Origin of the sequence: Flavobacterium sp. (assembly GCF_013822155.1) — a bacterium.
Taxonomy (GTDB): domain Bacteria; phylum Bacteroidota; class Bacteroidia; order Flavobacteriales; family Flavobacteriaceae; genus Flavobacterium.
The window spans coordinates 1-48,042 of the sequence record NZ_PNJW01000019.1 but is presented as its reverse complement, the minus strand read 5'-3'; the positions used below and the strand labels follow the sequence as shown (position 1 = coordinate 48,042).

Here is a 48,042-nt window from a genome sequence, read left to right as displayed (position 1 = left end):
AATTGGTCGGCACTCGTAAAAGGAGTAAAAAATTCCAAAAAAATAGGTTTAGGTGTATTTACTCTTAGCAAAATAGATACATTCTGTTGAATTAATAAATCTTTGATATCCCCGTTATATCGATCTGTTCCAACCACAATATCATATGAGATGTCATTTTTCTTCAAAAAGAACATAAAATGTCTGATGAAATGTTCTTCCGTATTAAAAAATATTGCATTTGGATATAGCTCAAAAGGATAAAAAATATTAGCTTCTTTTGCCACAAATGCCTCAACATATTGAGTGAAGTATTGATGTCTGGTATAATAATATACTTCTCTTATTTTTTCTTCGTCATCTTTAAACTTCTTACCTTTTAAGAAGTCATTTATTTGAGAAATATTTCCTTCCGCAAGGAATTTTGAATCATAATAGTTGAAAATATCTTCTTTTGTAACGGTTGATTTTACGTCTTTTTCTTTCTCTGACAAAAAGGCTTTCGCTCTTTCTTCAAATTTACCGGAACGGGCAAAAAACACCTGAAATTTATAGCATGGTAATTCTACTAAAGGGTAAAACCAACGTGGAAAATCGTTTTTATCAAGATTTGTTGCGGCTAATTCATAGATGCGTTCTCCACTATTTTTGGTTGGTATTTGCGTTAATTTTGGAGCACCATTATAGGTGTTAAAATTTACAAAGAAATCATTTTCTGTTTGAAAAGTCAATTTGTATTCCATAATCGGATATACATCTCCCAAATTTGTTTCTACCGGATCAAAGCCCACTTCAATGATAGATTTGAAAGGTTCTTCGGAATGCAGATAATAATCTATGATATCACCAATTTCTAGGTTTGGAATTGCTATCTTTTTTTCTTTATCAGCTACTACAGATTCCTTACTAACATCCAAAATATTTTCTTTGCCATCCGGTTTTATTACTTTTATACCAATTGAATTAGTGCCTCTTTTCATGGCATAACCTTTACTTGACAAAAAACGTTCGGTAAATGTAAATTCAGAAAATTCTTTTACAGCTGCTTCATCCAATAATTTTACTCTGATTCGTTTAGCCGAAGTATAATTTACATTTTTACCGAATTTGTGGTAATCATAAAAATCAAATTTATAAATAATAACTGCTGATTCATTTTTCCATTTGTCAGGAATAGCCACCGTTTTTGAATGAGTGTCTTGTTTTCCCCAAAAGAAGTCGCGAATCTTTACGTTATCTTGGGCATTGATAGTGGTTGCAATTAAAAGGCAAAGAATAATAATTTTTTTCATTAAATTATGATTTTATTAAAGTGATGGATGAATTATAAAATTCGACAAGTTTTTTATGAGTGGTATTCCATTTTTCTTGTTTGTTTTTTGGTAAAATTGCATTGTTGAAAATAAAAACTTTACGATAAAGAAGCTCGTTACCTTTTTGTGAGAAAGAAACTTCTACTTGATAGTCTTCTTCTTTTTGGATTAAATTTTCAGGTAGTTTTTCAACTTTATATCCTGCCGGCAAAACAATACTAATTTCAGAATCATATAAGATTTTATAATCAAGTTCGTAATCTGTTTTACGGTCTTTTAAAGTGAATTTTTTGTATTCATTCATGAATTCAAAGTTCAAATACATTTCACCATCAAAGTTACTTAATCGATTTTCAGATTCTAGTTCATAATCAATTGTTAGAGCTTGTTCCCTTGACTTTAAATCACTTGTTTTAATCGAAGTTACATGATTGTTTTTGTCATTTTTAGAAAGATATCGTTCTAATGCTTCTGCTTTTTTATCCGTTTCAAAACTATTATAAATGTTTTGAAATTCAGTACGACTTTCTCCTAAATACGTTCTTTTACAAGAGCCTTTTAGCTTTTCACCATCAACTACTAATTTTGCACGGAAAGTCTCCTTGTTCTGACTTGCTTGAACGGTTGGAATTTTGCCGATTATATAAGCATCACCATTTTCAATTAAGGTTTCTTTATTTTGAATTCTTTCAGCATATTCCTCTAGTGAAATGTTTTTTTCAGTACCATCTAAATAGATTTGTTTTCCTTTGTATAGTACTGTGCAAATCATGTGGTTGTCAACTGAAAGTGAGGGTATGGAATAATCATAAGCAATATGCTTTGTTCCAATCCATGTAAGCCTAGCATCAAAACCGGCAATAATCATCATTTGTTTGATGAGGTTTGCCATTCCTTTACAATCACCATATCTTTTTTTGAATACGTTTTGTGAATCGTCCGGTTTGAAACCCGCAATCCCATCTTCAAAAGCAATGTATCGTATATTATCTTGTACCCAATAATAAATGTTTTTTATTTTTTCTTCGTCAGTTTTAGCTTTCGCGGTCAGTTCATTTACTTTGCTTTTTAATTGCTCCGGATCATCTTTCATTTGATCGACCAAAGATTTGTACCATTTATATAAATCGGCAGTTGAATTGAACAATGTGATTTTTTCACCATTCATTTCATATGATTTGGCAATGACTAAAAGATGTGGATATAAATAAGAACGACCGGGACTGTTTTCTTCTGCAATTAAAGCAGGGATGTCGTTAAATTCATAAACAATTGTTGTCGTGTTTTTTTTGGCGTCAGTTGTTTGAGTTTTTACGATAGAATGTCCTTGAAAGTTCATTTCTTTTAACTCTAAATTCAACCATTTTGGAATAGTGACTTTTATTTTTTTCTTAATCACCGGAAATTCATCGTTAAAATAGATAGAAGTGAAATATTTTACATCTTCAAATTTCTTATCGATATGATAATTATAAGTATACCCTTGAACAGGAAAATCTATTTTTACATGTTTGACACGGGCATCATTGTAAAATAAATCATTGTCTTTGTAAAACTCATCTTGAACAGCAAAATAAGCTAATTTATCATTACGATATTTGATAGTAAAATTTTCAATTTTAGAAGAACTATCATAAAATTCATATTTGAAAATATCTGCCCGATGGTTGATATTCATTAGTAATTCATCTACTGATAAATCAACAGTTACATTTGAAGTAGATTTATTGTAACCGAATGTGATATTCTCCGTACTTTCAAGGATAGCCACATCTGATTTTTCATATTTAATTCTAATCGATTTTGCAAGGTCAATATCTGCAGGAGTAGGATCAATATTTTTTTGTCCAAAAACTGAAAAGCTGACAAAAAGACAAAGAAGTAAAGTTACTTTGATATTCATAAAAATAATTTTCCGCTAATTAAATAAAAATAATTAGGAAAAACTATGATTTATAAGAATAACTTAAGAATAAATCTGTTAAAAATCACACCGAGATTATAAACAGATAAACAGCAAATTAATACTGTTTATTTGAAATATTTAAAAGGAATTATAAGCATGCCAAAGCATTCTCCATGCTCCTTTCCAATGTGCTTATGATGCATTTTGTGTGCTCTTCTTAATGCTCTTGCATACATATTGTTTGCATTTCTGAAAAGTTTAAATCGCTGATGAATAAAAATGTCATGAACAAAAAAATAAGTTAATCCGTAGGCTAAAATTCCTAAGCCAACTGCCAGACCTATTTCTAAAATTTCATATTTCCACAAGAGAAAAAAACTTATGCTAACAATAGCATAAAATATAAAAAATGTATCGTTACGTTCAAACCAAGAGTCATGGTCTTTTTTGTGATGATCAGCGTGTAGATGCCACAGAATTCCGTGCATAATATATTTATGGGTAAACCAAGCCATAAATTCCATCATGAAAAAGGTAGCAAAAAAAATGAGAATATGAATCCACATAATAAGTTGAGTTTAAATAATATTCAATCGGTAATTAAGATAGCATTTTGCTAAAAGTCCAGCTTTTTCGTAATCAGGCACTCTAATACGTGTGTTTTTTATTTCTAATGAAGGTGTCTTTTTTAATTTTGACAACAATTTTTTATAATATATATAAGCCGTATAAACACCAAATTTAGCTTCAATTGGAAGTTTTTGAATCCCTACAAATCCTGCAGCAAAGTCTGATTCAATTTCTGTTATAATCTCTTGCTTTGAAGTTTCATCTAGTTGATTCAAATTCGTATTAGGAAAATAAGTTCTGTTTAAATCTTCAAAATCAGCCTTTAAATCTCTTAAAAAATTCACTTTTTGAAAAGCAGAACCCAATCGCATGGCACTATGCTTTAATTCTTCATATAATGCTTCATTTCCTTTCACAAAAACTTTTAAACACATAAGTCCAACTACATCTGCAGAGCCATAAATATATTCTTGGTATTCAGCGGTAGTTTGATATTCTTTTTTATATAAATCCTGTTTCATGCTTTTCATAAATGCGTCAATTAAATCTTTTGGGATTTCATATCGATTCACAGTGTGTTGAAAAGAGTTTAAAATTGGATTTAAACTAATTTTGTTTTGTAATGCTTTTTCTAAATCATGTTCAAATAATTCAAAAAGAAGTTCTTTATCATATTCATGAAACGTATCTACAATTTCATCTGCAAATCGGACAAATCCATATATATTATAAATATCTTCCCGAATACTTGGGGCAAGCATTTTTACGGCAGAAGAAAAAGACGTGCTGTAAGATTTAGTTACTAACTTACTGCATTCAAAGGATACATGGTCAAAAATTGATTTCATAGCGGTAATTTATAACTTGATTTATGAATACTTTTCAATTAATTCTGAAACTAATTTCCCCGAAATTAGAGAGGGAGGAACACCAGGTCCGGGTACTGTTAATTGTCCGGTAAAATAGAGATGTTGCACTTTTTTACTCTTTAATTTTGGTCTCAAAAAAGCTGTTTGCATAAGTGTATTCGCCATTCCATATGCATTTCCTTTGTAGGAATTATAATCTTTTATGAAATCGTTTACACAAAATGATTCTTTAAAAATAATATTATTTTTTATATTTTGGTGTGTTAATTTTTCAAAACGGGTAATTATTTTTTCAAAATATTTTTGTCTGATTGCTTCAGTGTCTTCAATTCCGGGTGCTAATGGTATTAAAAATATACCAGCTTCTTTCCCTGCTGGTGCTACAGAAGAATCTGTTTTTGATGGAAAACTGGCGTAAAACAAGGGTTCTTCCGGCCATTTTGGATTGTCATAAATAGCTTCTGCATGTTTTTCAAACGAGACATCAAAAAATAATGTATGGTGTTCTACATTTTCAATTTTTTTGTCAAATCCAATGTAAAATAGAAGCGAAGAGGGAGCGAATGTTTTGTTTTCCCAAAATGATTCTGAATAAACTCTATCTTTTTTGTCCAATAATGTTTCTGTGTGATGATAATCAGCACCGCTTAAAACAATGTCACAAAAATGTTTTTTACCATTCACTTGTATGCCAATGGCTGCTTTATTTTCAACAATGATTTTATCAACTGATGCATTTGTTTGAACCACTACACCAAGTTCTTTTGCCAAAGTTTCCATTGCAAGTACAACACTATACATTCCATTTTTTGGATGCCATGTTCCTAAACCAAAATCTGCAAAATTCATAAAACTATAAAAAGCAGGAGTATTACTTGGTTTTGCTCCCAAAAATAAAACAGGAAATTCTAAGATTTGAATGAGTTTATCATTTTTGAAACGTTTTCGAACTTCTTTACTGATAGTAGAAAAAAATTGACCAACTTTTTTTGCAGTTTCTAATGTAATTAACTCTAGCGGAGAAACACCAGGATTATAAACTAAATCTTTAATGGCGATATCATAATTGTTCCTGGCTTCTGCCATAAATTTTTCAAGTGTTTTACCACTTCCTTTTTCAATCGACTCAAAGGTGTTGATTATTTCAGGTAAATTATCAGCAATTGTAACAAAATCACGAATCCCAAAATAAACTTGATAAGCGGGAGAGAGTTTTATTAATTCGTAATAATCAGAAGGTTTTTTGCCAAAATCAGCAAAAAAACGTTCAAAAACATCAGGCATCCAATACCAAGTTGGGCCAATATCAAAGGTGAACCCCTCTTTTTTTAGTTGTCTAGCACGGCCGCCAATTGTTGAATTTTTTTCAAAAACCGTTACGTCATGCCCTGCTTTCGCTAAATAGCAAGCTGCTGCTAATGCAGAAAATCCGGAACCAATAATGTGTATATCTTTTTTCATAATGTTTAACAAAAATAGTGAAAAAGCTAAACAAAACAAAAAATTGTGAAAAAATTATAATTCTTTGGATAATTCTAGTATTGAATTGAAAGTTTTAATTTTAGAATTTTGATTTGGTTTAATGTATTCTGTCATGCGACCAATTGCCCATAATTCAGCATTTTCTCCTTCAAGAATCTCTTTATGAATTTCTTTCATATAATCTGATATATTGTCTTTCGTAGGTTCAACTGTCATGTAAGAAATGTAGACTACGTTGTCAAAATAGCGTTTTATATCTTTTAAACTATCAATGGGAACACTTTCTCCTAAATATATTGTTTTGTAGCCATTTAATATAACTTCATAATTGAGATACATTAACCCTAATTCGTGAATTTCGTTTGCCGGTAAAAAGAGCACAAAAACTTTATCAGTTCGAGTAGGTTCTAACAGCTGTATTTTTTCGGTATTAACTAATAGCTTTTGTTTGATGAGGTAACTTATAAAATGTTCATGAGCAGGAGTGATTGTTTCTGCTTGCCACAACAATCCAATTTCATTCATGAGTGGTATGAAAACTTCATAAAAGACTTCACGAAACGATTTTTCTGAAAGTAAATTTGAATAGGTATTGAAAAATAACACTTGGTCAAAATTCATCATTGCCATTTTAAAGGCGTTAATAGCATGATGTTTAACGCTCTTTTCATTCACAATTTCTCTTACCATTACGTTAATTTTATCAGGAGAGAGTTTTGAAATTTTGGAAATTTTATAACCGTGATTATGTAATAGGGTAATGTTTAATAGCTTTTGAAGGGCAACTAAATCATAATAACGAATGTTAGTTTCTGTACGCATCGGTTCTAATACATTATACCTTTTTTCCCAGATTCTAATAGTGTGTGCTTTGATGCCGGAAAGGTTTTCTAAATCTTTGATGCTAAAAACATTTTTTACATTGTTCATTGTTTCGTATTGTTTGTTAAACAAAAGTAAACAAATAAAACAAACTTTAAAGGTTTTTAAATATTTTTTTTGGAAATGGTATTTTAAAACAAAAAAAACGCACAAGAAAACTTGGCGTCTTTTCATTTAAAGTATTCATCCGTGACCACGATGGGATTGACTTCGTCTCTCCCTAAAGCTCCGCTTTGAGAATTCTTAAAACAAAAAAACGCACAAGTAAACTTGGCGTCTTTTCATTTGAAGTATTCATCCGTGACCACGATGGGATTCGAACCCATACGCCTTGCAGCACCACCCCCTCAAGATGGCGAGTCTACCAATTTCTCCACGTGGCCTGATATAAAAAAAAGTAAAGACGTTGCACGCAACGTCTTTACTTGTGACCCGACTGGGGCTCGAACCCAGGACCCCATCATTAAAAGTGATGTGCTCTACCAACTGAGCTATCGAGTCATTAGCATCAAAAAATTTCAAAAAAATTGTGACCCGACTGGGGCTCGAACCCAGGACCCCATCATTAAAAGTGATGTGCTCTACCAACTGAGCTATCGAGTCAAATGCAATTTCTTGAATGCGGGTGCAAATATACGTCCTTATTATTTATTTTTCAAAGCAATTTTGTCTTAAATTTGTCTTTTTGGCAGATTCTTTCTTAACCCCTTACTGTACAAGGAATTATTATAATGAAAAAAATTATTTTACTCGGATACATGGGGTCAGGTAAGACCACAATCGCTTCTATAGTAGCTGATGTTTTGAAAAAAAAACATCTGGATTTGGATAAACTTATAGAAAAAAAGGAAGGAAAAACTATCAATTCAATTTTTGTAACGAAGGGTGAAATTTATTTTAGAAAAATTGAACATGAAGTTTTTAAAGATTTAATGGAATCGAAAGATGACTTTGTGTTGAGTGTTGGAGGCGGAACTCCCTGTTATGCAAATAATCACTTATTTCTAAAAGAGAAAGAGGTGATTTCAATTTATCTTAAAACATCTGTTGAGGAACTATTCAAAAGATTATTGCAAAGTAAATCAGAAAGACCTTTGATTGCTAAAATGAATGAGGATGAACTAAAAGAGTATATAGCCAAACACCTTTTTGATAGAAGTTACTATTATCACCAAGCTCAGCATTTCATTTCTACAGATAATAAATTGGAAAAGGAAGTGGTTCAGGAGATTATTAAATTACTGACTTAAATAGGCATAACTATTTCCTTCTTCGAAAACAATTTGGACATGTTCCTGAAATGAAGTGGATAGTGAAATACCTTTAAAATCTACTTTTACAGGATATTTTTTATGATTCCTATCTACTAAAACAGCTGTTTTGAATTTTGTTAACGGAACATCTAAAAAATGTTTCACACCATAAACTAAAGTAGTCCCGGAATTAAGAACATCATCCACTAAAATCAGTCCTTTGTTTTCATAGGCTGCTTTATCTAAGGAAGTGGTGATAGGTTCAAAAGGATTATGTTTATTTGCATGCACTTCACACAATGTCACTTTGAATTCTGCTATTTTTTCTAAATCCTTAGCTAACTTTTGAGCAAAAATAAACCCATTTTTAGCAATGCCAGCAATTACAATTTCTTTTTCATCTACAAAAGTTTCATAGATTTGATAAGCTATCCGCTTGATTTTATGTTCGATTTCCTGATGAGTGAGTATAATGTTTTGTGGCATAAGTTTTATTTTTTCTCAAAGATAAAAAAGAGTTCGTTGTTTTCTCTTGGTTTTATTGAATTATGAGCAGTTTCTAATATTTTTATATTGAATTGATTTTGAAATAAGGATCGATATTCATTTTTATTTCCACCAAAAGGTGGGCCTTTTTCAGTTAACGGAAATTGAAAAAGTAAGCCAACTATTTTACTGCCTGAATTTAATAAAGAGCCCATTTTTGACACATATTTTTTTCGTAAATCAGGTGCAATCGCACAAAAAAAAGTTTGTTCAATAATTAAATCAAAAGTATCACTTAGCTCAAAAAAATCTTTATGAATGAGGTGTTTGTTGTCAAGGTGAGGTATTCTCGTTTGAATATTTTCTAAAGGAGTTTTAGCGATATCTATCACAAAAACATTTTGAAATCCTGCATTATATAAATATTCAAATTCATATCCATTTCCTGCTCCCGGAATTAATATTTTTAATTCTTTGTTTTCAATCTGATCGATATATTCCTTTAAAGGTGTAGAAATTGTTCCGATATCCCATCCAATCTCATTCAAATGATACCTGTTTTCCCAATAATCTTTATTCAGTTTCATTAGTATCTTCTGTATAATTTTCTATATCCCGACGGTCTTTTTTTGTTGGTCTCCCTTCACCGTTTTTACGATAATGTTCCTTGGATAATTTTAGTAGTTCTAAATGTGCAAAAGCTTCTTCCGGAGTTTCGTCTTTTCGATAGATGTCAACCAATTTGGCTCCAACTCTGTTTTCAGGTATTGCTAATACCCTTATTTTATAAGTGATTTGGTCTCTTCTAAATGTCACAGCATCGGATGGAAATACTTCACGAGAAGGTTTCGCGACTATACCATTTACCGTAACATGGTTTTTTTTACAAAGCTCAGTAACCATGTTTCTGGTTTTGAAATAACGGACACACCATAAATATTTATCGACTCTCATGCTTTATTCAGAAATCTACGTTAATTTTTATACAAAAATAAATCAAAATTGTATCTTGCAGCACTTATTTTAGAAAAAGTATTCAACTAAAATAAAGCTAACAAAAAGAACAAAAATTAAATAAATATGTTGTTAAAAAGTTTAAAAGTCCCAATGTTGATGGTGCTGTTTTCATTTTTATCCATTTCGTGCAAAGATGATGATGACGCTACAACTGTAACACCTCCGAATGACAGAACTGAGCAATATGCCTCAGATATCGATTCAATTGAAAAGTATTTAAAAACAAATTACATGACTTTAGATAGTGAATTGAATGCTGTAATAACTGAAATTCCGACAGGAGGTAGTCAGGTATCTATTTGGGATCAAACAGATTATCCTTTGAATAGTATTACTGTTAAAAATGACACTCGATTAACAATTAGAACTGATGGTGGAATTGATGATCCTGTGGAATATAAATTGTATTATGTATTATTGAATGAAGGTGGAGGTCAAAATCCGTTGACAATTGATTCTTCATTTGTAGATTATCGAGGTTGGAATTTAGATAATGTTGAGTTTGACAGAACTTCAACTCCTGTTTGGACATCCTATCCAATCACGAATGTTTTTATATCCGGTTTCAGACAAATTTTGCCGATTATGAAAACGGCAGAAAGTATTGTTGAAAATCCAGATGGAACAATTAATTATATTAATGCCGGAAATTGTCTGGTTTTTATTCCTTCAGGTTTGGCTTATTATAATAGTCCACAAGGAGCCAATTTACCGGCATATTCCAATATTGTATTTCAAATCAACCTGAAAACGTTAGATAAAATTGACCATGATTCGGATAGAATTTTATCTTATATGGAATTATATGGAACAGAAACGGATTACTTCATGCAAGATTCGGACGCCGATTTGATTCCTGATTTTTTAGATACCGATGATGATGGGGATGGTTTTTTAACCAGAAATGAATTCAAAATTTCAGGAACTGACCCACAAGAATATTATGATTTTACAACTATTCCGGATTGTAGTGGAAATACAACCAATCCAATTAGGTTAAAAAGATACCTTGACCCTAGCTGTCATCAATAAATAAAAAAAATCCCGAGCAATCGGGATTTTTTATTTGAGGTAAAAAGGATGGTTATTTTCTTTTGATTACTTTTTCTGCCTTTGCAATAATAGCTTGGTGATTTAATTCATATTTTTCCATCAATTGGTCAGGAGTGCCGCTTTCACCAAAACTGTCATTTACTGCTACAAATTCTTGAGGAACTGGATTGTTTAAGGATAAAGTTCGGGCAACACTTTCTCCTAAACCTCCTAAAATATTATGCTCTTCTGCAGTAACTACGCAACCTGTTTTAGCAATCGATTTTAAAATTGCTTCTTCGTCCAATGGTTTAATAGTGTGAATATTGATAACTTCTGCAGAAATTCCTTTTTCTTCCAGTTTTTCTGCTGCAATTAAAGCTTCCCAAACTAAATGTCCAGTAGCTATAATAGTCACATCGCTTCCTTCATTCAAAAGGATTGCTTTTCCTAATACAAATGGTTCGTCAGCAGGCATGAAATTTGGCACTACTGGACGACCAAAACGTAAATAAACCGGACCGTGGTGATCGGCAATGGCCAAGGTCGCAGCTTTAGTTTGATTGTAATCACAAGTGTTAATTACTGTCATTCCGGGAAGCATTTTCATCAAACCGATGTCTTCTAAAATTTGGTGTGTTGCTCCGTCTTCTCCTAAAGTTAATCCGGCATGAGAAGCACAAATTTTTACATTTTTGTCTGAATAAGCAACCGATTGACGAATTTGATCGTACACTCTTCCTGTAGAAAAGTTGGCGAATGTTCCTGTAAATGGAATTTTACCACCGATGGTTAATCCGGCTGCAATGCCAATCATATTGGCTTCTGCAATTCCGATTTGGAAAAAACGTTCCGGATGATTTTTTTTGAAATCATCAAATTTTAACGAGCCAATTAAGTCGGCACACAAGGCAACCACATTTTCGTTTTTTTGTCCGAGTTCGGTCATTCCTGCTCCAAATCCTGAACGAGTATCTTTACTTCCTGTATTGGTATATTTTTTCATTTTTATTGCTATAGGCTTTAGGCAATAGGCAATAAGCATAAGGCTTAGAGCATAGTGCATAAAGCAATTTAATAATCACCTAAAGTTACGGGGTTTTGTTCTAACGCTTTTGCTAATTGATCGTCGTTGGGAGCTTTTCCATGCCATGCATGCGTGTGCATCATAAAGTCAACGCCATTTCCCATTTCGGTATGCAACAAAACGCAAACCGGTTTTCCTTTTCCGGTTCTCGATTTAGCTTCAGACATTCCGGCTAAAATAGCTTCAATGTTATTTCCTTCGGTTATTTCTAAAACATCCCAACCAAAGGCAATAAATTTTGCCTTAATATCACCCATGGGTAAAACTTCATCCGTTGCTCCATCTATTTGCTTACCATTTAAATCAACCGTTGCAATATAATTATCAACTTTATAGGCTGCTGCATACATCATAGCTTCCCAATTTTGGCCTTCTTGTAACTCGCCATCACCGTGAAGTGAATAAATCAAGTGTTTGTCACCATTTAATTTTTTTGCTAAGGCAGCACCAATGGCAACGGACATGCCTTGACCTAATGAGCCGGAAGCTACACGAATGCCGGGTAAACCATCATGTGTGGTTGGATGTCCTTGTAAACGCGTATTTAATAATCTAAAGGTAGCCAATTCTGATACCGGAAAATAACCACTGCGGGCCAAAACACTGTAAAATACAGGTGAAATATGGCCATTGGATAAGAAAAATAAATCTTCTCCATTTCCATCCATGTTAAATCCTTCTTTTCTTTCGAGAATGACTTGGTATAAGGCTGTAAAAAATTCTGTACATCCTAAAGAACCTCCGGGGTGTCCCGAATTTACGGCATGTACCATGCGAAGAATGTCTCTTCTGACTTGTGTTGCAAAGTCGTTTAATTGTTGTGTGTTTGACATTTTTTGTAGTTAAAAAATTGATGTCGCAAAAGTAAATGTAATTTTAAAGGTTGGCAAATGAATTTATGAATAGTTATCATCAATTATTCCATGCTTTATGATAAAAAGCGGTTATTTATTTCAAAATATCTAGATGTTCTATCTCATTGAGAATTATGATGAAATTCTTGAAAAAGTTGTATAAATTCTAAAAATTTCAAACTGATTTTAATTTTTGACTAACTTCAAAATACTTGACCCACTATATGACTTTACTTTTACCATATAAATGCCCGAACGAAAAGACGATATATCTACATTATTAAAATTAGAGTTTTCTACTTTCACTTTTTTACCGGTCATGTCGAATATTTCAATTAACAAGATGGAATCTTTTCCTACAATGGAAAAAGCATTAGTAACCGGATTTGGATACAGTAACCACTTTGGGTTTTCAGTAATTAACTCTTGTTCGTTTATTCCTAATGCATTCATTTCTCCAAAATATTTTGCATAAATATAATGATATGTGCCATTAGCAGAGCTGAAAGACGCTACAGGAGTATTGTTAGCCCAAAAATCGATTTTCCCTTGAGTGATAGAGGTCGCTGAGAAATTAGGCTCACCAACAAATTCCCAATTGCTACCATTGAACTTTTTTACCTTTGCTTCACTTCTGAAGTTATTTTCTAACTCATTATATATTACATATAAAACGTTATTTTGGTCTACTGAAAGTTCATGATTGCGGGTTTTTCCCGTAGTAAAAAAATCCGGTCCGACAGATTGCCAACTGCCATTATTTAATTTCTTAATATGTACTTTATCAGTATTGTCTATAAATCCCAAGTAAATATTGTTTAATGCATCAATTACAATCCTTGGGTTATAGGATTGACCTGTGTAAACGGCTAGACTAGTTTGATCTACATATTCCCAAACATTACCATTTAATTTTTTTACTGCAATGCGACCACCATTTGATGGGTCTTTAAAGGCGATATAAGGTAGGTCGTTTGCATCCAATACCAATCGAGCTTCAGTATCTCCAACATAGGCACTTCCACCGACAAAAACCCAATTGCTACCGTCAAATTTTTGCACTCGTCCCGACATGTAAAGTACATAAGGTTCGTTAGTATGACTCATTTTGAAATCAAAATAATAGCCTGCCGATAGTGAAAAGTTGACCGGACCAACGAGTTCCCATCCCGTCGAGGTAAGTTTTTTAACGCTGAGTTTGGTATCGCTGGTTGTGGACGAAATTCTATTGTTGTAGGCCAAGTAGATATTACCATCGGTGCCCGATTTGATCTTTGCGGTGTAAATTTCGTTTTCTGAGATATTCAATGCTCCTAAATTAGACCAATTATCGTTTACCAACATGCCTACTTGGGCTTTGCCATTACTTCCTTGATAGGCTATCAAAGGGATGCCATTGCAGATTGAAAAATCATAATCTCCGCTTCGTGCTATTAGATAAGGTGAGGGGCCTAAAAGTGTATATACACCATTGTTGATTTTGTAAACATCTGGTTGATAGTCCGTTCCAAAAGAAACGTGATAGGTGTTGTTTCCGGAAACAGTGTACACTTTATCATAGATAAAACCATCACTTACAATGGACTGCCAAGTTGTACCAACCAATTTTCTAACATAAATCCGAACAGGAGACATATAAACAGCACCAGCAAAACTCGCATACAACTCATTTGAATTATTAAAAAATAAATTTATACCTCCAGTAATGCCGAAATATGGTTCTGACAATTGAGTTGGAATGTTTTCCCAGGCCAATCCGTTATATCTTTTAATAATATTGTTAAGAAACATATGAGGAACATTGAAATTATCGAAGACTAAGGAGAATCCTCTTTCTGAAAAACCCGTAATTCCTACTTCTTCCCATGCAGTTCCATTGAATTTTTTCACGAAACAATTATAAGTACTGCCAACCTGATAATTAGAAACAACATAAGGAATGTTGTTGTTGTCAAGTTCAAGAGAAATGCTGGTGTAGGGAATAAATTCAGTAGTTTCCGAGATTAAAACCCAATTGCTGCCATCGAACTTTTTCAACTTAATAACATTGCCTTCACGAAATAAAATCCGGGGTAAATTATCTGAGCCAATCGCTATGTTTAAAAAAGAGGATGACAAAGTAGAGATGTCAGTTCCAACATCAGTCCAGTTGCCATTTTCAAACTTTTTGACTACCGGAGCATTATTTCCGGCAATAGCATTAAATAGTACGTATGGTATTTCGTTGCTGTCAACGGCACAATCAATTATTGGAGTACTTGGAAAGAAAAAAGGAAAATCCAAATGTTGCCATTGACCTTCAGAATATTTGCTTGCAGAAAAACGATAATTGGTACTTTGGTATTCAGGTGTTTGAATATTGAACAAAAAAGCATGGTCGTTTTTGACTACAATTGGGTTTCTTCCGGCTAAAGTTACATCGCCACAAGAGGCACTGTTAAAGTCATCATTTCCTAACGGTCGCCATATTTCTTGGGCAAAACCTATTGATTGAATGAATACAAGAAGAATTACAACTTTTTTCATAATTTATAGTCTAACGTTTTCCAAATATAAAACTTTTAAAGATTGAATTATTGGAAAATCAAATTTTATAAAGGGATTTGTTATTTAATTCCTAATTCGTAATTCCTAAATTAACAATTCTTTTATCTTTGCCCACTGTAAAAAATATATATGAAGTTTGATTTATTGACGACTGACCCTCATTCGGAAGCCCGTGCCGGAAGTATAACAACTGATCACGGCGTTATAGAAACCCCAATTTTTATGCCGGTTGGAACGGTAGCTTCTGTAAAAGGAGTGCATCAACGTGAATTAAAAGAGGACATCAATCCGGATATTATTCTTGGAAATACTTATCATTTATACCTTCGCCCACAGACAGAAATTTTAGAAAAAGCAGGAGGTTTACATAAATTCATGAATTGGGATAGAAATATCTTGACTGATAGTGGTGGTTATCAAGTGTATTCACTTTCTTCCAACAGAAAAATTAAGGAAGAAGGCGTGAAATTCAAAAGCCATATTGATGGTTCCTATCATTTCTTTTCTCCGGAAAATGTGATGGAAATTCAACGAACCATTGGAGCCGATATTATCATGGCTTTTGATGAATGCACACCTTATCCGTGTGATTATCGCTATGCCAAACGTTCCATGCACATGACACACCGTTGGTTAGATCGTTGTATTAATCATTTAGAAAATCTTCCTTTTAAATATGGTTATGAGCAAACTTTTTTTCCAATTGTTCAAGGAAGTACCTATAAAGATTTAAGACAGGAATCAGCTGAGTATATTGCTAATGCCGGAGCTCAAGGAAATGCCATTGGTGGACTTTCAGTTGGTGAACCTGCTGAGGAAATGTATGCGATGACTGAAATCGTAACCGCTATTTTACCGCAAGATAAACCCCGCTATTTAATGGGAGTTGGAACACCGGTTAATATATTGGAAAATATTGCTTTAGGTATTGACATGTTCGATTGTGTGATGCCAACCCGAAATGCCCGAAACGGAATGTTGTTTACAGCTCATGGATCAATCAATATCAAAAATAAAAAATGGGAAGATGATTTTTCGCCTATTGATGAAATGGGAATTACCTTTGTTGATACCGAATATACCAAAGCTTATTTACGGCATTTATTTGCAGCAAATGAGTATCTTGGGAAACAAATTGCGACCATTCATAATCTCGGTTTTTATATGTGGCTTGTTCGTGAAGCGAGAAAACATATCTTAGCAGGTGATTTCAGAGTTTGGAAAGAACAAATGGTTAAACAAATGGGTCAAAGGTTATAATTAACTGGAAATAGGATGTTAAAAATCATCGATAAATACATATTAAAAAGATACTTAGCTACTTTCGTGGTGATGTTATTGCTTTTTATTCCTATTGGGATTGTAATCGATGTTGCTGAAAAAATTAATAAAATTTTAGAGAGCAAAGTGCCTTTTAAAGCGGTAGCAATCTATTATCTCGATTTCACAATTTATTTTGCGAATCTATTATTTCCTATTTTTTTATTTTTATCTGTCATATGGTTTACTTCTAAATTAGCAAATAATACTGAAATTATAGCTATTTTAAGTTCAGGAATTTCATTTACACGATTTTTACGACCTTATATACTAGGTGCAACAATGGTTTCAGTTTTTGCCTTGATCATGGGCTTTTTTCTTGTGCCAAAAGCTAGTAAAGGTTTTAATGATTTCAGGTATACCTATTTAAAAAACAATGCTGAAATCAGAGAAAATTCAAATGTTTTCAGGCAAATTAGTGATGATGAATTTATTTATGTCAGTAATTTTAATTCAGTTTCGAAAACGGCTTTTAATTTTACCTTAGAAAAATTTAAAGGAGAAAAACTTGATTATAAGATTTTGTCCAGTAGACTCAAATGGAATGAGAAAGATAGCACATATACCATGTTTGGTTATCAAAAAAGAAAAGTTGGTATTTATGGTGACATTATTGAAAAAGTAGAGAAAAAAGACACTGTTTTTAATTTTGATTTAGAAGATTTAACACCCGTCATATATATAGCAGAAACGCTTACTTTACCGGAGTTAAATAAATTTATTAAAAAAGAAAAAGCACGAGGCAACGCTAATATAAATACCTATTTAGTAGTGTTGTATCGCAAATACAGTTTGCCGGTTACTGCTTTTATTTTAACAATAATTGCAGTTTCTGTTTCTTCCATGAAACGCCGTGGCGGAATGGGAGTGAACTTAGCCATCGGAATAGTTCTTGCTTTTACTTATATTTTCTTCGATAAGATTTTTGGCACCATGGCTGAAAAGTCGAGTATTCCACCTTTTATAGCCGTTTGGTTTCCAAATTTTGTTTTTGGTATATTAGCCGTTTATTTACTGAAAAATGCCAAACGATAACCTTAAAAGTTATTTACATCTTCATTTAATTGTTTTTATTTGGGGATTTACAGCTATTCTGGGGGAATTAATCACCTTGGATGCTTTACCCTTGGTATGGTTTAGAATGTTATTGGCCGTAGGTTTTATTGTTTTATTTATGGCCTATAAAAAGACAAATTTTGTTGTGCCAAGAAAAACAATTTTTGGGTTTTTACTTCTAGGATTGGTCATTGCTTTACACTGGCTGACTTTTTTTAAAGCCATTAAAGTCTCTAATGTTTCTGTCACTTTAGCGTGTTTATCAACAGGTGCTTTTTTTACCTCTTTTTTAGAACCAATTTTATACCGACGAAAAGTCATCTGGTATGAAGTTTTATTTGGACTAATTGTAGTTGTCGGATTATATATCATTTTTAATGTTGAAGGAGATTATTATTTAGGGATAATACTTGCCTTAACGTCAGCATTTTTATCGGCTCTTTTTTCTGTAATTAATGGGAAGTATGCAAAAATGTATGATTCAACAGTTATTTCTTTTTATGAGTTAACCGGAGGTGTTTTATATTTTTCTATCTATTTATTGTTATCCAATAGTTTTTCAAAAGATTTTTTTATACTTCAACCTTCAGATTGGGTTTATTTATTGATTCTGAGTTCGATATGTACTGCATATGCTTTTATTGCATCGGTAAGAGTAATGAAGTTTATAAGTCCTTACACAGTAATGCTTACCATAAATTTAGAACCTGTTTATGGAATCATATTGGCGTTATTAATTTTTAAAGACAAAGAAAAAATGAGTTCTGAATTTTATTTTGGTGCGATTTTGATATTAATTACAGTCATTTTAAATGGAGTTATTAAATATAAACTTAGAAATAGGAATAGTTCCTAGTGATTTCAATTTCTAAACTCCTAAAAATGTTTAAAAGTTAACATTAAAAATAACTTTTCTTAATAAGATAAAATTCTATCTTTGCTTTTCAAACAAACTTAAATTTATCAAAACCTATGGAATATTTAGATTTTGAACTTCCCATAAAAGAGTTGGAAGATCAATTAGACAAATGCCAAATTATTGGTGAAGAATCTAATGTTGATGTTGCCTCTACTTGTAAACAAATTGAGAAAAAATTAGAAGAAACTAAGAAAAAAATATACAAAAATCTTTCTGCTTGGCAACGGGTTCAGCTTTCTCGTCATCCAAGTCGTCCCTATACGATGGATCATGTAAGAGCTTTGTGCGGGAATACTTTTCTAGAACTTTTTGGGGATAGAAATTTTAAAGATGATAAAGCAATGATTGGTGGATTAGGAAAAATTGGTGGACAATCTTTTATGATTGTTGGTCAACAAAAAGGATTCAATACCAAAACACGTCAATTTAGAAATTTTGGAATGGCCAATCCTGAAGGGTATCGAAAAGCTCTTCGTTTGATGAAAATGGCTGAAAAATTCGGTATTCCTGTAGTTACTTTGATTGATACTCCCGGAGCTTATCCAGGTTTAGAAGCAGAAGAACGTGGACAAGGAGAAGCCATTGCTAGAAATATTCTGGAAATGATTCGATTAAAAACACCTATTATTACCGTAATTGTGGGGGAAGGAGCTTCAGGTGGAGCATTAGGAATTGGGGTAGGAGATAAGGTTTATATGTTAGAAAACACTTGGTATTCAGTCATTTCACCGGAATCTTGTTCCTCTATTTTGTGGAGAAGTTGGGAATACAAAGAACAAGCGGCCGAAGCACTTAAATTGACTTCCTATGACATGAAAAAGCAAAAGTTAATTGATGAAATTGTGCCAGAACCATTGGGCGGAGCTCATTATGACAGAGAAACTACATTTAAAACAGTAGAACAATATATTATCAAAGGATATAATGAACTAAAAGATTTATCAACAGCTGAATTGGTTGCTCAAAGGATGGACAAATACAGTAGGATGGGCGAATTTAAAGAATAATTCTTACATTATTATAGCTAAATCCGAAGCCTTGAAACTTCGGATTTTTTTTTGGTTATCAACAATAATATTTAGTTGTTAACAGTTATTTATTGACAACTACATAGTGCATTTTTTTATATTATAGTTACTTTAGCCTAATGGAAAATTTACGAAATATTAACCCGATAAAAGTAGATAAAACTACCATTATCAATCTTGAAAAAGGGAAATTGCCACCTCAAGCATTAGACTTGGAAGAGGCCGTTTTGGGTGCGATGATGATTGATAAAAAAGGGGTTGATGAAGTGATAGATATATTACAGCCCGACGCTTTTTATAAAGACGCTCACAAACATATTTTTGAAGCAATCGTTCAGTTATTTACGGATACTCAACCAATTGACTTATTAACTGTTTCAGCTCAATTAAAAAAGAATGCAAAATTGGATTTGGTTGGAGGTGATTTTTACCTCATTCAATTGACGCAGAAAATTTCTTCCTCAGCACATATCGAATTTCATTCCAGAATTATTCTACAGAAATTTATTCAGCGAAGTTTGATTAAAATATCGTCTGAAATTATTGAAGAGTCGTATGATGAAACCACTGATGTATTTGATTTATTAGATAAAGCTGAATCTAAATTGTATGAAGTTACACAAGGAAATATTAAACGGAGTTCAGAAACGGCACAAAGTTTAGTTATTCAAGCTAAAAAACGAATCGAAGAAATAGCCAACAAAGAGGGATTGAGCGGTGTAGCTACCGGTTTTGATAAATTAGACAAAGTAACTTCCGGATGGCAACCCAGTGATTTAATTATTATTGCAGCACGTCCCGGGATGGGAAAAACAGCCTTTGTGTTATCAATGGCTAGAAATATGGCTATTGATTATAATCAACCTGTAGCGGTTTTTTCTCTGGAAATGTCTTCCGTTCAGTTAATTACTCGTTTAATATCTTCAGAAACCGGATTGTCTTCGGAGAAATTACGTACCGGAAAACTTGAAAAACATGAGTGGGAACAATTAAGTGTGAAGGTAAAAAACCTCGAAAAAGCTCCTTTATATATTGATGATACCCCTTCACTTTCGATTTTCGATTTACGGGCAAAAGCCAGACGATTGTCCTCTCAACATGGAATCAAATTAATTATTGTCGATTACCTTCAATTAATGACGGCCGGTGGTGGCGGAAAAGGTGGCGGAAATCGGGAACAAGAAATTTCAACTATTTCACGAAATTTAAAAGCATTAGCGAAAGAATTAAGTGTTCCTGTGATTGCTTTGTCACAGCTTTCCCGTGCGGTTGAAACACGTGGTTCCAGTAAAAGACCATTACTTTCCGACCTTCGTGAATCGGGAGCAATCGAACAAGATGCCGATATTGTATCGTTTATTTATCGTCCTGAATATTATAAAATTGACGAATGGGATGACGATGAACACTCGCCTACAGAAGGTCAAGCGGAGTTTATAATTGCTAAACACCGAAACGGAAGTTTAGAAAATATCCGCTTAAAATTCATCGGAAATCTAGGTAAATTTGATAATTTAGATGATTATTCCTCCGGTTTCAATGATTTACCTTCAAGAATGAATGCCGAAGAAACAACCTTTATTACGAAAAATCTTCCTACTGCTAACGATGCTTTTGGAAGTAATATGAATACAGAAGAAGAAGATTCGGACGTACCATTTTAAAATTTATTATTAACCATATAGGTGATATAAGATTCATAGCTAGCTTATATCACCTATATGGTTAATAATTTTTTATCATTTTCTTCACACAAAATCGTTTATCTTTGGCTTTACAACTTATTTTGACCATCTAAAATGTTGAAGACTTTGAAAAAATCAATTCTATATTGTTTATTTTTTTTACTTTCCTTTTCGGTAAAAGCCAGTTTCATTCTTATACCGATGGACGAAGCTACCCAGCAAAACCATTTAAAAGCATATGGAATTACTTATTGGGCTTTAGAAAAAGATTTCAAGGCCAGTTGGTTGCTCAATTATCGAGGAGGTTCTTTTTTGCTTCCTGATGCAGCAGAAATAAGGAAAGAATGTCAAATTCGTGGCGTTAGTTTTGAAATTCTTTCTGATGGACAAGCAAATCAAATTTTAGATGAAATCAGTAGTCCATCGCAAAATATGGAATCGGTTGTTTTGGAAAAAGCACCTAAAATTGCTGTTTATACCCCAAAAGGAAAACAACCTTGGGATGATGCTGTAACGTTGGTTTTAACGTATGCCGAAATTCCGTTTAAAGCTGTTTATGATGAAGAAGTTTTAACGGATCAGCTTCTCTTGTATGATTGGTTGCATTTGCATCATGAAGATTTTTCAGGACAATACGGTAAGTTTTTCGGAGCCTATCGAAATGCACCTTGGTATATTGAACAGAAAAAAGAAGCTGAAGCCTTAGCAACAAAATTAGGATATTCTAAAGTTTCTGAAGAGAAATTAGCTGTAGCCAAAAAAATAAGAGATTTTGTGATTGGAGGTGGTTTTATGTTTGCGATGTGTTCTGCAACAGATAGTTTTGATATTGCTTTGTCAGCTGAAGGTGTCGATATTTGTGAGCCTATGTTTGATGGTGATGAAAGTGAGGCCAACTATCAATCTAAAATTGATTATTCAAGAACATTCGCTTTTAAAGATTATATTTTGGAAAGATCACCAACCGTTTATGAGTTTTCGGATATTGATATGACTACCAAACGCAAAATGCCGATGGAAAAGGATTATTTTACTTTGATGGAATATTCTGCAAAATGGGATCCAATTCCTAGTATGTTGTGTCAAAATCATACACAATTAGTCAAAGGTTTTATGGGTCAAACCACCGCTTTTGATAGTGAACGAATCAAATCACATGTGTTGGTCATGGGTGAAAACAGATTTAATGGTGAAGCTCGTTACATTCACGGAACAAAAGGAAAAGGAATGTTTACTTATTTTGGCGGACATGATCCGGAAGATTATCAGCATTTGGTTGGCGATGCCCCTACTGTATTAGATTTACATCCGAATTCACCGGGTTATCGATTGATTTTAAATAATGTACTGTTTCCTGCCGCTAAGAAAAAGAAACAGAAAACATAATGAAAACTTATACTATAATATTATCATAACTAAAAAACCGAAAGCGATTTCTTCTTTCGGTTTTTTTTTACTCTTTTTTCTAAAGTACTTTATTTATTATTATCAATAATATAATTTAAAACTTTAGTAATCAAATGCACTCTGTCTTTACCATTTACGTTGTGTTTGTGCATTGGATATGGAAAATAATCTACTTGTTTTCCTGCTTCCACAAATTTTTTGACTAGAGATAAATTATGTTGTTCCACCACTACATCATCATTCGTTCCGTGAATTAATAATAGCTTTCCTTTTAATTCTTTTACATAGTTTAAAACACTAGCTTCTTCAAAACCTTTTTGATTTTCAGCAGGTGTATCCATATAACGTTCACCATACATCACTTCATACCATTTCCAATCAACAACAGGTCCGCCGGCAACACCAACTTTAAATACATCAGGTTTTCTCAACATCAAGGAGGTAGTCATAAATCCGCCATAACTCCAACCGTGAACAGCTAATCGATTGCTGTCAACATAAGGTAAAGATTTTAGATAGTCAATTCCTTTAATTTGATCCTCAATTTCATTAAAACCACATCGGCCATGAATAACGCTTTCAAATTCAAAACCACGATTATCCGATCCGCGATTGTCCACTGTAAAAACTAAATAACCTTGTTCCGCCATCCAATACATCCACAAATTAGCTCCATCTAAATAGGAATTTGTTATCATTTGAGCATGTGGACCACCATAAACATAAACCATAACGGGATATTTTTTGTTTGGATCAAAATGGCTTGGTTTTATTAAACGGGTATATAAATCGGTTGTACCATCAGCAGCTTTAATAGTTCTGACTTCTGCGGTTCCCATTTCATAACCATCATATTTGTTTTTGCTTTCCAACAAAGTCGTAGCGTTAAGTTTTTTATCATATAGCAATGATTTTGATGGAGTTGAATGATTCGAGAATTCATCAAAAAACCAATTTCCATCGTTGGAAATAACCACATTATGAACACCTTCGTTTTTAGTAATTAGCGTTTGTTTCCCTTTCAAATCTACTTTATAAACCAACATATTAGTTGGATTTTCACCCGTTGCTTTAAAATAAATCTCTTTTCCTGCCGGATTTGCTTGCATAATTTCCCTTACCGGAAATTTATTTGAAGTAAGTTGTTTGATTAATTTACCCTCTATAGTATAATAGTATAAATTTTGAAAACCACTTTTTTCACTGAGCCAAATAAAATTGTTTGATTTAGCATTTGGAAAAAAGGCATCGTGCTCCGGTTCAACCCATTTAGCATTCTTTTCGTTCAAAATAGTTCTAATAAATTCACCCGAATTGGCATCATAAACATTCAAATTCATGTCATTTTGACCTCGGTTTAATTCTGCAATCAAGATGTATTTTTCATCCGGTGACCAAGAAAGATTGGTTAAATAATCATCAGGATTATTTTTCGGGTTGATAAAAACAGTTTTGCCTGTTGCCAAATTAAAAATTCCAACTCTTGGTTTTTCAGATTTCTGACCAATCATTGGATATTTGATAGATACTAATTTTCCGGGAGTTTCATTAATATCTAATAAAGGATAATCAGCGACTTCTGTTTCATCCTTTTGATAAAATGCTAAATAGGAAGATTTTGGAGACCAAAAAATGCCGTTTTTAATGCCAAATTCGTTTCTGGAAATAGATTGGCCTGAAACTATTTCTTTATTTGTTTCGTTCGTAACAGCAATTTTTTTATTGTTCTTATCTAAGAAATATAAATTATTTTCTTCTGTAAAGGCTAAATTGGTTTTGGATATATCAAAAGTTTGATTTTCTGCATTTTCCGGAGATACTTGTGTGATTTTTCCTGATTTTGAAGTTAGAGAATACGTATAATATTTTCCCTTTTCCGAAACTAAAATTGTATTAGCATCAATCCACTCCAAACCAAAAAAGTTTTTTAAATTGGTTCCCAAAGCTAAATTAATAGCTGCTAATGTAACCAATTCAGTTGGTTTGTTATCTTTAGAAGAAGCTGACATCATTTTAGTCCAAACTTCGGTGTAATAAACATATTTATCGGAGTTTGGAATCCATTGAAAACCGGTTAATCTATCAGCACCAAATTTTCTGCCTTGTTGTAATACACTTTCTTCTAATGTGATTTTTTTTAATTGAGCATTAACGGAAATCGCTAAAAATAAACTAAAGAAGAGTATGAATTTTTTATCCATAATATAGTTTGTTTGTTTTTTGTAAAGATATAAAAAAGGATACTATTCATTTGAATTGAAATAGTACCCTTTATAAATTTGAATGATTTATTGATTTTAACTCAAGTTCTCTTCATTTTCCTTATCTAAATATTCCTGAACTATACCAATTGCGTTGGTAACCACATCACTTAAGGCAGTAATAAAAGTGCCTTCATCTGCAATATTGATGGCATGTTTAATAGCTTCAATTTCTTTTGGAATAATTTCGTAGGTAACTTCTCTATTTGCCAATTGAATTCCTTCTAAAATCAAATTAATAATTTCTTGTTCAGTTCGACCTCTTAAATGTTTTTCTTGTCGAATAATGATATGGTCAAACATTCGAGCCGCAATTTCAGCACAATCTCGAATATCTTCATCTCTTCTGTCGCCAACACCGGCAATGATTCCGATTTTTCGGGTAGCTTCAATGTTACTCAACAAATCTTCAATGGCAGAATATCCGGCCGGATTATGAGCAAAATCAATCATGACTTTGAATCGTTTAAATTCAAAAATATTCATTCTACCCGGCGTTTGAGCTACACTAGGAATAAATGTTTGAAGGGATAAACTAATGTCATCGGTTTTAAAACCATACAAGTAACTGGCCAATGTGGCAGCTAAAACATTTTGAATCATAAACTTCGCTTTTCCGCCTAAAGTCAACGGAATATGTAATACTTTTTCAATTCTAATTTTCCAATCTCCTTTTTTGATAGTTACAAAACCATTTTCATAAACGGCTACAATTTTGCCTTCTTTGCTTAATTTTTTTGCTACCGGATTTTCTTCATCCATAGAGAAATAAGCAATGTTGCAATTCAAATCGTTGGCAATTTTCATGCACTGATCGTCTTCGGTATTTAAAATGGCCCAACCATCTTTTTTCACACTTCGAACAACTACACTTTTTACACGGGCCAAATCGTCTAATGTATCAATGTCATTTAATCCCAAATGGTCTTCGCGAATATTGGTTATAATTGCAATGTCACATCGGCTAAAACCTAAACCGGCTCTTAAAATTCCACCTCGGGCAGTTTCTAAAACGGCAAATTCTACTGTTGGGTCTTTCAAAATATATTCGGCACTCAAAGGTCCGGTTGTGTCACCTTTTTCCAACATATGATTTTGAATATAGATTCCATCAGAAGTGGTGAAACCTACTCGGAAACCATTATTTTTAACAATATGAGCTAATAATCGGGTAGTCGTTGTTTTTCCGTTTGTTCCGGTAACGGCAATAATTGGAATTCGACTAGGTTTTCCCGGAGGATAAAGCATGTCAATTACCGGAGCAGCTACGTTTCTGGCCAAACCTTCAGAGGGGTCTAAGTGCATTCTGAAACCCGGTGCAGCATTAACTTCTAAAATAACTCCGCCATTTTCTTTTAAAGGTTGGGTTAAATTTTCTGCCATAATATCAATGCCACAAATATCTAAACCAATCACTCGAGAAATTCGTTCGGCTAAAAAGATATTTTCAGGATGCATCATATCTGTTACATCTACTGAAGTTCCACCGGTGCTTAGATTAGCAGTTGATTTTAAATAAACCGTTTCTCCATTATTTGGTATGGTTTCTAATGTGTAACCCATTTTTTCCAATAAATCAGTTGTATCGCGGTCCACTGTTATTTCGGTTAATACATTTTCATGTCCATAACCTCTTTTTGGGTCGAGGTTAGTAATGTCAATTAACTCCTGAATAGTGTTTTTCCCATTGCCAACCACGTGTGCAGGAACTCTTTTGGCGGCAGCAACCAATTTATTATCAATGACTAAAACCCGAAAATCAAATCCGGTAATAAATTTTTCAACAATAACTCGACGGCTGTATTTCTTGGCGTGTTCTAAACCTTCTTTGGCATCTTCCCAAGTTACCACATTAATGGAAGCCCCTTTCCCATGATTACCGTCTAATGGTTTTATAACGATAGGATATCCAATTTTTTTAATAGTAAGTTCTAAATCTTCTTCATCTACACATATAGAACCACTTGCTACCGGAATAGAAGCCAATTGTAGCATTCTCTTGGTTTCTTCTTTATTACAAGCTATATCAACAGCGATGTTGCTGGTTTTACAAGTAATTGTTGCTTGAAAACGCATTTGATTCACTCCGTAACCTAATTGTACTAAAGAGTTTGTACCCAATCGAATCCAAGGAATATCTCTCGAAACGGCTTCTTCCACAATGCTTCCGGTTGAAGGTCCAAGACGAACACGTTCCCGAATTTCTTTCATTTTTTTGATGTCCGCTTCTAAATCATAATCCGTGCCGGCAATTAAAGCTTCGGCAATCCTTACGGAGCTTTCAGCGGCAAACATTCCGACGTTTTCTTCCGTGTAACTAAAAACGACATTATAAACTCCGGGGGTTTTGGTTTCTCTGGTTCTTCCAAAACCGGTTTCCATTCCGGCAAGGGTTTGAATTTCTAGTGCTATGTGTTCAATGACATGACCCATCCAAGTTCCTTTTTCAATTCGCATAAAAAAACCACCTCGGACACCTTCTGAACAACGGTGTTCTATCATGGCTGGAAACATTGCTTCAAGTCTTTCTCTAAAACCGTCAATTTTATTGGTTGGATTTTGTTCCATTTCTTCTAAATCCAAACGCATTTGAATTAATTTTTTGCGTTGAATACTCCATAAATTTGGACCACGAAGAGCTTGTACTTTTAATATTTTCATAAAACTTGAAATTGATTGGAAAAATTAGTTTTTGTTTTGTGAATGATTTTGTTAAAAATAAGAAATATTTACTTTGCTACTGGATTTTTTTTGCATGTTATGCCAAAATTTATTTGAATTGATATGGAAAATTCACAGTGACATTCAAAGGGAGTTATTATTTACTTCATAAATAAAGGATTAAGTATATTTTTTGTGATTTGATTTAGTTTGATTGTTGGTTCTAATTTACCTTAAAATACCTCAAAAATATTGCTGCCTATATAGATTTTACTATTTTTACAAAATGAATAGCAGAGGAAAATTAATTATCATTGGTGGAGCTGTTGATAAAGGCAGTTTTACTGAATCGAGTTTTGATCAGGATGTTTCTAAAAACATGAATTTTTTTGAAAAAGGAATTTTAAAAAGAATCATAGACGAATCAAAATATAAAGAAAAATCAAGAATTGAAATCATCACAACAGCTTCAAAGATTCCGAGAGAAGTTGGTCCGGAATATGCCAAAGCATTTCAATATTTAAATGCAACCAACGTTGATGTTTTGCATATTGAACGCCGTGAACAAGCCAGTGAGCAAGAAAATATAGACCGTTTAAAAGCAGCTGACATTGTTATGTTTACCGGTGGGGACCAATTGCGATTATCATCTATTTTGGGAGGCACAAAATTTCACGATATTTTATTGGATAAATATAAAAATGAACTTTTTATTTATGCAGGAACTTCGGCAGGAGCTGCAGCAGCTTCTAATAATATGATATATCAAGGAAGTAGCCATGAAGCACTTTTAAAAGGAGAAGTAAAAATCACCAGTGGTTTAGGGTTAATTGATGATGTGATTATTGATACACATTTTGTGCAAAGAGGTCGCATAGGACGTTTATTTCAAGCGGTTGTTGGAAACCCAAAAGTGTTAGGAATAGGCTTAGGAGAAGACACCGGACTTTTGATTACACACAATTCTAAAATGGAAGCCATAGGTTCTGGATTAGTTATTTTAGTTGATGGGCGAGAAATTAAAGATACTAATTTAACTCAGGTAGAATTAGGCCAGCCAATTTCAATTAATCATTTAGTTACGCATGTCATGAGTATGCATGATACATTTGATTTAGAAACCTACAAAATGCACATTCATTCATCACAATACCTATAATTTTAATTTTGAAATATTTTTGGAACACAGATTAGAGAAATTATATAATTTTAAAAAATTCTCTAATCTGTGTCCCTTTTTAATTTACATTTATGTCTAAAATAATTATTCACGGCGGTTTTTTCTCGGAATCTTCCACTAATCTAGAAACTAAAATTGCAAAGCAAGAGGCTTTATTGCGAATTGTTAAGGATTCTTATGAGTACCTTACTATACATTCGGCTTTAGAAACTGTTGTCTATGCAGTATCATTATTAGAAGATGACGAATTGTTCAATGCTGGTATTGGTTCACAAATTCAAAGCGATGGAAAAATCAGAATGAGTGCCGCAATAATGGATGGAACTTCTTTGAAAATGAGTGGCGTAATCAATATTGAAGAAGTAAAAAACCCAATTCAAGTAGCTGAAGTTTTGTTGAATGTTGACGATAGAGTTTTGGGTGGGAGAGGAGCAACCAGTTTTGCCAGAAAACACGGATTTGAACCTTTTTCAACAGAAATTCCACAAAGAAGAGCAGAGTATGAAGCTAAATTGCAAGCTAAGGGAATAGGAACTGTGGGTTGTGTTGCTTTAGATTCAAATGGCAAAATAGCTGTTGCTACTTCAACCGGCGGAAAAGGCTTTGAGATTCCGGGCAGAATTTCGGATTCAGCAACCGTTGCCGGAAATTATGCCAATGAATTTTGTGGTGTAAGTTTGACCGGAGTAGGAGAAGATATTGTAAGTGGAGCTGTTGCTACAAAAATTGTTACCCGAGTAACCGATGGATTCACTTTAGAAGCTGCATTTGAAAAAACCTTCAACGAACTCAAACAATTTGATGGTTTTGCAGGAGCAATTGCAATTGATAAAGAAGGAACTATTTTTCACAAGGATTCGCATCCAAGTATGGTCTTTGCAAGTTTTGATGGAGAGAAGGAGGAAGTTTTCAAGTAAATAAAATAGGTATAAAAAAATCCCAACCTTTCGATTGGGATTTTCTATGTAAGTAAGTTAAAATCGGATTGTTAAAACGTTTATTTTACTTTATTCAAAATTGCTTTAAAAGCTTCCGGATGATTCATTGCTAAATCAGCAAGCACTTTACGGTTCAATTCGATACCGTTAGCTTTTACTTTTCCGATAAATTGAGAATAACTCATTCCTTCCAAACGAGCACCAGCGTTAATACGCATAATCCATAAAGAACGGAAGTTTCTTTTGTTTTGTTTTCTATCACGGTAAGCATAAACCATGGCTTTTTCAACCGCGTTTTTAGCAACCGTCCAAACGTTTTTACGTCTACCAAAGAAACCTTTGGCTTGCTTTAATACTTTTTTTCTTCGTGCTCTTTTAGCAACAGAATTTACTGATCTTGGCATAATTTTCTTGTTTTTTGTAGTAGGCGTCCCGAATTTAATCAAGGGAACTTATTGGCCATACTCCAAGGTTATTAAAATTTTTTTAACCTAAAGAATTAATTGTTTTGCGGTTCAAGTCTTAATACTTAATACTCAAATCTTAATACAATTATATAATTCTTAATTGTTGTTTAATACTTTTCTCATCGGTTTTGTGAACCAAAGTCGAATGAGTTAAAGCTAACTTACGCTTTTTAGATTTTTTAGTCAAAATGTGACTTTTAAAAGCGTGTTTTCTCTTGATTTTTCCAGAGCCAGTTACTTTGAATCGCTTCTTAGCACTGGATTTTGTTTTCATTTTAGGCATAATTTCCCAAATTTATTTGTGATTCAACTTACTTACTATTTTTTAGTTTCTAAATGGCTAAGAACTCAAGTAACTGAGTTTAATCTCAGTAAATCAGAACTTCAGCAACTTACTTCTTCTTCTTAGGAGCGAGATACATAATCATTCGCTTCCCTTCTAATACCGGTAACGCTTCTACTTTTCCAAGTTCTTCTAAATCTTGAGCTAAACGTAGCAAAAGAATTTGACCTTGTTCTTTGTATATAATGGAACGACCTTTAAAGAAAACGAATGCTTTTAATTTAGCACCTTCTTTTAAGAATTTTTCAGCATTTTTCTTTTTAAATTCATAATCATGTTCATCAGTTTGTGGTCCGAAACGAATTTCTTTTACCACAATTTGTGTCGATTTTGCTTTGAGCATTTTTTCTCTTTTCTTCTGCTCGTAAATAAACTTCCCATAGTCCATTAATTTACAAACAGGAGGCTCTGCATTGGGAGAAATTTCCACCAAATCAACCTCAAATTCTTCAGCTAAACGCAATGCTTCAGAAATTTTGTAAACTCCCGGCTCGATGTTTTCACCTACCAAACGAACTTCAGGTACACGAATTAAATTGTTAATTCGATGTGCTGCTTTTTTTTCTACTCTGGGTTGGTAACCCCTGTTGTTTCTAATTGCTATGGCTCTTTAATTTAAAGTTAAACGTCAAATGGTTTTAATGTTTTGCTAATTTCTTCGTTTACAATTTTTGCAAATTCGTCAATTGTAACGGTGCTGTTTCCTCTTCCTTCTTGTCCGTGTCTTCTTATCGAAATGGTTCCGTTTTTTTCTTCTTCTTCGCCAACTATAATCATGAACGGTATTTTTTTGACTTCTGCATCTCTGATTTTCTTGCCAATTGTCTCATTGCGGTTGTCAATCAGGCCGCGAATTTCGTGATTTTCTAGCAAACTTAAAACTTTTTGAGCATAATTTTCATATTTCTCACTCAAAGACAAGATTATAGCCTGTTCAGGCATTAACCAAAGTGGGAAGTTTCCTGCTGTATGTTCTAGTAAAATGGCTATAAATCGTTCCATTGATCCAAAGGGTGCACGATGAATCATAACGGGTCTATGCATTTCGTTATCAGCTCCTTTATAACTCAATTCAAAACGTTCCGGCAGGTTGTAATCTACTTGAATAGTTCCTAATTGCCATTGTCTTCCTAAAGCATCTTTTACCATGAAATCCAATTTCGGACCATAGAATGCAGCTTCACCATATTCTACAACAGTATTTAAACCTTTGTCTCTGGCTGCATTGATAATGGCATTTTCTGCTTTTTCCCAATTTTCGTCAGAACCTATGTATTTTTCTCTGTTTTCCTGATCTCGTAAGGATATTTGAGCTGTGAAGTTTTCAAATCCTAATGAATTGAAAACATATAAAACTAAATCGATTACTTTTTTAAATTCACTATCCAATTGGTCCGGAGTACAAAAAATATGTGCATCGTCCTGAGTAAAACCTCTCACACGTGTTAAACCATGTAATTCACCACTTTGTTCATAACGGTAAACGGTTCCAAATTCAGCATAACGTTTCGGTAAATCTTTATAACTCCAAGGTCTTGTATTATAAATTTCACAGTGATGAGGACAATTCATTGGTTTTAACAAAAACTCTTCACCTTCTGCCGGTGTATGAATCGGTTGGAAACTATCGGCACCATATTTTGCATAATGTCCCGACGTTACATATAATTCTTTCTGACCAATATGTGGAGTAACCACTTGTTCGTAGCCAGCTTTTTTCTGAGCTTTTTTCAAAAATTGTTCTAAACGGTCACGTAAAGCTGCTCCTTTTGGTAGCCACAATGGTAAACCTTGCCCAACTTTTTGAGAAAAAGCAAATAAATCTAATTCTTTTCCTAATTTTCTATGGTCGCGACGCTTGGCTTCCTCTAATAATTCTAAATAATCCGTTAGGTCTTTTTGTTTTGGGAATGAAATTCCGTAAACACGTGTTAATTGCTTATTTTTCTCATCACCTCTCCAATAAGCACCGGCAACACTCATGATTTTCATGGCTTTGATAATTCCTGTATTAGGAATATGTCCACCACGACATAAATCAAAGAAATTGGAATGGTCACAAAAGGTTATTGTTCCGTCTTCTAAATTTGAAATTAATTCTGTTTTGTATTCATTATTTTTATAAATCGATAATGCTTCGGCTTTAGAAACCGGTCTCATTCTGAATTCGTGTTTCTCTCTGGCAATTTCTAAAACTCGGTCTTCAATAGATTTAAAATCGGCTTCCGTAATTTTAGTATCACCAAAATCTACATCATAATAAAAGCCATTTTCAATTGCAGGACCTAATGTCAATTTAATACCGGGATATAATTCTTCTAATACTTGAGCCATAACATGGGAAGTAGAATGCCAAAAAGCTTTTTTACCTTCTTTGTCATTCCATGTAAATAAAACAAGTGCTCCATCCGTCGTCAAAGAAGTTTCGGTTTCAATAGTTGTATCATTGAAAGAAGCAGAAATTACATTTCTGGCTAAACCTTCACTAATGCTTTTAGCAACATCCATTGGCGTTACACCTGAGCTAAATTCTTTTACCGAACCATCCGGCAACGTAATCTTTATCATTCCTTCTGTTTTTTAATGGAATGCAAATATATAAGATTACCAAATCACATACAATATATATGTTGTTTATACTAATAAGTATTTTATGTTTTTTATTGTTTTGTGTTTTTAATATCAATTTTAGTTTAAAAGTATTAACCTTAATTATAGCAAAAACGAGATTTCACTTAAGTTAACAACACTTAAACTAATGCTAATTAATATTGATTTTTATGGCTTAAACGTAACTTTGTATAAAAATTGATTATGAAAATATTAATTACAGGTGCAACAGGAATGGTTGGCAAAGAACTGGTTTCCCTGTTATTACAAAATGGAATAACGGTTCATTATTTAACAACTTCAAAAGATAAAATAATAAATAAACCAAATTATTATGGTTTTTATTGGAATCCGCAAGAAGGTTATATCGATGAAAATTGTTTAATGGGTGTAGAATCAATTATTCATTTAGCCGGAGCAACGGTTTCGAAACGATGGACGAACAATTATAAACAAGAAATAATAGAGAGTCGAATTATTTCCTCTTCATTATTGTATAATTGCTTAAAAAATCATCCTAATCAAGTGAAGCAACTGGTTTCTGCTTCTGCCATAGGAATATATCCAACTAGTTTGACTCAAGTTTATACAGAAGAAAACACAACTTCAGACGATAGTTTTCTTGGGAATGTAGTGGTAAAATGGGAGGAAAGTGTTGATGTTTTTAAAGTACTAAACATAAAAGTTTGCAAGCTCCGAATAGGTCTTGTTTTATCAAATAAAGGAGGAGCTTTACTAGAAATGCTAAAACCAATTCAAATGGGATTGGGTTCTGCATTTGGCTCGGGAAAGCAAGTTCAATCGTGGATTCACGTGGAAGATTTAGCTAACATGTTTTTTTATGCTGTTCAAAACCAATGGTATGGAACGTATAATGCTGTAGCTCCTAATCCTGTAACGAATTCAGAATTAATTAAAACCATTGCTAAAACGGTGAATAAACCCTTGTTTATGCCAAATATTCCAAAATTTGTAATGTCATTAGTTTTAGGAGAAATGCACCAATTACTTTTTTCCAGTCAACATGTTAGCTCTCTTAAAGCTGAAAAAAACGGTTTTCAATTTCGTTTTCGTGAATTAACGAAAACGTTGGATAATTTATTGGGCTAATGCTATTTTTTTAAATATAACATTCAAGATTTTTTATAATGGAATTATCTATCATTAGTGATTAAATCTTTGCTTAATATGGTAGTTTAATAATTGAAGTAATTTCCTTAAAAATTATAATTTCTCATTCAACTAAATATTTTACGCTGACAATTTGACATTTTTAAACAAATGGCAGTACTTTTGCAATCCAAAATTCAACAACGAATGTTAAAAAAATTTTTTAAGCATATGAATCAAGAGAATACTGAAAATATTGAAAAGGAAATCATTGAGAACGAATCAACTTCAGAACAAACTCAGGAAAATATTGAAATTCCTGTAGTTGAATTGACAAATGAAGAAAAATTACAGGAAGACTTAGCCAAGGAAAAAGATAAATTTTTACGCCTTTTCGCAGAATTTGAAAATTTCAAAAAAAGAACTGCTAAAGAGCGAATTGATTTGTTTAAAACGGCTAACCAAGAAGTTTTGGTTGCAATGTTGCCAGTAATGGATGATTTTGATAGAGCAATGGTTCAAATTTCTAAAACAGAGGATGAATTATTGTTGAAAGGTGTTGAATTGATTCATGAAAAATTAAAGTCTACTTTAGTTTCTAAAGGATTAGAACAAGTGGAAATTAGTGTTGGAGATGTTTTTAATGCTGATTTTGCCGAAGCCATTACACAAATTCCTGCTCCATCGGATGATTTGAAAGGTAAAATTGTTGATGTCGTTGAAAAAGGATATAAATTGGGTGATAAAATAATTCGTTTTCCTAAAGTTGTTATCGGTCAATAGAAACAAGTCGCGACCTATCCGTACAGAGGAATTAAAATAGGAAAATGAATTGAATAAATTTTGGTATTTTAAAACATGAAAAAAGATTTTTACGAAATATTAGGCATTACAAAAAGTGCATCGGCTGAGGAAATTAAGAAGGCTTATCGCAAGAAAGCAATTGAATTTCACCCTGATAAAAATCCGGGAAATAAAGAAGCAGAAGAAAATTTCAAAAAAGCAGCTGAAGCTTATGAAGTGCTGAGCGATCCTAATAAAAAAGCAAAATACGATCAATATGGTCATGCTGCATTTGATGGTAATGGCGGATTTGGTGGCGGTGGCGGAATGAACATGGATGACATTTTCAGTCAATTTGGAGATATTTTCGGAAGTGCTTTTGGCGGCGGATTTGGCGGTGGTCAACGTAGAATGAAAGGAAGTAATTTACGAATAAAAGTTAAATTAACATTAGAGGAAATTGCTTTTGGAGTTGAGAAAAAAGTAAAAGTTAAACGGAAAGTTCAAGCTCCCGGTGTTTCTTTTAAAACATGTGGTACTTGTAATGGTTCGGGGCAGGTTTTACGTGTAACCAATACAATTTTAGGTAGAATGCAAACGGCAACTACTTGTCCAACTTGTGGCGGTTCAGGTCAATCTATTAGTTCAAAACCTGCGAATGCTGATGCACAAGGAATGATTTTGGAAGACGAAACTGTTTCGATTAAAATTCCTGCCGGTGTTGTTAACGAGATGCAATTAAAAGTAACAGGTAAAGGAAACGATGCTCCGGGTAATGGAATTCCTGGAGATTTAATTGTGGCCATTGAAGAAATTGAACATGAATTTTTAAAACGCGAAGGGGAAAATCTTCATTATGATTTATACATCAGCGTGGCTGAGGCTGCATTAGGTGTTTCCAAAGAAATTGAAGCTGTTGGTGGAAAAGTGAGAATCAAATTAGAAGAAGGAATACAGTCAGGTAAGATTTTAAGATTAAAAGGAAAAGGAATTCCAAGTTTAAATTCATATGGGAATGGTGATTTATTAGTTCATATAAATGTTTGGACACCAAAGACTTTAAACAAAGAGCAACGTCAATTTTTTGAGAAAATGCTAACGGATGAAAACTTCATTCCGCATCCTGAAAAATCAGATAAATCTTTTTTTGAAAAAGTTAAAGATATGTTTTCATAATATGAAAAAAATATTTACATTTGAACTTTACTAGGAAACTAGTAGATTCTTTTTCATAGCAATTTTTCCCATCCTTATGCAAATAAGGGTGGGTTTTTTTTGTAACAAACGTGGCTAAAAATGTACTAATTCCGTATATTTACCAAAACTCAAAAATAGGTATGAGCAACATTCTGGAAGTACGCCAAGTCGTCAAAAAATACGGCGAATTTACCGCACTCAATAGTGTTTCTTTAACGGTTCCGAAAGGTAGTATTTATGGATTATTGGGTCCAAACGGAGCCGGAAAAACATCATTAATTAGAATTATTAATCAAATTACAATGCCTGACAGTGGTGAAATTCTTCTGGATGGCGAATTGTTACAACCTCATCATATCCAACATATTGGCTATCTTCCTGAAGAACGAGGTTTGTATAAATCGATGAAAGTGGGCGAGCAATGTTTGTATTTGGCTCAACTCAAAGGATTATCCAAACAGGAGGCCAAAAAACAGTTGGATTATTGGTTTGATAAATTGGAAATACAAGGTTGGTGGAATAAAAAAATTGAAGAACTTTCCAAAGGAATGGCTCAAAAAGTACAATTTGTAGTCACTGTATTGCATAAACCAAAGTTATTGATTTTTGATGAGCCATTTTCGGGTTTCGATCCTGTAAATGCCAATATTATTAAAGATGAAATTCTGGAGTTGAAAAAAAATGGAGCAACTATTATTTTTTCAACCCATCGAATGGAAAGTGTAGAAGAATTATGTGACGATATTGCTCTAATCCATAAATCGAATAAACTAATCGAAGGAAAATTGACTGATGTGAAACGACAACATCGATCCAATAGTTTTGAAGTTGGAATTTTAACCAACAATGTAGAAGGATTGATGGTTGATTTAACGCAAAAATTCAAGGTTAATCAAGCACAATTTAAATCGTTAAACGATGATTTAAAGTTAGAAATCGCCATTGGAACTTCAACTCCTAATGAATTACTTCAAATTTTGACCGGTAGAGGACAAGTGACCCATTTTGTTGAAAAAATTCCATCTGCCAATGATATATTTATTAAAACCGTAAGCGAATCCTAATGAGTGTATTATCTTTAATAATCAAAAGAGAGTTTATTGCGAAAGTCCGCAACAAATCATTCATTGTTATGACTTTTTTGAGTCCGCTATTGTTTGTGGGAATTGCTGTTTTTGTGGGTTATTTGGCTTCAATGAAAGCTGATTTAAAACGCATTGCCATTCATGATGAAAGTGGTTATTTTGTGAATGAATTTAAAAATGATGCCGAATTTTCGTATCACGATTTATCAAAAATTGATATGAATTTTTTGAAGGATAGCATCATCAGCGAACGTTATGAGGGATTGATTTATTTTCCAAAAACAGCTAGTTTAGCTGAGATTCAAAAAAGCGTACAATACATTTCAAATGATAGTCCATCAATGGATTATATCATAGATATTGAAGAAATTATTGCTAAGAAAATCACGCAAGCCAATTATGAAAAAATTGGATTGGATACTTTAAAAATCAATAGTGCTAAAGCAACTGTAGATATTGTTTTGAAAAAATCTACCGGAGAAGACACCGTCAAAGGTTTGAATGAGATAAAATTATTTTTGGGAGGTATTTTCGGGTATTTAATCATGATGTTTATTATAATTTACGGCAACTTTGTCATGCGTAGTGTCATTGAAGAAAAAACGAATCGTATCATCGAAATCATTATTTCATCAGTGAAACCATTTCAATTGATGATGGGTAAAATCATCGGAAATTCATTAGCCGGAATTTTACAATTTTTAATTTGGACAATTTTAGGACTAGTGCTATTTTTTGTGTTTTCTTCTTTATTCGGCATGCAAATGGGAGCATCAACAACAGTTACTCCCGATATGGTAACTTCGGCAAATTCGAGTGGTTTTGCAGAGAAATTACCTTTATACATCAATGAATTTAAACAATTACCTTTGGTTACGCTGTTAGTTTCATTTGTCATTTATTTTGTTGGAGGTTTCTTTTTATACAGTTCATTTTACGCCGCCATTGGGGCAGCTGTGGATAACGAAACCGATTCACAACAGTTTTTATTACCGATTATTTTACCGTTAATTTTAGGCGTTTATATTGGTTTTTTCACTGTTTTAAATGATCCACATGGAACGGTAGCAACCGTATTCTCGATTATTCCTTTGACATCTCCAATAGTTATGTTAATGCGAATTCCATTTGGAGTGCCTTGGTGGCAATTGGTTTTGTCAATGATTATATTGTATGCAACCTTTTTATTTGTGGTTTGGTTCGCTGCAAAAATTTATCGTGTCGGAATCTTAATGTATGGCAAAAAACCAAGTTGGAAAGAATTATATAAATGGTTGAAGTATTAACCTAATTTTTTAAATAAATAATAACATACGTTTTTCAGTACATCAGTACCTTAGCACCTAAAAAAAAATGCCAAAAATATTAATCATAGAAGATGAAGCCGCTATCCGAAGAGTTTTGACAAAAATTCTTTCGGAAGAAAATGATACCTATCAAGTAGAAGATGTTGAAGATGGAATTCAAGGTCTTGAAAAAATTAAAAACGAAGACTACGATTTGGTGCTTTGCGATATCAAAATGCCAAAAATGGACGGAGTTGAAGTGTTGGAAGCAATCAAAAAATTGAAACCAGAAATTCCAATAGTGATGATTTCCGGTCACGGCGATTTGGAAACAGCCGTCAACACAATGCGTTTGGGAGCATTTGATTATATTTCCAAACCACCCGATTTAAATAGATTATTGAACACTGTTCGAAATGCTTTAGACAGAAAACAACTTGTTGTTGAAAATAAAATACTGAAAAAGAAAGTCAGTAAAAATTATGAAATGATAGGGGAGTCAGAGCCTATTAATCACATCAAAAGCATGATTGAAAAAGTGGCTCCAACCGATGCACGGGTATTAATTACAGGTACAAACGGCACCGGAAAAGAATTAGTGGCTCATCAATTGCATGAAAAAAGTGAACGAGCCTCTTTTCCAATCATCGAAGTGAATTGTGCTGCTATTCCCTCTGAATTAATCGAGAGTGAGTTATTCGGACATGTGAAAGGAGCTTTTACATCTGCTGTAAAAGACCGAGCCGGAAAATTCGAAGCTGCTGATGGCGGAACCATTTTTTTAGATGAAATTGGCGATATGAGTTTAGCAGCACAAGCCAAAGTACTTCGGGCACTTCAGGAAAGTTTAATTCAACGTGTAGGTGCTGATAAAGATATTAAAGTGAATGTTCGTGTGCTGGCAGCTACAAATAAAGATTTAAAAAAAGAAATAGCCGAAGGTCGTTTTCGAGAAGATTTATACCATCGATTGGCGGTCATTTTAATTAAGGTTCCTGCTCTAAATGAACGAAGAGATGATATTCCCCTATTAATTGAACATTTTGCTTCTAAAATTGCTGAAGAACAAGGTAATTCTCCAAAACATTTTTCATTAAGTGCTATTAATTTATTGAAGGAATACGATTGGACCGGAAATATTCGCGAACTTCGCAACGTGGTAGAACGTTTAATCATATTGGGAGGAAATGAAATTTCTGAGAATGATGTAAAGCTATTTGCGAGTAAGTAAAAATGGTAAAAGGTAAAAGGTAATAGGTGAAAGGTAATCCCATTACCTATCACCATTTACCCATCACCTTTTAAAAAATATGCAACTAAAAAAATTAAATCCAAAACTTCAGCAAGCCCTTATCGAGTGCGGTTTGACAGAAGCGAATGAATTACAGCTTGAAACCTTTTCAACGTTAAAAAGCGGAGTAGATGCTGTCATACAGTCGCCCGCAAAAAGCGGAAAAACAACAACGCTTGTTTTAAATGTTATTCAGCGATTAGAAAAAGCGATTGGTGAAAGCACAAGAGCCTTAGTTGTGGTTGAAAATCGTGATAAAGTGCTCGAAACAGTCGAGTTATTTCAAAAATTAGGCAATTATTTAGATTTGCGTGTTATTGGCGTGCATGAAAAAGGGGATATTGATTATGACAAAAATCAAATTTCTTTGGGTATGGATATTTTAGTAGGAACGCCAACCAAGATAAACGATATGTTTTCTTCTGCAGGATTTAACATGAATACCATAAAACTATTTATGGTTGATGATGCCGAAGTTATGTTCAGAAACCGAATGGACGCAATCATTTTAAGACTTTCTTTGAGCGTAGAGAAAACGCAACGCGTCTTTTTTTGTTCAACTATCACAGAACGTGTAGAAGTTTTAGCAGATAAAATAATGATTGAACCGCTTTTCTTTGAAGCTGAATAGTTTTAATTATTATTCTCTGAGGTCTAAGGACTATTTACTAATTACTAAATTACTATAAAAATGGGCATGATCAAAATATTTTCAGGAAGTGAAATTTTAGCTTCCCGATTAAAAGAAAAAATAGAAGCAATTGGAGTGGATGTTTTAAAGAAAGACAACATTCAATCAGCACGATTGGGTGGTTTTGGAAACTCTGACTTAGCGGTTGAATTGTTTATTGACGAGCGTTATTACGGCAAAGTCAATGATGTGATTGAAGAGTTTAGGATGAGTATTTAATTCTCATCTAAAAATCTTCAAATAATACGCCAAAACTGAAATAAACACTCCGAACATTCCAATGAACGCAAACGAATAACGCAAACTGGTTAATTCGGCGATATGTCCGATAATTGGCGGACCCATTAAAAATCCTAAGAAACTTATTCCGGTTACAATGGTCAATGCTTCACCGGTTGGGATGCTCGAAATTCTTCCTGTCGTACTGTAAACAATAGGAATCACATTGGAAACTCCAAAACCAACCATCATAAAAGCCAACGTGCTTGGAATTAAATATGGAAAAATAACTGCCGTATATAATCCAATGGAAATAGTAATGCCACTTATTAAAAGTATTTTTTTTGCTCCAAATTTCCGCACTAAAATATCACTTAAAAACCGTCCTGAGGCCATAGTAACCATGAATGATGTATAGCCTAAAATGACCAAAGCTCCCGGTGCTTTTACAATGTCTTTAAAATATACTCCACTCCAATCGAACATAATTCCTTCACTTGCCATACAACAAAAACCGATTACACCTAACCATACCAATGATTTGTCGGGTTTTCCAAATCGGGGTTTTAATTCAAATGAATCGCTTTTGACCACTTTGACTTTAGCAAGATTTTGATAATTGATAAAGATGATCACTCCGACAAGGGCAAATACAATAAGGAAATGTTGGTAAGGCGTCAATTGAAAAGCCATCATAACCAAACCTACCAAAGCTCCACAGAATCCTGCTAAACTCCAAGAACCATGAAATGAACCCATGATTGCTTTTTTAAATATCTGTTCGGTGTAAACGCCTTGTGTGTTAATGGATATGTTGCTGAAATTTCCACAAATTCCAAAAAGATATAATCCAAGTGCCAATTGCCAAGGTTGTTCGGCTAAACCAATATTTGTTAAACTAAAAGCATAAAAAGGCAATGCAAATAACAATACTTTTCTACTTCCAAAACGAGTAACAATTTTTCCGGAGAAAGGCATGGCAGAAAGTTGTCCGATGGGAAGTGCGAACAAAATAGTTCCCAATTCACCTTCGCTTAAATTTAAAAAAGATTTGATATCCGGAATTCTACTTGCCCATGAAGCAAAACAAAAACCCATCCCAAAGTAAAAAAAGGACATCGCCAAACGCATCCGGTTCAAATAGGACTGTTTCGCTTTTTGATAGCTTTTTTTGTGTTTTTGCTGCGGAATAATTTTCCCCAGAAAACTGTAATCAATTAATGGCATCTTTTTTATTAACTAATTGAGACTACGAAATTAAATAAAAAAATAGGGTTTGGGCATCATTTGGATGCCTTTAGCTTTCTTATTATTTATTTCTCAAAAATTATCTTATTGAATTATCAAATCCAAAATTAAATGTTACACTATTTATCGTTTTCAAACTTTAGAATTCCGCAAATCGGTTATCTTTGCACCTTTAAAAAAATAAGTTCATGGATGTTTCTATCTTTCATTGACTTACTTCCAACCTTATAAATATGATTACAGTTAACGATATTGCCGTTCATTTTGGCGGAACCACATTGTTCAGCGACGTTTCTTTTGCTATCAACGAGAATGATAAAATTGCCTTAATGGGTAAGAATGGTGCAGGAAAATCGACACTTTTAAAGATTATTGCAGGTGAAGCAAAACCTTCTTCCGGTAATATTTCGGCTCCCAAAGATGCCGTAATTGCTTATTTACCGCAACATTTATTAACCAAAGATGAAGCAACAGTAATGGAAGAAGCTTCAAAAGCTTTTGCTGAAGTTTTTGATATGAAGGCTGAAATTGATCATATCAATGAACAATTAACCATTCGAACGGATTACGAAAGTGACGACTACATGAAATTAATCGAACGTGTTTCTGAGTTGAGTGAGAAATTTTATTCCATTGAAGAAGTAAATTATGAAGCCGAAGTTGAAAAAGTATTAAAAGGGTTAGGTTTTGAACGGGAAGATTTTAACCGTCCCACTTCTGAATTTTCAGGGGGATGGCGTATGCGAATTGAATTAGCCAAAATCCTTTTGAAAAAACCCGATTTGATTTTATTGGATGAGCCTACCAATCACATGGATATTGAAAGTATTCAATGGTTAGAAGAGTTTTTAATCAATTCGGCCAAAGCGGTCATGGTGATTTCACACGATAGAGCTTTTGTCGATAATATCACCAATCGTACTATTGAAGTAACGATGGGTCGTATTTATGATTACAAAGCCAAGTATTCGCATTATTTGGAGTTGCGTAAAGACCGAAGAGTGCATCAACAAAAAGCGTATGATGAACAGCAAAAAATGATTGCTGATAATATGGAGTTTATTGAACGATTTAAAGGAACGTATTCCAAAACGCTGCAAGTGCAATCGCGTGTGAAAATGTTGGAGAAATTAGTTCCGGTTGAAATTGACGAAATTGATAATTCCGCTTTGAAATTGAAATTTCCTTCTTCTTTACGTTCAGGTCAATATCCGGTGGTGGTGAAAGATTTGGAAAAATCTTACGGCAATCATTTGATTTTTAAAGATGCCAATATTGTGATTGAACGCGGTGATAAAGTAGCTTTTGTGGGCAAAAATGGCGAAGGAAAATCAACCATGATTAAAGCCATTATGAAAGAAATTGAAATCAATGGCGGAAGTGTTGAGATTGGACACAATGCACAAATAGGGTATTTTGCTCAAAACCAAGCTTCAATGTTGGATGAAAATGCCACTATTTTTGAAACGATTGATGATATTGCTGTTGGAGAAGTCCGCACACAAATAAAAAATATTTTAGGAGCGTTTATGTTCCAAGGTGATGATATCACCAAGAAAGTAAAAGTATTGTCCGGTGGAGAAAAAACACGTTTAGCAATGATTAAATTATTGTTGGAACCGGTGAATTTATTGATTTTAGATGAGCCATCCAATCACTTAGACATGAAAACCAAAGACATCATCAAAGATGCTTTACGTGATTTTGATGGGACTTTGATTTTAGTTTCCCACGACAGAGATTTCCTTGACGGATTGGCCACCAAAGTTTTCGAATTTGGTCATAAACGCGTGAAAGAACATTTTGAAGACATCAAAGGATTCTTAGCTATGAAAAAAATGGAGAGTTTGCGGGAGATAGAAAAATAAGACTAAGTTTATTATTGTTCTATAAATAAAAATATCCCGTTAATTTTTAACGGGATATTTTTTTCAAATGAATTAACAACAGTATTATAAATCAGTAATAATGAATTGACTTCTTCTGTTTAATTGGTGTTCAGCTTCAGAGCATTCTACATTATCAGCACATTTGTTTACCAATTGGGTTTCTCCATAACCTTTTGCAGTTAAACGTTCCGGAGCTATTCCGTGTTTGATTAACCAATCTCTAGTTGATTTTGCTCTACGGTCTGACAATACTTCATTGTATTTATGAGTTTGACGACTATCTGTGTGTGAACGAATATCAATTTTCATCGTTGGATATTGGTTTAATACATCTAAAATTTTAGCAATATCAATCGCAGCATCCGGTCTTATGTTCCATTTGTCTAAATCAAAATAGATGAGGTTTATTCCAAATACGTCAGCTAAATCACCACCTACAGGAATTGCTTTAACAGCACTATCTAATTCAATTGGTAATTCAGTTATACCGCTTTCTTTAGCAATTATTACCGGAACTTCTTTTGTTGTGTAAGTTTCTTTTTCAGCTCTTACATAATATTTTTTCTCACAATCGACAATTCCAAAATCATAACGACCATCAAGGCCTGAAATAGTATCTCTTAACTTAGTGAATTTTTCATCAAATAATGTCAGTTTTGTGTTTGGAAGAATTGCACCTGTATTTGCATCAGTAACAATACCTACCAATGATTGTTCACAATCCCAATCAATTTCACGAGTTTCTAAGAATTTATAGATATCGTCATTTCCAACACCCGGTCTGTTTGAAGTTAAAAATCCTCTTTTTGATGTTTTATTGATAATCAAGGCAAAATCATCATATTGACTATTTGCTGATTCTCCAACGTTGTGAACTTGTTTAAACGAACCGTCTTTTTCTAATTTAGTAATGAAAATGTCTAATCCACCTAATCCGGGATGACCATCAGAAGCAAAATACAATTCATTGTCCGAAGTAATAAACGGGAATGTTTCGCGACCTTCTGTATTGATATCAGAGCCCAAGTTTACAGGCGTTCCGAAAGAACCATCTTCTTTGATGTCTACTTTATAAAGATCAGATAAGCCTTTTGTTCCTGGCATATCAGAGGCAAAATATAATGTTTTTTCATCAGCACTCAACGTTGGGTGAGCAACTTGATAGCTATCACTATTAAAAGGTAAAGCGGTGATGTTTATCCATTTATCTTCTTCAAGAGTAGCTTTATATATTTTTAATAAAGTAACCTTGTTTGCATCTTTTCCTTTTTTACCATCTAAGAAATTATTACGGGTAAAATAAACTGTCTTACCATCTTTAGTATAGGCAGGAGTTGATTCGTGGAATTTTGTATTCAATTTTTTGCCATATTTTCCTGCAGCAGATAAAACTCCTTCAGTAGTCATATCTGCTGAATATAGATTTGAAAAATATTGGTCAGTCCAACTGTGTTTTCTTTTCGAAAAATTTCCGGTATCACGAGTGGATGTAAAAACTACCTTGTCAAGATAAAATGCAGGACCATAATCTGAATATTCCGAATTGATTCCGGCATCTTCAATTTTATATCGACCTGAATTTTTCTTGATTTCTTCGCGATAATCTTTTTTAGTTTTCGCTATTAAACCTCTTGAGTCATTTCCGCTTTTAAGATTAAATTTTGCCATCATTTCATCAGCTTTGGCGTAATTGCCAACTCCTTTTAATGATTGTGCATAACGGAAAAAATATTCAGGTTCAACTTCTTCGGTCATTGCAAAAAGTTCACCATACCATTTTTCAGCGTTCACTAAATCGGCATTGTAATAGTAGGCATTTCCAATTTTTTGCAACATATCAGGCGTTTTAAAGCCTTTTTCGGCCACTCGCTCATAGGTTTTAATTGCATCTATGTAGGCGAATTTATCATAGTTCTTATCGGCTTTTTTTATTCCCGCTTTTTGGGCTGAAACATTTAAAGCGATACAACTTAATAAAGTGATGTATATAAATTTTATTTTCATGACTGTTGCTTATTAGAAGAATCTTGGTGAAACAATTTTGTTATGTCTTTTGAACAATTCAAAGCGTAAAAATACTTCATGTGAACCTGAATTGTAGTTTTTTAATTCTGTTGTTTCCATATCATAACCATATCCTATGTATAATCCGTCGGAAACTTGGAATCCTGCCATTGCACTAACGGCAGCATCCCATCTCCAGGCAGCACCTAACACAAATTTATCCATTATCAGGAAATTAGCGGATAAGTCTACTTGTAATGGAGCACCTTCAGTAGCTTTAGTCATTAAGGCAGGTTTAAACTTAAGATTGTAACTTAAATCGAAAACATGACCTGCAATAAAATAAAAACTCATTCTTTCTTTATTGATTGCAACAGAGTTGTCATCATAACGGGTAGTCTCAAAAAAGCTAGGAACAGAAAGACCAAAGTATGTTTTGTCAGAATGGAAATAAACACCGGCTCCAATATTAGGAGTAAACTTATTTTCTAAATCTGCAAACTGTGGATCTCCTTGATCTGCAGGATTTAATTTGGTTACATCCAGATTAAATAAATTTGCCGATGCTTTAATACCAAACGAAAGTTTGTAGGTTTCAGAGGTGTTAATGGAGTAAGATAAATCTGCTGAAATAGTGTTCTCGTTTGTTGGACCTATTCGATCATTTACAAAGGATAAACCTAAACCTAGATTACTCTCATTTATTGGTGTGTTAATAGAGGCAGTATTCGTTACCGGTGCACCATCTAATCCAACCCATTGGGTTCTGTGCAGTCCGAAAATACTCATTACTCCTCTCGATCCGGCATAAGCAGGATTGACATTTATTGTGTTATACATGTATTGCGTATACTGAGCATCTTGCTGAGCGAATCCAGCAAAACCTGTTAACATCAAAGCGAAAAATAAAAATTTTGTTCTCATTTAGTTTCTTTTTTTAGAAACCCGAGGGTCGTTAAACCCTCAGGAGTTTATTTTATCTTGTTAGGTACAAATATCCAGATTTATTTACAACATCTCCATCAAATGTAGTATACTGAATGATATAGAAATAGGTTCCGGTTGGTAATTCAGCAGACTTATTTACTGTCGCTCTACCTTCAGAAACACCTCGGAATGCTTTGGAACTATTATCATAGTTCTGAACATCATACACTAACACGCCCCAACGGTTATAGATTTCAACTGAATTACTCGAATAGCATTCAGTATTTTCAATGTTTTCAATATTGAAAAATTCATTCAAGCCATCTCCATTTGGAGACATCGCATTATAAATATTAATAGCATTACAAGGGAATGGAATACAATCATCATTTACATTCATTGTAACTTCATATATTCTTGGACAAGAACCTTCAGTAATTTCATATCTAAAGATGTAATTTCCAATAGCCGTTACTAGAGTTGGTGTAAAGATATTATTATTTAATGCACCAGTATTATTTACATCAATCCAAGTTCCACCTGTAGTTCCTGTTGGTAATAATGTATTAAGATCAATAGGAGTACTATCTCCAATACAAGATACACTAGAAATTGGTGTAAAACTATCTTGAATTGTTACATTAATAGTTTGTGTAAAGGTTGATAAATTACCACAACTATCAGAAACCTCCCAAGTTCTTACAATTGTATAAGAAGTAGCTGATTCATTTACTATCTCTTCACTGAATGTTACTCCACCTACTGTAGAGCAAGCATCTGTAAAGGTTAAATCAGGACTTAGAGGAATAGCATCACAAGTAACACTAATGTTTTCATCAAAAGCAGAGGATACAGGTCCTGTTGTATCTTGAACAATAATTATTTGTTCGTGCGACACGCTATTTCCACATAAATCTGTTGCTGTCCATGTTCTTGTGATAACAAAATCTCCGGTACATTCACCTTGAACAATTGCTTCTGTAAAAGTAACTGTTGCATCTCCACAACTATCTGTTGCAGTTAATGTTGCTGCAACTGGGATATTGCTACATTCAGCTGAGGTATCCTGAGGTAATGTTTCTACAAAAGTAGGAGCAGTAGTATCCTGAACAGTGATAGTTTGAATATGAGCTGTTACGTTGTTACAAGCGTCCGTAGCT

41 protein-coding genes and 3 tRNA genes are annotated in these 48,042 nt (G+C 33.4%); 19 read left to right on the top strand and 25 right to left on the bottom strand.

The annotated features are described in order from the left end of the window. The 9 genes from C0512_RS06830 to C0512_RS06790 form a co-directional block, all read right to left on the bottom strand. Nucleotides 1-1,271 (bottom strand): DUF3857 domain-containing protein (locus C0512_RS06830; protein WP_290859970.1); only part of this gene is annotated, 1,271 nt, incomplete at its 3' end. A 4-nt stretch (nucleotides 1,272-1,275) separates the two neighbouring features. Continuing rightward, nucleotides 1,276-3,195 (bottom strand): transglutaminase family protein, encoded by a 1,920-nt coding sequence (locus tag C0512_RS06825; RefSeq protein WP_290859968.1) that lies wholly within the window; start codon nucleotides 3,193-3,195, stop codon nucleotides 1,276-1,278. 128 nt (nucleotides 3,196-3,323) lie between these two features. Beyond that, nucleotides 3,324-3,764, bottom strand: coding sequence for a sterol desaturase family protein (locus tag C0512_RS06820; RefSeq protein WP_290859966.1), 441 nt, complete (start codon nucleotides 3,762-3,764; stop codon nucleotides 3,324-3,326). A gap of 12 nt (nucleotides 3,765-3,776) precedes the next feature. Then, nucleotides 3,777-4,616 (bottom strand): phytoene/squalene synthase family protein, encoded by an 840-nt coding sequence (locus tag C0512_RS06815; RefSeq protein WP_290859965.1) that lies wholly within the window; start codon nucleotides 4,614-4,616, stop codon nucleotides 3,777-3,779. 21 nt (nucleotides 4,617-4,637) lie between these two features. After that, nucleotides 4,638-6,098: an NAD(P)/FAD-dependent oxidoreductase gene (locus tag C0512_RS06810; RefSeq protein ID WP_290859963.1), complete on the bottom strand. Its 1,461-nt coding sequence runs from the start codon at nucleotides 6,096-6,098 to the stop codon at nucleotides 4,638-4,640. A gap of 54 nt (nucleotides 6,099-6,152) precedes the next feature. Further along, nucleotides 6,153-7,049 (bottom strand): MerR family transcriptional regulator, encoded by an 897-nt coding sequence (locus tag C0512_RS06805; RefSeq protein WP_290859961.1) that lies wholly within the window; start codon nucleotides 7,047-7,049, stop codon nucleotides 6,153-6,155. 253 nt (nucleotides 7,050-7,302) lie between these two features. Continuing rightward, a tRNA-Leu gene (locus C0512_RS06800) sits at nucleotides 7,303-7,384 on the bottom strand. 45 nt (nucleotides 7,385-7,429) lie between these two features. Continuing rightward, nucleotides 7,430-7,502: transfer RNA gene (locus tag C0512_RS06795), tRNA-Lys, on the bottom strand. A 29-nt stretch (nucleotides 7,503-7,531) separates the two neighbouring features. Beyond that, a tRNA-Lys gene (locus C0512_RS06790) sits at nucleotides 7,532-7,604 on the bottom strand. Between the two features lie 128 nt (nucleotides 7,605-7,732). On the opposite strand from C0512_RS06790, the gene C0512_RS06785 reads away from it, so the two are divergent. After that, nucleotides 7,733-8,251, top strand: a complete 519-nt coding sequence (locus C0512_RS06785) for a shikimate kinase (protein ID WP_290859959.1) — start codon at nucleotides 7,733-7,735, stop codon at nucleotides 8,249-8,251. Here the strand turns inward: C0512_RS06785 and C0512_RS06780 are convergent. The 3 genes from C0512_RS06780 to C0512_RS06770 are packed head-to-tail and all read right to left on the bottom strand — an operon-like array spanning nucleotide 8,240 to nucleotide 9,694. Next, a complete protein-coding gene (locus C0512_RS06780) occupies nucleotides 8,240-8,740 on the bottom strand; it encodes a phosphoribosyltransferase domain-containing protein (protein WP_290859957.1) in 501 nt (166 codons plus the stop codon). The two genes, C0512_RS06785 and C0512_RS06780, sit on opposite strands and share 12 nt — an antisense overlap. A gap of 5 nt (nucleotides 8,741-8,745) precedes the next feature. Continuing rightward, the gene (locus tag C0512_RS06775; protein ID WP_290859955.1) at nucleotides 8,746-9,327 is read right to left on the bottom strand and encodes a methyltransferase domain-containing protein; all 582 of its coding nucleotides are present in this window, start codon (nucleotides 9,325-9,327) and stop codon (nucleotides 8,746-8,748) included. Then, nucleotides 9,314-9,694 (bottom strand): S4 domain-containing protein, encoded by a 381-nt coding sequence (locus tag C0512_RS06770; RefSeq protein WP_290859953.1) that lies wholly within the window; start codon nucleotides 9,692-9,694, stop codon nucleotides 9,314-9,316. The genes C0512_RS06775 and C0512_RS06770 overlap by 14 nt, the downstream gene beginning before the upstream one ends. Before the next feature lie 126 nt (nucleotides 9,695-9,820). On the opposite strand from C0512_RS06770, the gene C0512_RS06765 reads away from it, so the two are divergent. Further along, the gene (locus tag C0512_RS06765) at nucleotides 9,821-10,789 is read left to right on the top strand and encodes a hypothetical protein (RefSeq protein WP_290859952.1); all 969 of its coding nucleotides are present in this window, start codon (nucleotides 9,821-9,823) and stop codon (nucleotides 10,787-10,789) included. Between the two features lie 52 nt (nucleotides 10,790-10,841). Here C0512_RS06765 and C0512_RS06760 read toward each other — a convergent pair whose 3' ends face one another. The 3 genes from C0512_RS06760 to C0512_RS06750 form a co-directional block, all read right to left on the bottom strand. Then, the gene (locus C0512_RS06760; protein ID WP_290859950.1) at nucleotides 10,842-11,795 is read right to left on the bottom strand and encodes a transketolase C-terminal domain-containing protein; all 954 of its coding nucleotides are present in this window, start codon (nucleotides 11,793-11,795) and stop codon (nucleotides 10,842-10,844) included. Between the two features lie 68 nt (nucleotides 11,796-11,863). Beyond that, a complete protein-coding gene (locus C0512_RS06755) occupies nucleotides 11,864-12,709 on the bottom strand; it encodes a transketolase (protein ID WP_290859949.1) in 846 nt (281 codons plus the stop codon). A gap of 207 nt (nucleotides 12,710-12,916) precedes the next feature. Next, nucleotides 12,917-15,256, bottom strand: a complete 2,340-nt coding sequence (locus C0512_RS06750) for a T9SS type A sorting domain-containing protein (RefSeq protein WP_290859948.1) — start codon at nucleotides 15,254-15,256, stop codon at nucleotides 12,917-12,919. A 150-nt stretch (nucleotides 15,257-15,406) separates the two neighbouring features. Between C0512_RS06750 and tgt the strand changes: the two genes are divergently transcribed. From tgt to C0512_RS06720, 6 genes are all read left to right on the top strand, one after another. Beyond that, nucleotides 15,407-16,537: a tRNA guanosine(34) transglycosylase Tgt gene (gene tgt / locus C0512_RS06745; RefSeq protein ID WP_290859946.1), complete on the top strand. Its 1,131-nt coding sequence runs from the start codon at nucleotides 15,407-15,409 to the stop codon at nucleotides 16,535-16,537. A 15-nt stretch (nucleotides 16,538-16,552) separates the two neighbouring features. Next, nucleotides 16,553-17,632 carry an LptF/LptG family permease gene (locus C0512_RS06740; protein ID WP_290859944.1) on the top strand — a complete coding sequence of 360 codons (1,080 nt, stop codon included), beginning with the start codon at nucleotides 16,553-16,555 and terminating at the stop codon, nucleotides 17,630-17,632. Continuing rightward, nucleotides 17,619-18,509, top strand: a complete 891-nt coding sequence (locus C0512_RS06735) for a DMT family transporter (protein WP_290859942.1) — start codon at nucleotides 17,619-17,621, stop codon at nucleotides 18,507-18,509. Before C0512_RS06740 ends, C0512_RS06735 begins: the two co-directional genes overlap by 14 nt. A gap of 116 nt (nucleotides 18,510-18,625) precedes the next feature. Continuing rightward, nucleotides 18,626-19,579, top strand: a complete 954-nt coding sequence (locus tag C0512_RS06730; protein WP_290859940.1) for an acetyl-CoA carboxylase carboxyltransferase subunit alpha — start codon at nucleotides 18,626-18,628, stop codon at nucleotides 19,577-19,579. A gap of 140 nt (nucleotides 19,580-19,719) precedes the next feature. Next, nucleotides 19,720-21,264, top strand: coding sequence for a replicative DNA helicase (gene dnaB / locus C0512_RS06725; RefSeq protein ID WP_290859938.1), 1,545 nt, complete (start codon nucleotides 19,720-19,722; stop codon nucleotides 21,262-21,264). Nucleotides 21,265-21,399: 135 nt separating this feature from the next. Continuing rightward, nucleotides 21,400-22,671: an asparagine synthetase B gene (locus C0512_RS06720; protein ID WP_290859936.1), complete on the top strand. Its 1,272-nt coding sequence runs from the start codon at nucleotides 21,400-21,402 to the stop codon at nucleotides 22,669-22,671. A gap of 89 nt (nucleotides 22,672-22,760) precedes the next feature. Here the strand turns inward: C0512_RS06720 and C0512_RS06715 are convergent, their stop codons facing one another. Continuing rightward, nucleotides 22,761-24,893, bottom strand: a complete 2,133-nt coding sequence (locus C0512_RS06715; protein ID WP_290859934.1) for a S9 family peptidase — start codon at nucleotides 24,891-24,893, stop codon at nucleotides 22,761-22,763. Between the two features lie 96 nt (nucleotides 24,894-24,989). Beyond that, nucleotides 24,990-27,614 (bottom strand): cyanophycin synthetase, encoded by a 2,625-nt coding sequence (gene cphA, locus C0512_RS06710; RefSeq protein ID WP_290859932.1) that lies wholly within the window; start codon nucleotides 27,612-27,614, stop codon nucleotides 24,990-24,992. A 286-nt stretch (nucleotides 27,615-27,900) separates the two neighbouring features. Between cphA and C0512_RS06705 the strand changes: the two genes are divergently transcribed. Both C0512_RS06705 and C0512_RS06700 read left to right on the top strand, forming a co-directional pair. After that, complete coding sequence (locus C0512_RS06705; protein WP_290859930.1) at nucleotides 27,901-28,773, top strand: cyanophycinase; 873 nt, start codon at nucleotides 27,901-27,903, stop codon at nucleotides 28,771-28,773. Nucleotides 28,774-28,865: 92 nt separating this feature from the next. Continuing rightward, nucleotides 28,866-29,711, top strand: a complete 846-nt coding sequence (locus C0512_RS06700) for an isoaspartyl peptidase/L-asparaginase (protein WP_290859929.1) — start codon at nucleotides 28,866-28,868, stop codon at nucleotides 29,709-29,711. 80 nt (nucleotides 29,712-29,791) lie between these two features. Here the strand turns inward: C0512_RS06700 and rplT are convergent, their stop codons facing one another. The 4 genes from rplT to thrS all read right to left on the bottom strand — a co-directional run bounded on the left by rplT (nucleotide 29,792) and on the right by thrS (nucleotide 33,110). Then, complete coding sequence (rplT, locus tag C0512_RS06695) at nucleotides 29,792-30,136, bottom strand: 50S ribosomal protein L20 (RefSeq protein WP_290859928.1); 345 nt, start codon at nucleotides 30,134-30,136, stop codon at nucleotides 29,792-29,794. 148 nt (nucleotides 30,137-30,284) lie between these two features. Then, nucleotides 30,285-30,482, bottom strand: a complete 198-nt coding sequence (gene rpmI / locus C0512_RS06690; RefSeq protein ID WP_091398482.1) for a 50S ribosomal protein L35 — start codon at nucleotides 30,480-30,482, stop codon at nucleotides 30,285-30,287. 109 nt (nucleotides 30,483-30,591) lie between these two features. Next, nucleotides 30,592-31,140 (bottom strand): translation initiation factor IF-3, encoded by a 549-nt coding sequence (gene infC, locus C0512_RS06685; protein WP_290859971.1) that lies wholly within the window; start codon nucleotides 31,138-31,140, stop codon nucleotides 30,592-30,594. Between the two features lie 23 nt (nucleotides 31,141-31,163). Continuing rightward, nucleotides 31,164-33,110 (bottom strand): threonine--tRNA ligase, encoded by a 1,947-nt coding sequence (gene thrS, locus C0512_RS06680; protein ID WP_290859926.1) that lies wholly within the window; start codon nucleotides 33,108-33,110, stop codon nucleotides 31,164-31,166. 246 nt (nucleotides 33,111-33,356) lie between these two features. Between thrS and C0512_RS06675 the strand changes: the two genes are divergently transcribed. The 8 genes from C0512_RS06675 to C0512_RS06640 all read left to right on the top strand — a co-directional run bounded on the left by C0512_RS06675 (nucleotide 33,357) and on the right by C0512_RS06640 (nucleotide 40,814). Next, on the top strand, nucleotides 33,357-34,262 hold the full coding sequence (locus tag C0512_RS06675) for a TIGR01777 family oxidoreductase (RefSeq protein WP_290859924.1): 906 nt from the start codon (nucleotides 33,357-33,359) through the stop codon (nucleotides 34,260-34,262). 231 nt (nucleotides 34,263-34,493) lie between these two features. Further along, nucleotides 34,494-35,045: a nucleotide exchange factor GrpE gene (locus C0512_RS06670; RefSeq protein WP_290859922.1), complete on the top strand. Its 552-nt coding sequence runs from the start codon at nucleotides 34,494-34,496 to the stop codon at nucleotides 35,043-35,045. 75 nt (nucleotides 35,046-35,120) lie between these two features. Then, nucleotides 35,121-36,221 (top strand): molecular chaperone DnaJ, encoded by a 1,101-nt coding sequence (dnaJ, locus tag C0512_RS06665; RefSeq protein ID WP_290859920.1) that lies wholly within the window; start codon nucleotides 35,121-35,123, stop codon nucleotides 36,219-36,221. 161 nt (nucleotides 36,222-36,382) lie between these two features. Further along, complete coding sequence (locus C0512_RS06660; RefSeq protein WP_290859918.1) at nucleotides 36,383-37,306, top strand: ABC transporter ATP-binding protein; 924 nt, start codon at nucleotides 36,383-36,385, stop codon at nucleotides 37,304-37,306. Beyond that, nucleotides 37,306-38,613, top strand: a complete 1,308-nt coding sequence (locus C0512_RS06655) for an ABC transporter permease (protein ID WP_290859916.1) — start codon at nucleotides 37,306-37,308, stop codon at nucleotides 38,611-38,613. The genes C0512_RS06660 and C0512_RS06655 overlap by 1 nt, the downstream gene beginning before the upstream one ends. Before the next feature lie 67 nt (nucleotides 38,614-38,680). Further along, entirely contained in the window at nucleotides 38,681-39,844 is a 1,164-nt protein-coding gene (locus C0512_RS06650) for a sigma-54 dependent transcriptional regulator (protein WP_290859914.1), read from the top strand. A 79-nt stretch (nucleotides 39,845-39,923) separates the two neighbouring features. Beyond that, nucleotides 39,924-40,535: a DEAD/DEAH box helicase gene (locus tag C0512_RS06645; RefSeq protein ID WP_290859913.1), complete on the top strand. Its 612-nt coding sequence runs from the start codon at nucleotides 39,924-39,926 to the stop codon at nucleotides 40,533-40,535. A gap of 60 nt (nucleotides 40,536-40,595) precedes the next feature. Further along, nucleotides 40,596-40,814 carry a DUF2007 domain-containing protein gene (locus C0512_RS06640; protein ID WP_290859911.1) on the top strand — a complete coding sequence of 73 codons (219 nt, stop codon included), beginning with the start codon at nucleotides 40,596-40,598 and terminating at the stop codon, nucleotides 40,812-40,814. 3 nt (nucleotides 40,815-40,817) lie between these two features. Here C0512_RS06640 and C0512_RS06635 read toward each other — a convergent pair whose 3' ends face one another. Continuing rightward, entirely contained in the window at nucleotides 40,818-42,041 is a 1,224-nt protein-coding gene (locus C0512_RS06635; protein ID WP_290859909.1) for an MFS transporter, read from the bottom strand. A 254-nt stretch (nucleotides 42,042-42,295) separates the two neighbouring features. On the opposite strand from C0512_RS06635, the gene C0512_RS06630 reads away from it, so the two are divergent. Next, nucleotides 42,296-43,930 carry an ABC-F family ATP-binding cassette domain-containing protein gene (locus C0512_RS06630; RefSeq protein ID WP_290859908.1) on the top strand — a complete coding sequence of 545 codons (1,635 nt, stop codon included), beginning with the start codon at nucleotides 42,296-42,298 and terminating at the stop codon, nucleotides 43,928-43,930. A gap of 84 nt (nucleotides 43,931-44,014) precedes the next feature. Here the strand turns inward: C0512_RS06630 and C0512_RS06625 are convergent, their stop codons facing one another. The 3 genes from C0512_RS06625 to C0512_RS06615 all read right to left on the bottom strand — a co-directional run. Beyond that, a complete protein-coding gene (locus tag C0512_RS06625) occupies nucleotides 44,015-45,955 on the bottom strand; it encodes an OmpA family protein (RefSeq protein ID WP_290859907.1) in 1,941 nt (646 codons plus the stop codon). 12 nt (nucleotides 45,956-45,967) lie between these two features. Next, the gene (locus C0512_RS06620) at nucleotides 45,968-46,879 is read right to left on the bottom strand and encodes a type IX secretion system membrane protein PorP/SprF (RefSeq protein ID WP_290859906.1); all 912 of its coding nucleotides are present in this window, start codon (nucleotides 46,877-46,879) and stop codon (nucleotides 45,968-45,970) included. A 52-nt stretch (nucleotides 46,880-46,931) separates the two neighbouring features. Next, nucleotides 46,932-48,042, bottom strand: a 1,111-nt coding sequence (locus tag C0512_RS06615) for a gliding motility-associated C-terminal domain-containing protein (protein WP_290859904.1), incomplete at its 5' end; no start/stop codon positions are given.

Excerpts from the sequence above, each read along its gene's own strand:
- C0512_RS06825 (WP_290859968.1), bottom strand. The coding sequence starts at position 3,195 with ATGAATATCAAAGTAACTTTACTTCTTTGTCTTTTTGTCAGCTTTTCA.
- C0512_RS06820 (WP_290859966.1), bottom strand. The coding sequence starts at position 3,764 with ATGTGGATTCATATTCTCATTTTTTTTGCTACCTTTTTCATGATGGAA.
- C0512_RS06815 (WP_290859965.1), bottom strand. The coding sequence starts at position 4,616 with ATGAAATCAATTTTTGACCATGTATCCTTTGAATGCAGTAAGTTAGTA.
- C0512_RS06810 (WP_290859963.1), bottom strand. The coding sequence starts at position 6,098 with ATGAAAAAAGATATACACATTATTGGTTCCGGATTTTCTGCATTAGCA.
- C0512_RS06805 (WP_290859961.1), bottom strand. The coding sequence starts at position 7,049 with ATGAACAATGTAAAAAATGTTTTTAGCATCAAAGATTTAGAAAACCTT.
- C0512_RS06785 (WP_290859959.1), top strand. The coding sequence starts at position 7,733 with ATGAAAAAAATTATTTTACTCGGATACATGGGGTCAGGTAAGACCACA.
- C0512_RS06780 (WP_290859957.1), bottom strand. The coding sequence starts at position 8,740 with ATGCCACAAAACATTATACTCACTCATCAGGAAATCGAACATAAAATC.
- C0512_RS06775 (WP_290859955.1), bottom strand. The coding sequence starts at position 9,327 with ATGAAACTGAATAAAGATTATTGGGAAAACAGGTATCATTTGAATGAG.
- C0512_RS06770 (WP_290859953.1), bottom strand. The coding sequence starts at position 9,694 with ATGAGAGTCGATAAATATTTATGGTGTGTCCGTTATTTCAAAACCAGA.
- C0512_RS06765 (WP_290859952.1), top strand. The coding sequence starts at position 9,821 with ATGTTGTTAAAAAGTTTAAAAGTCCCAATGTTGATGGTGCTGTTTTCA.
- C0512_RS06760 (WP_290859950.1), bottom strand. The coding sequence starts at position 11,795 with ATGAAAAAATATACCAATACAGGAAGTAAAGATACTCGTTCAGGATTT.
- C0512_RS06755 (WP_290859949.1), bottom strand. The coding sequence starts at position 12,709 with ATGTCAAACACACAACAATTAAACGACTTTGCAACACAAGTCAGAAGA.
- C0512_RS06750 (WP_290859948.1), bottom strand. The coding sequence starts at position 15,256 with ATGAAAAAAGTTGTAATTCTTCTTGTATTCATTCAATCAATAGGTTTT.
- tgt (WP_290859946.1), top strand. The coding sequence starts at position 15,407 with ATGAAGTTTGATTTATTGACGACTGACCCTCATTCGGAAGCCCGTGCC.
- C0512_RS06740 (WP_290859944.1), top strand. The coding sequence starts at position 16,553 with ATGTTAAAAATCATCGATAAATACATATTAAAAAGATACTTAGCTACT.
- C0512_RS06735 (WP_290859942.1), top strand. The coding sequence starts at position 17,619 with ATGCCAAACGATAACCTTAAAAGTTATTTACATCTTCATTTAATTGTT.
- C0512_RS06730 (WP_290859940.1), top strand. The coding sequence starts at position 18,626 with ATGGAATATTTAGATTTTGAACTTCCCATAAAAGAGTTGGAAGATCAA.
- dnaB (WP_290859938.1), top strand. The coding sequence starts at position 19,720 with ATGGAAAATTTACGAAATATTAACCCGATAAAAGTAGATAAAACTACC.
- C0512_RS06720 (WP_290859936.1), top strand. The coding sequence starts at position 21,400 with ATGTTGAAGACTTTGAAAAAATCAATTCTATATTGTTTATTTTTTTTA.
- C0512_RS06715 (WP_290859934.1), bottom strand. The coding sequence starts at position 24,893 with ATGGATAAAAAATTCATACTCTTCTTTAGTTTATTTTTAGCGATTTCC.
- cphA (WP_290859932.1), bottom strand. The coding sequence starts at position 27,614 with ATGAAAATATTAAAAGTACAAGCTCTTCGTGGTCCAAATTTATGGAGT.
- C0512_RS06705 (WP_290859930.1), top strand. The coding sequence starts at position 27,901 with ATGAATAGCAGAGGAAAATTAATTATCATTGGTGGAGCTGTTGATAAA.
- C0512_RS06700 (WP_290859929.1), top strand. The coding sequence starts at position 28,866 with ATGTCTAAAATAATTATTCACGGCGGTTTTTTCTCGGAATCTTCCACT.
- rplT (WP_290859928.1), bottom strand. The coding sequence starts at position 30,136 with ATGCCAAGATCAGTAAATTCTGTTGCTAAAAGAGCACGAAGAAAAAAA.
- rpmI (WP_091398482.1), bottom strand. The coding sequence starts at position 30,482 with ATGCCTAAAATGAAAACAAAATCCAGTGCTAAGAAGCGATTCAAAGTA.
- thrS (WP_290859926.1), bottom strand. The coding sequence starts at position 33,110 with ATGATAAAGATTACGTTGCCGGATGGTTCGGTAAAAGAATTTAGCTCA.
- C0512_RS06675 (WP_290859924.1), top strand. The coding sequence starts at position 33,357 with ATGAAAATATTAATTACAGGTGCAACAGGAATGGTTGGCAAAGAACTG.
- C0512_RS06670 (WP_290859922.1), top strand. The coding sequence starts at position 34,494 with ATGAATCAAGAGAATACTGAAAATATTGAAAAGGAAATCATTGAGAAC.
- dnaJ (WP_290859920.1), top strand. The coding sequence starts at position 35,121 with ATGAAAAAAGATTTTTACGAAATATTAGGCATTACAAAAAGTGCATCG.
- C0512_RS06660 (WP_290859918.1), top strand. The coding sequence starts at position 36,383 with ATGAGCAACATTCTGGAAGTACGCCAAGTCGTCAAAAAATACGGCGAA.
- C0512_RS06655 (WP_290859916.1), top strand. The coding sequence starts at position 37,306 with ATGAGTGTATTATCTTTAATAATCAAAAGAGAGTTTATTGCGAAAGTC.
- C0512_RS06650 (WP_290859914.1), top strand. The coding sequence starts at position 38,681 with ATGCCAAAAATATTAATCATAGAAGATGAAGCCGCTATCCGAAGAGTT.
- C0512_RS06645 (WP_290859913.1), top strand. The coding sequence starts at position 39,924 with ATGCAACTAAAAAAATTAAATCCAAAACTTCAGCAAGCCCTTATCGAG.
- C0512_RS06640 (WP_290859911.1), top strand. The coding sequence starts at position 40,596 with ATGGGCATGATCAAAATATTTTCAGGAAGTGAAATTTTAGCTTCCCGA.
- C0512_RS06635 (WP_290859909.1), bottom strand. The coding sequence starts at position 42,041 with ATGCCATTAATTGATTACAGTTTTCTGGGGAAAATTATTCCGCAGCAA.
- C0512_RS06630 (WP_290859908.1), top strand. The coding sequence starts at position 42,296 with ATGATTACAGTTAACGATATTGCCGTTCATTTTGGCGGAACCACATTG.
- C0512_RS06625 (WP_290859907.1), bottom strand. The coding sequence starts at position 45,955 with ATGAAAATAAAATTTATATACATCACTTTATTAAGTTGTATCGCTTTA.
- C0512_RS06620 (WP_290859906.1), bottom strand. The coding sequence starts at position 46,879 with ATGAGAACAAAATTTTTATTTTTCGCTTTGATGTTAACAGGTTTTGCT.